General features: G+C 73.0%; 54 protein-coding genes and 2 pseudogenes (1 of these 56 running past the window's edge). 23 read left to right on the top strand and 33 right to left on the bottom strand.

The window, feature by feature from the left end; genetic code table 11:
- Positions 1-794, top strand: partial view of a LacI family DNA-binding transcriptional regulator gene (locus tag ACIP98_RS27265; RefSeq protein ID WP_319663928.1) — the 3' portion only. The gene continues 217 nt to the left of window position 1, outside the view; 794 of the gene's 1,011 nt are visible here — the last part of the coding sequence; its start codon lies beyond the left edge, outside the window; it ends in the stop codon at positions 792-794.
- On the opposite strand, the gene ACIP98_RS27260 is transcribed toward ACIP98_RS27265, so the two are convergent.
- The 4 genes from ACIP98_RS27260 to ACIP98_RS27245 all read right to left on the bottom strand — a co-directional run bounded on the left by ACIP98_RS27260 (position 754) and on the right by ACIP98_RS27245 (position 5,805).
- On the bottom strand, positions 754-1,626 hold the full coding sequence (locus tag ACIP98_RS27260) for an SMI1/KNR4 family protein (protein WP_401978406.1): 873 nt from the start codon (positions 1,624-1,626) through the stop codon (positions 754-756). The genes ACIP98_RS27265 and ACIP98_RS27260 overlap by 41 nt on opposite strands.
- A 608-nt stretch (positions 1,627-2,234) precedes the next feature.
- Entirely contained in the window at positions 2,235-4,532 is a 2,298-nt protein-coding gene (locus tag ACIP98_RS27255) for an ABC transporter permease (protein ID WP_319664020.1), read from the bottom strand.
- A 65-nt stretch (positions 4,533-4,597) separates the two neighbouring features.
- Positions 4,598-5,284, bottom strand: a complete 687-nt coding sequence (locus ACIP98_RS27250; protein WP_319663922.1) for an ABC transporter ATP-binding protein — start codon at positions 5,282-5,284, stop codon at positions 4,598-4,600.
- Entirely contained in the window at positions 5,281-5,805 is a 525-nt protein-coding gene (locus tag ACIP98_RS27245; RefSeq protein ID WP_319663921.1) for a PadR family transcriptional regulator, read from the bottom strand. The genes ACIP98_RS27250 and ACIP98_RS27245 overlap by 4 nt, the downstream gene beginning before the upstream one ends.
- Positions 5,806-5,924: 119 nt before the next feature.
- Between ACIP98_RS27245 and ACIP98_RS27240 the strand changes: the two genes are divergently transcribed.
- Together ACIP98_RS27240 and ACIP98_RS27235 are read left to right on the top strand one after the other, a co-directional pair.
- Positions 5,925-6,761, top strand: coding sequence for a polysaccharide deacetylase family protein (locus ACIP98_RS27240; RefSeq protein WP_319663919.1), 837 nt, complete (start codon positions 5,925-5,927; stop codon positions 6,759-6,761).
- Between the two features lie 371 nt (positions 6,762-7,132).
- Positions 7,133-8,131, top strand: a complete 999-nt coding sequence (locus tag ACIP98_RS27235) for an alpha/beta fold hydrolase (protein WP_401978403.1) — start codon at positions 7,133-7,135, stop codon at positions 8,129-8,131.
- Between the two features lie 37 nt (positions 8,132-8,168).
- On the opposite strand, the gene ACIP98_RS27230 is transcribed toward ACIP98_RS27235, so the two are convergent.
- From ACIP98_RS27230 to ACIP98_RS27215, 4 genes are all read right to left on the bottom strand, one after another.
- Complete coding sequence (locus ACIP98_RS27230; protein ID WP_401978402.1) at positions 8,169-10,298, bottom strand: SpoIIE family protein phosphatase; 2,130 nt, start codon at positions 10,296-10,298, stop codon at positions 8,169-8,171.
- Positions 10,299-11,122: 824 nt separating this feature from the next.
- The gene (locus ACIP98_RS27225) at positions 11,123-11,593 is read right to left on the bottom strand and encodes a Fur family transcriptional regulator (protein ID WP_401978401.1); all 471 of its coding nucleotides are present in this window, start codon (positions 11,591-11,593) and stop codon (positions 11,123-11,125) included.
- Positions 11,590-11,832, bottom strand: coding sequence for a DUF2180 family protein (locus ACIP98_RS27220; RefSeq protein WP_319663915.1), 243 nt, complete (start codon positions 11,830-11,832; stop codon positions 11,590-11,592). Before ACIP98_RS27220 ends, ACIP98_RS27225 begins: the two co-directional genes overlap by 4 nt.
- Before the next feature lie 102 nt (positions 11,833-11,934).
- Complete coding sequence (locus ACIP98_RS27215; protein WP_401978400.1) at positions 11,935-13,155, bottom strand: PucR family transcriptional regulator; 1,221 nt, start codon at positions 13,153-13,155, stop codon at positions 11,935-11,937.
- A 329-nt stretch (positions 13,156-13,484) separates the two neighbouring features.
- Between ACIP98_RS27215 and ACIP98_RS27210 the strand changes: the two genes are divergently transcribed.
- The 3 genes and pseudogenes from ACIP98_RS27210 to ACIP98_RS27200 form a co-directional block, all read left to right on the top strand.
- Positions 13,485-13,877, top strand: coding sequence for a hypothetical protein (locus ACIP98_RS27210; RefSeq protein ID WP_319663912.1), 393 nt, complete (start codon positions 13,485-13,487; stop codon positions 13,875-13,877).
- A gap of 26 nt (positions 13,878-13,903) precedes the next feature.
- Complete coding sequence (locus ACIP98_RS27205; RefSeq protein WP_319663911.1) at positions 13,904-14,773, top strand: alpha/beta hydrolase; 870 nt, start codon at positions 13,904-13,906, stop codon at positions 14,771-14,773.
- Positions 14,774-14,971: 198 nt separating this feature from the next.
- Positions 14,972-15,430 (top strand): annotated as a pseudogene (locus tag ACIP98_RS27200) (zinc-binding dehydrogenase); the annotation flags it as partial.
- 2 nt (positions 15,431-15,432) lie between these two features.
- Here ACIP98_RS27200 and ACIP98_RS27195 read toward each other — a convergent pair.
- From ACIP98_RS27195 to ACIP98_RS27185, 3 genes are all read right to left on the bottom strand, one after another.
- Positions 15,433-15,948, bottom strand: a complete 516-nt coding sequence (locus tag ACIP98_RS27195) for a protein phosphatase (protein WP_401978399.1) — start codon at positions 15,946-15,948, stop codon at positions 15,433-15,435.
- 62 nt (positions 15,949-16,010) lie between these two features.
- Positions 16,011-16,877, bottom strand: coding sequence for a hypothetical protein (locus ACIP98_RS27190; protein ID WP_401978398.1), 867 nt, complete (start codon positions 16,875-16,877; stop codon positions 16,011-16,013).
- Positions 16,874-17,797 (bottom strand): NAD(P)-dependent oxidoreductase, encoded by a 924-nt coding sequence (locus ACIP98_RS27185; protein WP_319664019.1) that lies wholly within the window; start codon positions 17,795-17,797, stop codon positions 16,874-16,876. Before ACIP98_RS27185 ends, ACIP98_RS27190 begins: the two co-directional genes overlap by 4 nt.
- Positions 17,798-17,947: 150 nt before the next feature.
- Here ACIP98_RS27185 and ACIP98_RS27180 point away from each other — a divergent pair, with 150 nt between their 5' ends.
- Together ACIP98_RS27180 and ACIP98_RS27175 are read left to right on the top strand one after the other, a co-directional pair.
- The gene (locus ACIP98_RS27180) at positions 17,948-18,538 is read left to right on the top strand and encodes a TetR/AcrR family transcriptional regulator (protein ID WP_319663906.1); all 591 of its coding nucleotides are present in this window, start codon (positions 17,948-17,950) and stop codon (positions 18,536-18,538) included.
- 565 nt (positions 18,539-19,103) lie between these two features.
- Positions 19,104-21,029 (top strand): FHA domain-containing protein, encoded by a 1,926-nt coding sequence (locus ACIP98_RS27175; protein WP_319663905.1) that lies wholly within the window; start codon positions 19,104-19,106, stop codon positions 21,027-21,029.
- A gap of 39 nt (positions 21,030-21,068) precedes the next feature.
- Here the strand turns inward: ACIP98_RS27175 and ACIP98_RS27170 are convergent, their stop codons facing one another.
- The 4 genes from ACIP98_RS27170 to ACIP98_RS27155 form a co-directional block, all read right to left on the bottom strand.
- Positions 21,069-21,842: an SDR family NAD(P)-dependent oxidoreductase gene (locus ACIP98_RS27170; protein WP_401978396.1), complete on the bottom strand. Its 774-nt coding sequence runs from the start codon at positions 21,840-21,842 to the stop codon at positions 21,069-21,071.
- On the bottom strand, positions 21,839-22,384 hold the full coding sequence (locus ACIP98_RS27165; RefSeq protein ID WP_401978394.1) for a cupin domain-containing protein: 546 nt from the start codon (positions 22,382-22,384) through the stop codon (positions 21,839-21,841). Before ACIP98_RS27165 ends, ACIP98_RS27170 begins: the two co-directional genes overlap by 4 nt.
- A 78-nt stretch (positions 22,385-22,462) precedes the next feature.
- Positions 22,463-23,341 carry a helix-turn-helix transcriptional regulator gene (locus ACIP98_RS27160; RefSeq protein WP_401978392.1) on the bottom strand — a complete coding sequence of 293 codons (879 nt, stop codon included), beginning with the start codon at positions 23,339-23,341 and terminating at the stop codon, positions 22,463-22,465.
- An 89-nt stretch (positions 23,342-23,430) separates the two neighbouring features.
- Positions 23,431-24,309: an alpha/beta fold hydrolase gene (locus ACIP98_RS27155; RefSeq protein ID WP_401978390.1), complete on the bottom strand. Its 879-nt coding sequence runs from the start codon at positions 24,307-24,309 to the stop codon at positions 23,431-23,433.
- A 529-nt stretch (positions 24,310-24,838) separates the two neighbouring features.
- On the opposite strand from ACIP98_RS27155, the pseudogene ACIP98_RS27150 reads away from it, so the two are divergent.
- The 3 genes and pseudogenes from ACIP98_RS27150 to ACIP98_RS27140 all read left to right on the top strand — a co-directional run.
- Positions 24,839-25,927, top strand: a pseudogene (locus ACIP98_RS27150) (PP2C family protein-serine/threonine phosphatase); the annotation flags it as partial.
- 307 nt (positions 25,928-26,234) lie between these two features.
- Complete coding sequence (locus ACIP98_RS27145) at positions 26,235-27,008, top strand: hypothetical protein (protein WP_401978479.1); 774 nt, start codon at positions 26,235-26,237, stop codon at positions 27,006-27,008.
- A complete protein-coding gene (locus ACIP98_RS27140; RefSeq protein ID WP_401978389.1) occupies positions 27,005-27,796 on the top strand; it encodes an NUDIX hydrolase in 792 nt (263 codons plus the stop codon). Before ACIP98_RS27145 ends, ACIP98_RS27140 begins: the two co-directional genes overlap by 4 nt.
- Here the strand turns inward: ACIP98_RS27140 and ACIP98_RS27135 are convergent.
- Complete coding sequence (locus tag ACIP98_RS27135) at positions 27,771-28,196, bottom strand: ATP-binding protein (protein ID WP_319663895.1); 426 nt, start codon at positions 28,194-28,196, stop codon at positions 27,771-27,773. The genes ACIP98_RS27140 and ACIP98_RS27135 overlap by 26 nt on opposite strands.
- A gap of 204 nt (positions 28,197-28,400) precedes the next feature.
- Between ACIP98_RS27135 and ACIP98_RS27130 the strand changes: the two genes are divergently transcribed.
- The gene (locus ACIP98_RS27130) at positions 28,401-29,282 is read left to right on the top strand and encodes an SDR family oxidoreductase (protein ID WP_401978388.1); all 882 of its coding nucleotides are present in this window, start codon (positions 28,401-28,403) and stop codon (positions 29,280-29,282) included.
- 57 nt (positions 29,283-29,339) lie between these two features.
- Here ACIP98_RS27130 and ACIP98_RS27125 read toward each other — a convergent pair whose 3' ends face one another.
- Complete coding sequence (locus tag ACIP98_RS27125) at positions 29,340-29,810, bottom strand: DUF5709 domain-containing protein (protein ID WP_319663893.1); 471 nt, start codon at positions 29,808-29,810, stop codon at positions 29,340-29,342.
- 197 nt (positions 29,811-30,007) lie between these two features.
- Between ACIP98_RS27125 and ACIP98_RS27120 the strand changes: the two genes are divergently transcribed.
- The gene (locus tag ACIP98_RS27120) at positions 30,008-30,418 is read left to right on the top strand and encodes an SsgA family sporulation/cell division regulator (RefSeq protein ID WP_319663892.1); all 411 of its coding nucleotides are present in this window, start codon (positions 30,008-30,010) and stop codon (positions 30,416-30,418) included.
- Here ACIP98_RS27120 and ACIP98_RS27115 read toward each other — a convergent pair.
- Complete coding sequence (locus ACIP98_RS27115) at positions 30,415-31,002, bottom strand: CGNR zinc finger domain-containing protein (RefSeq protein ID WP_319663891.1); 588 nt, start codon at positions 31,000-31,002, stop codon at positions 30,415-30,417. The genes ACIP98_RS27120 and ACIP98_RS27115 overlap by 4 nt on opposite strands.
- Positions 31,003-31,164: 162 nt before the next feature.
- On the opposite strand from ACIP98_RS27115, the gene ACIP98_RS27110 reads away from it, so the two are divergent.
- Positions 31,165-31,341, top strand: coding sequence for a hypothetical protein (locus tag ACIP98_RS27110; RefSeq protein ID WP_401978386.1), 177 nt, complete (start codon positions 31,165-31,167; stop codon positions 31,339-31,341).
- A gap of 66 nt (positions 31,342-31,407) precedes the next feature.
- The gene (locus ACIP98_RS27105) at positions 31,408-33,072 is read left to right on the top strand and encodes a dolichyl-phosphate-mannose--protein mannosyltransferase (protein ID WP_401978385.1); all 1,665 of its coding nucleotides are present in this window, start codon (positions 31,408-31,410) and stop codon (positions 33,070-33,072) included.
- 66 nt (positions 33,073-33,138) lie between these two features.
- On the opposite strand, the gene ACIP98_RS27100 is transcribed toward ACIP98_RS27105, so the two are convergent.
- Both ACIP98_RS27100 and ACIP98_RS27095 read right to left on the bottom strand, forming a co-directional pair.
- A complete protein-coding gene (locus ACIP98_RS27100; protein WP_401978383.1) occupies positions 33,139-33,612 on the bottom strand; it encodes a cupin domain-containing protein in 474 nt (157 codons plus the stop codon).
- Between the two features lie 182 nt (positions 33,613-33,794).
- Positions 33,795-34,556: an SDR family oxidoreductase gene (locus ACIP98_RS27095; RefSeq protein WP_319663888.1), complete on the bottom strand. Its 762-nt coding sequence runs from the start codon at positions 34,554-34,556 to the stop codon at positions 33,795-33,797.
- A 264-nt stretch (positions 34,557-34,820) separates the two neighbouring features.
- On the opposite strand from ACIP98_RS27095, the gene ACIP98_RS27090 reads away from it, so the two are divergent.
- Complete coding sequence (locus ACIP98_RS27090) at positions 34,821-35,459, top strand: TetR family transcriptional regulator (protein ID WP_401978381.1); 639 nt, start codon at positions 34,821-34,823, stop codon at positions 35,457-35,459.
- Positions 35,460-35,692: 233 nt separating this feature from the next.
- Here the strand turns inward: ACIP98_RS27090 and ACIP98_RS27085 are convergent, their stop codons facing one another.
- Together ACIP98_RS27085 and ACIP98_RS27080 are read right to left on the bottom strand one after the other, a co-directional pair.
- Positions 35,693-36,070, bottom strand: coding sequence for a hypothetical protein (locus tag ACIP98_RS27085; RefSeq protein ID WP_401978380.1), 378 nt, complete (start codon positions 36,068-36,070; stop codon positions 35,693-35,695).
- Between the two features lie 146 nt (positions 36,071-36,216).
- A complete protein-coding gene (locus tag ACIP98_RS27080) occupies positions 36,217-37,239 on the bottom strand; it encodes an LD-carboxypeptidase (RefSeq protein WP_401978379.1) in 1,023 nt (340 codons plus the stop codon).
- Positions 37,240-37,248: 9 nt separating this feature from the next.
- Between ACIP98_RS27080 and ACIP98_RS27075 the strand changes: the two genes are divergently transcribed.
- From ACIP98_RS27075 to ACIP98_RS27065, 3 genes are all read left to right on the top strand, one after another.
- The gene (locus ACIP98_RS27075) at positions 37,249-37,485 is read left to right on the top strand and encodes a hypothetical protein (RefSeq protein ID WP_319663882.1); all 237 of its coding nucleotides are present in this window, start codon (positions 37,249-37,251) and stop codon (positions 37,483-37,485) included.
- Positions 37,486-37,569: 84 nt separating this feature from the next.
- Complete coding sequence (locus tag ACIP98_RS27070; protein WP_401978377.1) at positions 37,570-38,778, top strand: acyltransferase; 1,209 nt, start codon at positions 37,570-37,572, stop codon at positions 38,776-38,778.
- Positions 38,779-39,582: 804 nt separating this feature from the next.
- Positions 39,583-40,659: a zinc-dependent alcohol dehydrogenase family protein gene (locus ACIP98_RS27065; protein WP_401978376.1), complete on the top strand. Its 1,077-nt coding sequence runs from the start codon at positions 39,583-39,585 to the stop codon at positions 40,657-40,659.
- Positions 40,660-40,896: 237 nt separating this feature from the next.
- Here ACIP98_RS27065 and ACIP98_RS27060 read toward each other — a convergent pair whose 3' ends face one another.
- Positions 40,897-41,358: a hypothetical protein gene (locus tag ACIP98_RS27060; RefSeq protein WP_319657834.1), complete on the bottom strand. Its 462-nt coding sequence runs from the start codon at positions 41,356-41,358 to the stop codon at positions 40,897-40,899.
- A gap of 135 nt (positions 41,359-41,493) precedes the next feature.
- On the opposite strand from ACIP98_RS27060, the gene ACIP98_RS27055 reads away from it, so the two are divergent.
- The gene (locus tag ACIP98_RS27055; protein WP_319657833.1) at positions 41,494-42,387 is read left to right on the top strand and encodes a LysR family transcriptional regulator; all 894 of its coding nucleotides are present in this window, start codon (positions 41,494-41,496) and stop codon (positions 42,385-42,387) included.
- 523 nt (positions 42,388-42,910) lie between these two features.
- Here the strand turns inward: ACIP98_RS27055 and ACIP98_RS27050 are convergent.
- From ACIP98_RS27050 to ACIP98_RS27040, 3 genes are all read right to left on the bottom strand, one after another.
- Positions 42,911-43,324, bottom strand: a complete 414-nt coding sequence (locus ACIP98_RS27050; protein ID WP_401978374.1) for a hypothetical protein — start codon at positions 43,322-43,324, stop codon at positions 42,911-42,913.
- Positions 43,325-43,483: 159 nt separating this feature from the next.
- The gene (locus tag ACIP98_RS27045; RefSeq protein WP_401978372.1) at positions 43,484-44,059 is read right to left on the bottom strand and encodes a DUF6461 domain-containing protein; all 576 of its coding nucleotides are present in this window, start codon (positions 44,057-44,059) and stop codon (positions 43,484-43,486) included.
- 22 nt (positions 44,060-44,081) lie between these two features.
- Entirely contained in the window at positions 44,082-44,777 is a 696-nt protein-coding gene (locus tag ACIP98_RS27040; RefSeq protein ID WP_319657830.1) for a hypothetical protein, read from the bottom strand.
- Between the two features lie 364 nt (positions 44,778-45,141).
- Here ACIP98_RS27040 and ACIP98_RS27035 point away from each other — a divergent pair, with 364 nt between their 5' ends.
- Positions 45,142-45,675, top strand: coding sequence for a tetratricopeptide repeat protein (locus ACIP98_RS27035; protein ID WP_401978371.1), 534 nt, complete (start codon positions 45,142-45,144; stop codon positions 45,673-45,675).
- Here ACIP98_RS27035 and ACIP98_RS27030 read toward each other — a convergent pair.
- The 6 genes from ACIP98_RS27030 to ACIP98_RS27005 form a co-directional block, all read right to left on the bottom strand.
- The gene (locus tag ACIP98_RS27030; RefSeq protein WP_319657828.1) at positions 45,659-46,942 is read right to left on the bottom strand and encodes a SpoIIE family protein phosphatase; all 1,284 of its coding nucleotides are present in this window, start codon (positions 46,940-46,942) and stop codon (positions 45,659-45,661) included. The two genes, ACIP98_RS27035 and ACIP98_RS27030, sit on opposite strands and share 17 nt — an antisense overlap.
- Before the next feature lie 61 nt (positions 46,943-47,003).
- Positions 47,004-48,290: an aromatic acid exporter family protein gene (locus tag ACIP98_RS27025; protein WP_401978369.1), complete on the bottom strand. Its 1,287-nt coding sequence runs from the start codon at positions 48,288-48,290 to the stop codon at positions 47,004-47,006.
- 141 nt (positions 48,291-48,431) lie between these two features.
- The gene (locus ACIP98_RS27020) at positions 48,432-50,270 is read right to left on the bottom strand and encodes a S8 family serine peptidase (protein WP_401978367.1); all 1,839 of its coding nucleotides are present in this window, start codon (positions 50,268-50,270) and stop codon (positions 48,432-48,434) included.
- Between the two features lie 140 nt (positions 50,271-50,410).
- Complete coding sequence (locus ACIP98_RS27015; RefSeq protein ID WP_401978365.1) at positions 50,411-50,938, bottom strand: hypothetical protein; 528 nt, start codon at positions 50,936-50,938, stop codon at positions 50,411-50,413.
- Between the two features lie 540 nt (positions 50,939-51,478).
- Positions 51,479-52,228, bottom strand: a complete 750-nt coding sequence (locus ACIP98_RS27010; protein ID WP_319657823.1) for an SDR family oxidoreductase — start codon at positions 52,226-52,228, stop codon at positions 51,479-51,481.
- Between the two features lie 50 nt (positions 52,229-52,278).
- Positions 52,279-52,707 (bottom strand): MerR family DNA-binding transcriptional regulator, encoded by a 429-nt coding sequence (locus tag ACIP98_RS27005; RefSeq protein ID WP_319657822.1) that lies wholly within the window; start codon positions 52,705-52,707, stop codon positions 52,279-52,281.
- A gap of 172 nt (positions 52,708-52,879) precedes the next feature.
- On the opposite strand from ACIP98_RS27005, the gene ACIP98_RS27000 reads away from it, so the two are divergent.
- Both ACIP98_RS27000 and ACIP98_RS26995 read left to right on the top strand, forming a co-directional pair.
- Positions 52,880-53,311, top strand: a complete 432-nt coding sequence (locus ACIP98_RS27000) for a MerR family transcriptional regulator (RefSeq protein WP_401978363.1) — start codon at positions 52,880-52,882, stop codon at positions 53,309-53,311.
- 71 nt (positions 53,312-53,382) lie between these two features.
- Positions 53,383-54,318, top strand: a complete 936-nt coding sequence (locus ACIP98_RS26995) for an ADP-ribosylglycohydrolase family protein (RefSeq protein ID WP_401978361.1) — start codon at positions 53,383-53,385, stop codon at positions 54,316-54,318.
- Positions 54,319-54,530: 212 nt separating this feature from the next.
- Here the strand turns inward: ACIP98_RS26995 and ACIP98_RS26990 are convergent.
- On the bottom strand, positions 54,531-54,740 hold a 210-nt coding region (locus tag ACIP98_RS26990), incomplete at its 5' end, for a hypothetical protein (protein ID WP_401978360.1).

The following is a 54,740-nucleotide window of genomic DNA, read 5'->3' as shown; positions in this document are numbered from 1 at the left end:
ACGTGCCCGTGGTCATGCAGTTCGCGACCTCCGTGCTGACCGCGGCCCGTGAGCACGACCACGATGTCCTCCTCCTCACCCAGAGCGAGGGGGAGGAGGGCATCATGCGGGTCGCCGAGAGCGCCATGGCGGACGCGTTCATCATCATGGACGTCGAGTCGGAGGACCGCAGGCTCCCGTTGCTGCGGACCATGGACCGCCCGTCCGTGCTCATCGGCTTCCCGTCCGATCCGGCCGGACTCACCTGCGTCGACCTGGACTTCGCGGGGGCCGGCGAGGCCTGCGTGGAACACCTCGCCTCGCTCGGCCACCGCACGGTGGCCCTCGTCGGCTCACCCCCCGAGGTCTACGTCCGCGGCACCGGCTTCGCCCGCCGGGTCGCGGCCGGATTCACGGCCGCCGCCGACCGGCTCGGCCTGCGCTCGTGCGTGCACCCCTGCCCGGAGACGCCTGCCGCCGCCCGGGCGATGGCCGAGCAACTGCTGCGGGAGCAGCCGTCGTTGACCGGGGTGGTGGTCCACAACGAACCGATCACCCAGCCCCTCGTCGACGCCTTCACCGCCATCGGACTGCGCGTGCCCGAGGACATCTCGGTCACCGCGATCTGCCCCGACGAGATCGCCGAGCAGACCCCGCTGCCCATCACCTCGGTCGCCCTCCCGACGGCCGAGATCGGCACGCGCGCCGTGGGCCTGCTGATGTCCAAGCTCGCCGACGACGACGTCCCCGAGACCACCGTCCTCCCGGCCCTGCTCACCCCCCGGGCCACCACGGCCCCGCCTCCGGCCGCATAGGTGTCGGAAGGTGCCCCCACCCCGCGGTGCCTGACACGGCACTCCCCAGCGGTGGCCGGGGGAACCGCGGGGCCCGCCCTCCGGGCAGCCGGGGCCAATGTGACGACAGCGCCGTCGCACCGGTCACCAGTAGGCCCTGTCGTCCCAGCGTTCGAAGCGGCCGTAGTCCACGGGGTTCCTCCTGGTCGAACCCGGCGAGACCGGCGGTACGGAACCGGCCGCGCTGCCAGGCCAGAAGGGTGTCGACCAGACCGGAGCCGAGGGGCGGCCCCTGGTCGGCGTGGCGAGGCCAGACGATCAAGGGCCATGCGTCGGTGTCGTCACCCTCGGTGAGCCAGCCGAGCCAGTCGGCGTCGACGGAGTTGGCGAACGGGAGGAGACCACCGGGCTCGGGCCGGACCGCGAGCGGGTACCACTCGGCGTTGCCGGCCTTGAGCCGCCGGTAGGCGTCCGCGGTGGAGCGCACGTGCGCGGCGAATCGCTTCTCGCGGGTCCGCAGCGGTGTGAGGAAGCGCAGCCAGCCGCTCCAGCAGCCCGCCCCGTACAGCTCCATCAGGGCCACGTACTCCCGAGGCAGCGCCGTGCCGAGTTCGTCGAAGAGCCCGTCCCACGTGCCGTCGCCGAGGTACGGCGTCGCGGGCGGCGGTGTCAGCAGGCGCAGCGCGTCCAGGCCGGTGCCGGTCCACAGCGCGACGTTGCGTTGTTCGTCGGTGAGCCGGGGAACGTCCGGCGGGGGAGGTGCCCAGGGGGCGCGGTCGTCAGGAAGGCGGTGCGAGCGATCGTCCCCGGCAGCGGGCCGATCAGGGGGCCGGGCGGGGAGGGGAGGGACCACTCCGCGCGGACGGTGTGCCGCAGGTACTCGGTGAGCGTCAGGTCGTAGCGGTGCCACGGGCGCAGCCCGCTGCCGGGGACCGCGCCCCTGTGCCGGACGACCACGGTCCACCGGTCGGGATCCGGGGACGAGCCGGTGTCCCAGAAGAACATGTCGGAACTGCGGCTCTTCCCCCAGGCCAGCAGCCCGCCCGGCTCGGGGTGGACGGCGGGCCGCTCGTCCGCGGGCAGCGCGCGGGCGTCGATCCTGGCCCGGTGGTGGGTGGAGCGCAGCCAGTCGCCGTAGTCGAAGCGGCCCTCCTGCGCGCACGGGACGTGGATCCAGAGGTAGTCCCCGAAGTCCAGGGGGCCGTGACGACCGGCCAGTTGTCTGTAGTCGTGCGGCAGGCGCAGCCCGAGCCATTCCTCGACCGCCGGCCAGTCGACGGCGACGGGCAGGGGCGGGCGCCTCGGGTGGGGGCCGGTGAAGGCCGTGCTGTCCGCGGTGGTGCACAAGGTGGTGTGCTCTCCTGCCGGAAGCCGCCCCTGACGGGGTGATTCCTCCCCGTGCGGAGATCACCGCGTCCACCGGCCCCCGTACATCCGTGGCGTGCCCGTTCAGCGGTTCGGTCACTCCGTGCGCAGGCCGTCGGGCCGCATCATGCGGACCAGGGGCGGCAGGCTGAGCGAGGTCACCAGGAGGACGACGCCCGCCGCGATGCCGGCCATCGCGGCGACTCCCGGCCAGTCCACGCCGACCGCGGCGTTCACCATGCGGAGCAGGACCGCGCCCAGTCCGATGCCCACGGCGCAGGCGAGTACGAGCCCGAGGGCGACGGGTAGCGCCGTCTGCCACAGGACGGACAGGCTCAGCGTCCTGCGCCGGGTGCCGAAGGCGACCAGCATCGACAACAGCCTCCGGCGCTCGCGCAGTTGCTCCAGCTGGGACACCAGCAGGCTGGCCCCGATCAGCAGCAGCACGCACGTGGCACCGACGAACAGCCCGGTACGGATGGCGCTGAAGCGCCGCGACTGCTCGGTGGCGGCGAACGCGACGGGGGACGCCAGGGGGTCGATCCGCGCCGCGGTGTTCCGCAGCAACTCCCGCGCGTCGGGCACGGCCGGGTCGAGGGAGACGTACACCTTCCCGGTGAGTGCCGCCGTGGCGGTGGCGGGGAAGGCGCCGGGGGTCACCAGCACGCCGCCGCGCTCGTACCCGGAGGGATCGCTGCGCAGGCCCGCCGTCCTCAGGGCGCGCGGCAGGCGCCAGGGCACCCGCAGTCCGGCGGCGCCCTGCTCGTAGCCGGGGTCCACATAGACGAGCCTGCCGGGGTGGGCGAGTTCGGCGGTGTCCTGGTCGTACTCCCGGTTCCCGATGACGAAGGCGTCGCCGTCGCGGCAGGAGGGCAGTTCGGCGACCTCGCGCAGTGCGTCGCAGTTGCCCACCGTCAACTCGACGTAGCGATCCGGGGCGGTGGGCCGCTCGCCGAGCACGCCATCGGCCAGTCCGGTGGCGGAGCGCACTCCCCGGGTGTTTCCCAGACGCCGTGCGGCGTCGTCCACGGGATCGGCCGCGGGCAGCGCGACCACCATCTGGGCACGCTTCAGGTCCTGGCCGGTGTGCCGGGTGTAGTCGGCCTCGACACCGGCGAACAGCATCTGCAGCGCGACGGCGCCCGCGACCGCCACCGCGATGCCGTTGACCGTGCGGGCGGCGGTACCACTGCTCAACTGGAGCCTGCGGACGGCGAGCTGCCAGGAGGGCCAGCCCGCGCCGAGACGGCCCACGACCGCCTCGACGATCCACGGCAGCAGGGCCGTCACGCCGACGAGCAGCAGGACCGTGCCGCTGATGACCATGGCCTGGTTGAAGTTCCCGCTGTCCCTGCCCTGACCCATCATGGGGGAGAGCAGACCGAGGCCGCCCAGCGGCACCAGCAGCCGCCACCACAGCCGGCGCCGGGGCGGCCTGGCGGTGCGGACGACACCCAGGGGTTCCACGACGACGCCGCGCAGGGCCAGGAGAGTCACGGCGACGGCGGCCACCGGGACCGCGACCAGCACCAGGGCGGCGAGGGCGGGCACGGGATCGACGTCGCCGGGGAACACGTCGACGCCGAACACCGTGAACCGGGCGACCAGTGCGCGGCCGAGTGCGAACAGCGCGCCGCCGAAGGCGAGGCCGCCCACCGCTCCGGCCAGCGCCTCGCCCGCCGCGACGAGTCGTGCGGTGTGCGCGTCGGCGCCGACCAGACGCAGCGCGGCGAGCCGGCGGTCGCGCCGCTCACCGCCGAAGCGCACGGCGGCGGCGATGAACACCCCGACCGGCATCAGCAGCACCACGAAGACGATCAGGACCAGGAGCACCAGCACCGGATCGGGACCGCCGCCCGGGTCGCGGGAACCGAAGGCGTGGATCCGCTCGACCCGCCCGGCCTCCGTGCCGGGACGCAGGCCCGACGTCCCCGCGTAGTAGGCGAGTTCGCCCGGCCCGATCAGGCCGTCCTCGCCGATGGTCCCGGTGTCGCGGTACGGCAGCCGATCGCGCAGCAGCGCGCCGCCGGACGAGCGCAGCAGCCGCCGCAGCGCGGGGGAGACGGCCATCGCCCCCTGGTCGGGCAGCTCGGTCAGGCCCGGCGGCACGGGTGCGTGCGGTCCCTCGGGCTGCACCAGCCGGCCCCGGACGTCCGCTCCCCGGAACGCGGTGTCGGTGACGGCGATCAGCATCGTGTCGTCGGCCCGGTCGTGCACGACAGAGCGGGACGTCATGTCGTTACGGGCTCGCTCGCGGTCGTGCCGGTGGGACAGCACGGTGGGGATCGCCGTGGTGAGCAGCAGCAGCGTCACCCCGAGGCCCACGCCGACAGCGGTGAGCAGCGTGCGCGCCCAGCCCTCGCGGCCGCCGGTCACAGCGAACCGGGCGCCCATCGCCAGGTCACGGAGACGTCCCTGACGCGTCGCGCGGCCGCCGGCGCGGCCGGTGGTGCGCCCCGTCACGCGACACGCTCCATGTCCTGGGTGCGGCCGTCGCGCACGACGACCTCGCGGTCGGACCAGGCGGCCACTCGCGCCTCGTGCGTGACCAGGACGACGGCAGCCCCGGTGTCGCGCGCCGCGGCGGTCAGCGCGTCCATGACGCGTTCGCCGTTGAGGGAGTCCAGGGCGCCCGTCGGCTCGTCGGTGAAGAGCACACGCGGCCGGGTGACCAGCGCGCGGGCGACCGCGACGCGCTGCCCCTGGCCGCCGGATATCGCGCCTGGCCTCCGGTCGGCCACGTCCGCGACCTCCAGGCGCCGCAGCCACTCCGAAGCGGCCCGCGCGGCCTTCCCGCGTGGTGTGCCGCCGAGCCGCAGCGGCAGTGCCACGTTCTCCGCGCAGGTCAGTTCGGGCACCAGCTGCCCGAACTGGAAGACGAAGCCGAAGTCCGCGCGGCGCAGCGCGCTGCGCTCGGCGTCCTTCATCGCGGACACCTCGCGTCCGTCGTACGTGATCGTGCCGGCGTCCGGCAGCACGATGCCGGCCAGGCAGTGCAGCAGCGTGGACTTGCCCGAACCGGACGGGCCCATGACGGCGACGCTCTCGCCCGGCCGTACGGAGAAGTCCGCCCCGGTGAGTGCCGGTGTGCTGCCGAAGGTCTTGTGCAGGTCCGTCGCGGTGAGGAGCGGTCGCGGGTCGTTCACGGACGGACCTCCCCGGCCAGCCGGTCCAGGCGGGCCGCGGTCAGTTCCAGCCAGCGCAGGTCGGCTTCCAGGTGGAACAGGGCGTGGTCGCAGATGAGCTGGTCGGCGAGGTCGCCGGTGCGCTTGCGCTCGGTGAGCGTCCGCATGAGCCGCAGGTGCTCGGACCGCTGGACGTCCAAAACGCCCGCGGCGTCGCGTTCCGTCAGCAGGGCGAGGACGACCTTGGTGTAGAGCGTCGACTGCAGGTAGGGCTCGGGCTTCTCGGGCGTCTCGAGCCAGCGCCGGACGTCGGTGACGCCGGCGTCCGTGATGGCGTAGCGCTTGCGTTCCGGGCCCTCCCCGGGCTCTATCGCCTCCACCTCGACCAGGCCGTTCCTCAGCAGGCGCGACATCGTCGAGTACACCTGCCCGTAGTGCAGCGGGCGGTCGTGGCCGAATCGTTCGTCGAAGGCGCGCTTGAGGTCGTAGCCGTGGCGCGGACCGGATTCCAGGAGGCCCAGAAGGGCGTGACCGATGGACATGGGTGTCACTATACACACGATGTATACACCGCATGTGGACGCGGTCCGCCCGGTGCGCAACCGCCGTGGGGCGACCCCGTTATGAACGTCCGGTATACGTGGTGTGTATAGTCCCCGGCATGCACTTCTCCCCCCTGCCCTCCCGTCTGTCCGCCCGCACCCGACCGGCTTCGGCGACGTTTCGCCGATCCGTGACCGCCCTGTCCGCCGCCGCGGTGGCCCTGACCCTGACGCTCACCGGTTGCACGAAGGTGGAGACCACCTCGCCGAGCACGGTGCGCGACGCGGCGGGAAGCCACGGCACCGGGCGGTTCGGGAGCGTCGACTGCCGCAAGGCCAAGTGCATCGCCCTGACCTTCGACGCCGGTCCGAGCGCGAACAGCCCGCGGCTGCTGGACATCCTGAAGGAGAAGAAGGTGCACGCCACCTTCTTCCTCCTCGGCAAGAAGCACATCGACCGCTACCCGGAGACGGTCAAGCGGATGGCGGCCGAGGGCCACGAGGTGGCCAGCCACACGTGGGACCACAAGATCCTCACGGACCTCGACGCCGCGCAGATACGCGAGGAACTGAACCGTCCCGACGAGGCCATCGAGCGTCTCACCGGCCGCCGCCCCACCCTGGTGCGCCCGCCGCAGGGCCGCACCAACGACACCGTCCAGGGGGTCGTCCGCGAGCTGGGGCTCTCCGAGGTGCTGTGGAGCGTCACCGCCAAGGACTACGAGACCAGCGACTCCGCCCTGATCACCAAGCGGGTCCTCGACCAGGCGGACCGCGACGGCATCATCCTGCTCCACGACCTCGTCCCCGCGGCCGGCTCCCCCGGCTACCGGGGCACCCTGACCGCCGTGCCCGGCATCATCGACGGGCTCAGGCACCGCGGATTCACCTTCGTCACCGTCCCGCAGCTGCTCGCGCCGGGCACCCCGGCCCCCGGCGCCGTCTACCGGCCCTGACCCGCGCCGTCGCGCACCGCGCGGCGGCACGGAGGACCTGACGCGGGCATTCCACCGCCGGGGAGCGAGGCCGCCGACCGGAAGCGGGGTCGCACCGACGCCGCCGGACCGCCGGCCGGATGCCGTCTCCCGCGCGCCGGGGGCGATGGGGGGGCACGGCGCGCCCTGGCCCGCAGGGCTCCGGCTGCGGCATTCCGACAGCGCGATGATCCGCGTCCACGGAGCTCACCGGTCCCTTCCCGGAGCCCCCGGCGCGCCGGACTCACCCGGATGCCACGCCGTTTTCACCCGGTCGGACAGCATGGCCGCGCCCGGCCCCGCCGATGCCTGAACGCTGGTGTGCCATAGGCCCCAAGGGAAGCGAGAACGGCATGACGGCATCTCCGGTCCTCGGCTCACAGCGGCGTGCACGGCGCTCGCACCTCGCCGCGGCGGCGTGCGCCGCGGCCCTGTGCGCGGCGTCCGCGGCCCCGGCCGCCGCCGACGGCGACACAAGCGCCACCAAGCCCACCGTCGTCCTGATCCACGGGGCGTTCGCGGACGGCTCCAGCTGGAACGGGGTCGCGGAACGGCTCGAACGGCGCGGCTACAAGGTCATGGCGCCCGCCAACCCGCTGCGCGGCCTGTACAACGACGCGACCTACATCTCGTCGGTGCTGGACAGCGTCAAGGGCCCCGTGGTGCTGGCCGGCCACTCCTACGGCGGCGCCGTGATCAGCTCGGCCGCCGTCGGCCACCCCCAGGTCAAGGCGCTGGTCTACATCGACGCCCTGATGCCCGACGTCGGCGAGAGCGGGGCGTCGCTGGCCGCCCGGTTCCCCAGCGCCCTCGGCACCGCGACCAGGTCCGTCCCGTACCGCGAGGGCCACGGACAGAGCGGCACCGATCTGTACCTCAAGCGCGACAAGGTGTACCCGGTCTTCGCCGCCTGCCTGCCGGAGCGCCAGGCCAACCTGCTGGGCGTCACCCAGCGGCCCGCGGCCACCACCGCCTTCTCCGAGACGGCCAAGGTCGCGGCCTGGAAGACCATCCCGTCCTGGGCCATGGTCGGCCGCCAGGACATGACCATCAACCCGGAGCAGGAGCGCTTCCAGGCCCGCCGTGCCCACTCGCACACGGTGGAGATCAACTCCTGCCACGTCTCCCTGATCGCCCACCCGGACGCCGTCACCGACCTGATCCTGCAGGCCGCCACCGCGTCCGGGTCCGGGTCCGGGTCCGGGGCCGCGTCCGGCCCGTCGCTGGCGGACACGGGTTCCGCCGCGCCCCGGCGGGAACTCACCGGCCTCGGCGGCATCGCCGGTGTGTCCCTGGTGGCCGGCGCGGGCGCCCTCCTCGTCGGCCGCCGGCTGCGCCGCCGCTTGCGCTGACCGCCGTCCCGGGGAGCGCGCGGGCCGGGACGGCCCGTCAGCGCTCCTCGGGGCCGACCAGCAGGAGGGCGATGTCGTCGCGGCCCCGGTCCGAGCCGCGCGCCTCGCGGATCAGTCCGTCCGCGAGCGCGTCGAGGGAATCCGTGGGTGCGGCGGCGAGACGGTCGGCGAGTTCGTGGACGGCGGTCCCGATGTCCGTGCCGGGGCGCTCGACGAGGCCGTCGGTGTACAGCAGGAGCACTGCCCCCGGCGGGAACGGGATCTCGGTGGCCGGGTACCCGGCGTCGGCCTCGACGCCGAGGAGGATCCCCGACCGCGCTCGCACGATGTCGGCACCGCCGCCCGGACGGCGCACGATCGCGGGCAGGTGGCCCGCGCTGGCCACCGTCGCCCGCTGCCGCGGGAGGTCGAGCCGCGCGTACAGACAGCTGGTGAACAGATCGGTCTCGAGGTCCTCGAACAGCCGGTTGATGCGCGCCAGGACCTCACCGGGCGGAGCGCCGGTGCTGGCGTGGGCGTGGACGGCGGTGCGCACCTGGCCCATGAGAGCGGCGGCACCGACGTTGTGCCCCTGGACGTCGCCGATCACCGCGGCCGCCGCGGAGCCGTCGAGGCGGATCAGGTCGTAGAAGTCGCCGCCGATGTCCATCCCGCGGGTCGCGGGCAGATAGCGCGCCGCCACGCGCAGCCCCGGGACGTCCGGCAGGGATCGCGGCAGCAGCGCGTTCTGCAGCACGTGCGCGAGCCGGTTCTTGGCGTCGAAGAGCCTGGCGCGTTCCAGTGCCTGGGCGATCATGCCCGCGAGCGAGGTGAGCGCGGCGCGGTCGTCAGGACCGAAGGTGCGGCCGTCGGCGTAGCCGAGGACGCAGTAGCCGATCGTCCGTCCTGAGGCGTTCAGCGGCAGGAAGGCCCAGCCGTCCATCTCCCGGTAGAGGGCGATGTCGGGGTGGGCGCGGCGGAGCTCGTCCGGCCGGGAGAAGAAGGCGGGCTCGCCCGTCTCGACCACCCGTGCGCCCTGGGTGCCTGCCGCCAGCGGCAGGTGCTCGAAGTACGCGGTGCTGCTGGGCGAGAACCCGCGGGTGGCCAGTATCTCGATGCGTCCCTCGTCGGCGGTCAGCAGCCCGAAGCCGTCGGCGCCGAGCACGGGCATGATCTGGTCGGTCACGGCCGCGGTCACGTCCTGGAGGCCGACCGCCTCGGTGAGCCCTGCCGAGATGTAGAGCAGGTGGTACAGCGCGCCGGCCCGGGAGGGCGCCGTCGCCGAGGGGGCCGAGCGCCAGGCCGGGCTCCCCTCCGGCGCCCCGGCCGGCCAGACCCGGACGCTGATGCCCGTGGCGTCCGGGCTCAGCAGGAACGACAGCCAGCGGTCCGGTGGACGCAGGGCGGTGAACTGCGAGGGCAGCCGGCTGAACAGTGCCCCGAGATACGGATCCTCGTACGCCGGATCGTCGAGCCAGGGCAGGGTCTCCCAGGGACGGGTGCGCATGAGGTCGGCCTTCGTCCGGCCCAGCAGCTCCGCCGCGCGGGCGTTGAGGAAGGTGATGCGGCCGTCAAGGTCGAGCGAGAACACCCCCACCTCCAGGCGCTCGGCGAGATCGGCCGCCGCCTGGGCCTCGGCGGGCGGGCGCCGTGCGGGGGCTTCGGCGGGCAGCACCCGGGGCGCGGGCGCCGGGCGCAGCGCGTCACCGCTCGCGGCGGCGCGGGCCAGTGCCCGGCTCATCCGGTCCGCGGCGGCGGTGACGGCGGACTCCTCGCCGGGAGTGAGCCGTTCGGCCCGGGTGCCCGGCCACAGCATCTGCAGCGCGCCCCACTTCGTGCCGTCCGTGGCCAGCGGCACGACGATCATCGCCAGCTCGTAGGGCAGGGCGTAGGCCGTGCGCGCGAACCGGCGGGCGAGTTCCGCGTGGCCGCGCACCCACACCGGGCGTCCCTCCCGGACAGCCGTGGCCACCGGGACGGGAGCCGCCAGCGCGAGCCGGGACCACGGCCTGACCACCCGGCCCGACAGACCCGTCACCACCTCCATGCGCAGTGCCTGCTCCTCCGGGACCAGGAGGAACACGGCCGCCGCGTGCGACCCCGTGGCCCGCACCGCCTCGGTGAGTGCGCGGTCCAGCTCGGCGGCCGCAGGGGAGCCGTCCGGTTCCGGAGGCTGCCCGTCCGTCATCGCCTCGCCTCCTGGCGGCACCGCGCGCGGTCGCCGCCGGGGAGCGTCGGAGCGGCGCGACCGGGGGTCTGCCATAACGGGACGATATCCCCGCCACCCACCCGGGGCATCCGGGCCCCATGGGGAGCGAGGCACCCCATGGGGACGGTCACGTCGCGGCGGGCACCTCGTGGAAGGCCTCGGGGGGCGGGGGCGGGTGTGGACGGTGTCGACCAGCGCCTGGGAGCCGACGCCGATCGGGGCCGCGCCGAGGACATGGTCGCTGCCCGCTTCGATCACGAACTTCATGCGGCCCCGCTCCCACGCGGGACGGCGCGCCGGCTGCGGGTGCGGGCGCTGGGGACGCGACGCCACGTGGCGGGCGAGGCGGACCGGGTGGACCTGTTCCGCGGTCACTCCGCGAGGGGGCCGGGCCCCAGCGCAGCCCAGCGCAGATCCTGCCGGGCGCGCTGCCGGAGGTCGTCCATGTGCCCCTGGCGCCGGTCCCCCCGGTCCCTCGGACCGATGAGCGCGTTCATGCGGGGCGCGAGGCCCCCGCGCCGGGGCCACGGCTTGAGCAAACGATCCCGGACGCGTGGTGGAACGTCGTGCTGACGAGGGTGCCGCGCGGCACCCCGGGTCTCGGCCCAGGACGCCGTGTGCACTGTGCCCGCGATCCGCCGTCCCGGGCGACAGCCGGGGAGTCCGTCACGGGGCTGCGGATGCCGCTCAGGACCGGGATCGGCGTCGTTCCTCGGCCGGGCCTTCCGGGTCGCGACCGGACCACGGCCGCCGGGACGCGCGAGTCGGCCCGCGCGAACGGGAGCGCCGGGGCGTGGCGGGCGCTACGACTCGGTGGCGGTCCCGCCCCGGCACGACGCGCACAGGCCCCACCAGATGATCTCGGCCTCGTCGATCACGAAGCCCTTGTCCTCCACCGGTTCCAGGCAGGGGGCCACGCCGACGCTGCAGTCGACGTCCTCGATCAGCCCGCAGCCGCGGCAGACCAGGTGGTGGTGGTTGTCGCCCACGCGCAGTTCGAACCGCGCGGGGGAGCCGGCCGGCTCGATGCAGCGTATGAGCCTCGCCCGGGTCAGGTCGTCCAGCACGTTGTAGAGCCCCTGCCGTGACAGGCGGCCGCCCGCGGTGGAGCCGGGGCCGATGCGGGCCTCCAGCTCCGAGGCCGTGGAATGGGGGTGTCCCAGCAGCGCCGTGAGGATGGCCCGGCGCTGTGCGGTGCTGCGCAGCCCCTTGCGCTTGAGCAGGTCGCCCGCCGCATGCCCCGCGGCGCCGTCCGCCGGTGTGGGCGAGGTCAATTCTGACCCGCCCCGGCGAAGTCGCCGCTGGTGGCGGACGTCTCGGCGGCGCGGCAGGTGGTGCAGACGAGCCTGCGTGCCGGAAGGCGGCTCGTGGCCCGCCCCAGTCCGTTCGGCTGGTGGACGAGGTGCCGGATGACAAGGGAGTGGTCCGCGCAGACGAACAGGTTGCAGCGGGAGCAGATGCCGATTCCCTCGGTGTCCCGGCGGGCTTCCTGGAGGCAGTCGTAACACTTCACGTGGGCTCCGTGCGGGGGGAGTGGGGGCGGGGGAGGCGTCCGCGCAGGCGGCGGCACGCCTCCACGGCGGTCCTTCGACCGTAGGTCGCAGAATGGACTCAGTCACATCTGATGGGGCCGTTCGTGGCCGCAGCCCTCGAATGCCCCGGCCTCCAGCAGGCCGAGCCCCAGCAGGCTCGCCGACAGGCCGGGCCAGGTGTGCACGTCCCAGCCGGTCAGTTCCCGCCAGCGGGCCAGGCGGTATTTCACGGTGTTGGGGTGCAGGTGCAGCGCCCGGCCCGTCGCGGTGAGCGAGAAGCCGTGGTCGGCGAAGCCCCGCACCGTGACGGCGAGGTCGGGGTGGGACGCGGCGGGCTCCGCGGCGGCCTCGAGCAGCGGCATGAGTCGGCCGGCCTGCGGGAGCAGCGTCGCCGCGAGCCATGCGCTGCCGAAGGACACGGCTTTCCCGTCGGCGCCCGCCAGCGCGAGCGCCTCCTGGGCGTCGACGATGCTGGCGGCCGCCCCGGCGAGTCCGGAGCGCACCAGCCCGGTGCCGATCCGCAGCCGCGGGTCATGGCGGCGCATCGCCTCGACCAGGACCTCGACCGGCATGGACTGCACGACCGCCACCATGGTGGCGCCCCGGTTGGCGCACCGCATGTTGCCCGTCCTGCGACCGACGCGCCCGCGCAGTTCGGCGAGCTGCTCGTCCGCCCAGGCCACGGACGGGGCGCACACCGCCTGGAAGGTCCCGGCCGGGTCGAAACCGAGGGAGTGCGCGAGCCGGGCCACGTCCACCTCGGCGGGCGACGGGGCGTACAGGGCCTCGAAGAACCGGTAGGTCAGGCCGAGTTGGGCCGCTTCCTGGGCCCGGATCGTGTCGTTGTAGGCCTCGGCCGCGGCGCCGGTGGCCTGCTCGACCCAGGTCCACACGGTGCCGACCAGGCGCACCAGCTGCCGGCTGAGGTTCTCGCCGCGCGCGTCGGCGCGGGTCAGCAGGACGTTCCAGATCTCCCGGTAGCCCACGTGGAAGGCGCCGATCAGGGCCTGCAAGGGCAGGCCCTCCAGGGCGCGGTCGCGTCCCAGGGCGCGGGCGTGCTCGCTCTCCTCCGGCGAGGGCCCGCGCCGGGTGATCAGGCCGGTGAGGAGCCCGGCGAACTGCTCGCGGACGCCCGCCTCGTGCTCGTCGCGCGGCACGATGTGGTACTCCGGGATCTCCTCGCGGATGCGGTCGACGATCCCCGCGGTCAGCCGGGGCACCTCGGTCCTGACCGACGTGCACAGATCGGCGAGGGCCTGCCAGTCCTCCCGCACGGGGCGTGCGGGAGGGGATGCAGTCGTCATGGCGGCTCACCAGCTCTTTCCGCGAACGGACGCCCTCCCACCATAAGCCCGTTCACGGCCTTGTTCACGTGGTGTGGCCTGCGTCTTTGCGCATTCCACAGGGTGCCGGCCGGGTAATTCTCGCTTTCGGTGAGCCGCACGGCCCGGCGACGGAGAAAGCTCGACAGCACGTCCCCTTCCCGGGGAGACGGGGTGTGGCCTTCGGCCTGCCGGGTGGGCCTGGGAGGGCGGTGCGGCGTGGTCGCGGGCCGAAGCCACCGCAGGCGGTATTGGCTGGGCGGGAAGTGACGTGGTGCGACCAGGACGCGGTGCGACCGAGGAGTGGACTCATGGCGACAGCGACGGAGAGCGGCCCGGTGGCGGAGTTCCGCCGGCTCAGTGACGGTGACCCCGAGGTGCAGGCCCACGGCGCCTACTTCTCCTGCACGTACCTCCTCGACATGGAGCGGCACAGCTTCCTGGTGCGGATGCACCGCGGCCGGGTGGAGGAACTGGTCACGGACCCGGAGCCGCTGACGGCGTACGACTTCGCGATCAGGGCGAGCGCCGGGACCTGGGGCGAGTTCTGCAAGCCAATGCCGAAGCCGATGTACCACGGCATCTGGGCGGCGACCTTCCAGCGGGACATGCGCCTGGAGGGCGACCTGCTGGTCCTCATGCAGAACCTGCGCTGCCTGACCCGGCAGCTCGAACTGCTCCGCGTCACCGGGCCGCTGGGCTGACCCGCCGCCTGCCGAAAGGACCCCCGATGAGCACTCCGTCCCGCATCTCGCCGGTGACCGGCCACTACGTGACGATCGACGTGGAGGACGTCCAGTACAAGGTGTTCTACCTGGAGAGCGGCCAGGGCCAGCCGCTGGTCTGCCAGCACACCGCCGGCTGCCACAACCACCAGTGGATGGGCCTCCTGGAGGACGGGGAGATCACCGCGAACCACCGCGTCATCGCCTACGACCTCGCCCGTCACGGCAAGACCGACCCGCCGCTGAACAAGGAGTGGTGGAAGGAGGAGTACAAGCTCTCCGCCGACCACTACGTCGCCTTCATCACCGCCTTCTGCGACGCGCTCGGCCTGGACGACCCGATCTTCATGGGGTCCTCCTTCGGCGGCAACGTGGCCCTGCAGCTGGCCCTGCGCCATCCCGACCGCTTCAAGGCCGTCATCCCGGTCGAGGGCGCCGACTACTCGCCCGGCTTCTACCTCGACTGGTGGCAGCACCCGCACGCCAACGCCGCCCAGGTGTGCGCCAGCGGCGTCTGGGACCTGATGGCCCCGCAGTCGCCGGACAAGGACCGGTGGGCCACCTGGTTCTACTACAGCCAGGGCTCGGAGGCGTTCAAGGGCGACCTGTACTTCTACTCCGTCGACCACGACCTGCGCGGCCGGCTGGGGGAGATCGACGGCGAGCGCTGTCCGGTGATCATGATGACCGGCGAGTACGACTACCTCACCACGCCCGAGGACGGCGCCCGGACCGCGGAGCGGATCCGGGGGGCGGAGTTCATCGAGATGAAGGAGATCGGGCACTTCCCGATGAGCGAGAACTACCCGCGCTTCGCCGGGTACCTCAAGCAGGCGCTGCGCCGTATCGAGGAGCGCACCGGCGCCTCGCACTGACCGTCCGGGCCGGCCCCCGGGCGGCAGATGGGTGGGGCGGGACCGAATTGCGGCGGTCCCGCCCCACCCGTGGCCGGGGGCCGGCGGCCGCCACGGCCCGCGACAGCACCACGGCGCCGACCACAGTCGACAGGGTCGCGAAGTCGGGATGGATTTCTCCGGGACACCCGCGACGGCAGCCGTCACTCCACCGGAGCCGTGACCGGCGTGTGCAGCACGCGCACCGCGGACCTCGTCCGGTCCTGCGGTGCCGGGCGGGTCGTCGACCACACCCGTGAGGACTTCGCGCGCGACGGGCGGCGGTACGACCTCGTCCTCGATCTCGTCGGCAACCGCTCGCTGACCACCCTGCTGCGCGTGCTGAACCCCACCGGCACGCTGGTGCTGTCCGGCGGCGGCGTCTCCAAGGGCGGCAGCCTCGTCGGGCCGATGGGCCTGATGCTGCGCGGGCAGATCGTCGCGCGTCTCGCGCGCCGCCGCGTCCTCGTACTCGTCGCCGAACCCGGCCCGGAGAACCTCTCGACGCTCCGCGAGCTCGCCGAGTCGGGCGTCATCGCCCCCGTGGTCGACCGCAGTTACCCCCTGTCGGAGGCGCCGGAGGCCATCCGCTACCTGGAAGTGGAGCACGCCCGGGCGAAGGTCGTCGTCACGGTGTGACGCTACGGCCGCGGCTCCAGCCCGGCCAGGAGTCCGGCGACGTCGAGACCGCACCGCAGGTACTGCTCGAAGACGGGATTGTTCAGGGCCCACGGCGAGCGGTGCCGCCGGACGAGGGCGATCGCGGAGGCCGCGTCATGGCCGAGTTCGACGAGTGTCTGCGCCACGACCAGTCCTGAGCGGTTGTACCCGGCGTGGCACCGGACCAGGGTGGTGCGGCCGTCGCGGACGGCCAGGGCGGCCCCGCGGGCGAGCCGCGCGACCGTGGCGAGCTGCCCGGCCGTGAGAGGTGCGTCCGGGAGATCGGCGACCACGTGCTCGACGCGGGGGTCGCCGGGCCCGTGTCCGGGGAGGTCGACCAGGCTGACGACGACGTCGAACCCGCAGGCCACGACGACCGGGTGAACGGTGCCGTACTCGTCCGTCCGGACGTGCCCGCCCATCCAGAGGCCGGGCGTGATCTCGTCCCAGGGCGTCCTGGGGCCGGGCACACCGCCGGCCCGGTCGCGGGTCTTCATCCGAGCGTCCTCCCCGGACCGACAACGGGCCGCCGGCCGCCGCCGTTCCCCGGGCCGCACCCTCAAGGTGCCGGAGCCCCGGTGGGGTTGGGGTAGGGGAGCGCCGCGGCGCAGGCGTGGGCCGGGGCCGACAGGACGGCGGAGAGCCGGTCGAGGTCTGCCGGGGAGAGCGCGGACCAGGGGCGGGCGGCGGCGAGGTCGGTGGCGGCTTCGAGGGACCGGTGGGCGGCCCGGCCGTCGTCGGTGGCAACGCCGTCGGCGTCGAGCAGGCCGCGGGCGGTGAGGCGGGCGCGGGCGGCGGTCCATTCGTCGTCGGTCCAGCCGCGGTGGGGCTGGAGTTCGCCGCGGGGCAGGTCGATGCCCGAGCGCAGGAGCAGGGCTTCACAGCCGTCGAGGTCCGCCGTGACGAGGGCGGCGACATGGCCGTCACCGCGGTGTTCGCGGAGCACGGTCGCGTGGTGCCAGAGCTCGTCGAGAGGGTGGGCCGGCAGCGGCAGGGCCGCGTTGGCGGCGGCCAGGACGCGGCCGGCGATGTCGAGCGCGCCGGTGACCGGGCGCAGCAGGGCCACCGCCTCCTCGGCCGCCGGTTCGTGCCCGGCGAGCAGCCGGCGCAGCGCGGCGCCGGCGCCCCGGGCACGCACCGCCAATGCCGTCTCCGGCATGGCCAGTTGCCAGACACCCGGCAGGGCGCGGGCCACCATGCCCGGGGCGAAGGCGAAGAAGGCGGCGGTGACCGGGGCCGCGCCGACGGGGCCCAGGGGCGCCGCGCGGCAGGCGAAGTAGCCGCGCCAGAAGCCGCGCAGCCCGGCAGCCTCGGAGGCGGCACGTGCCTCGGGGGCGAAGTAGGTGACGGAGTGGACGGGTTCGAGGAGCCACCACATGCGCCGGGCGGTCGGGGGCGGGGTCGCGGAGGCGTCGGTGCCGGTCACGGCCGTGCACCTTCCCTCAGGCCCGCGGCCGCGGCCCCGCGGCGGTCGCCCGCGGTCGTGCGGGCCTCGATCGCGCGGAGCACGGCCACCATGTCCCGGTGGCCGTCGCCCTGTTCGACGGTCTCCTCGAAGAGGGCGTGGCAGACGTCCAGCAGCGGTGAGGCGAGTGCCGCGCGGCGCGCGGCCTCCGCGATGAGGCGGTTGTTGTGCAGCACGTCGGCGGCGGCGGCCTGGGCGGCGAAGTCCCGCTCCCTCAGCTTGGGCGCCTTCATCCGGGACACGGCGCTGGCCATCGGCCCGGCGTCGAGGACGTCGAGGAACTGCCCGGTGTCCAGGCCCTGCCGCTCCGCGAAGTGGAACGCCTCGGTGAGTCCCGTGACCTGCGTGATCAGGAACAGGTTGACCGACAGCTTCATCAGCAGCGCGCCCGGAACGGGCCCGCAGACGAAGGTCTCCCGGCACAGGGGCGCGAGCAGCGGCCGTACCTCCTCGACCGCGGCGGGCTCCCCGGCGAGCATTCCCACCAGCTGCCCCGCCTCCGCGGGCTTGCGGGAGCCGGACACCGGTGCCTCCACATAGGCGCCGCCGGCGGCCCGGACGTCGGCCTCCAGCGCGCGGGAGTACTCCGGCGAGGTGGTGCCCATGTGGACGACGGCATGCCCGGCGACCCGGGACGCGAACGCGGGCCCGCCGCGGTCCAGTACGGCGTCGATCGCGGGACCGTCGGCCAGCATGAGGACCACGACCCGGCACCGGGCGAAGACCTCGTCGGGCCCGGCGGCCACGTGGGCGCCGGCCGCGCGCAACGGCTCGCATCGTTCCGCGGTGCGGTTCCAGACGGCCAGCGGCACTCCGGACCCGGCCAGGTTCAGGGCCATGGGCTGCCCCATGATCCCCAGGCCGATGAATCCCACGTCCATCACGCACCGCCGTTCCGACCGGTCCATCCCGACTGTTATGACGGCTGTCATAATAGTGATCGTGGCGCCTGCCGCCACCCCGTCCGCGGGACCGCACTGCCCCGCGGCGCGGGCGTCGGCCAGGTCGTGGGCGCAGTCGGGAGGTGGGTCATGGCGGGATCCGGGCGCGGGCCGCGCGAGCGCATGGTCTTCAGTGCCGCGCAGCTCATCAGGCGCGGCGGTGTCACGGCGACGGGCATGCGCGAGGTGGCCGTCCACGCGGAGGCCCCCCGCGGTTCCCTGCAGCACTACTTCCCGGGCGGCAAGGAGCAGTTGGTCAACGAGGCCGTAGCCTGGGCCGGCCGCTACGCCGGGAACCGGGTGGCCCGCTTCCTCGCCGGTCTGCCCGAGCCGACACCGGGCGGCCTGTTCGCCGCCATGGTCGCCCAGTGGACCGACGAGTTCCGCGCCTCCGGCTTCGGCGCGGGGTGCCCCGTCGCCGCCGCCACGGTCGACTGCGCCGGCTCCACCGACTCCGTGCGCGCCGCCGCGGCCGCCGCGTTCGCGACGTGGACCGGACCGGTCGCGGCGGCCCTGCGCGACATGGGCGTGCCGGGGGAGCGGGCCGAACCGCTCGCCACCTTGATGATCAGCGCCATCGAGGGCGCTCTCGTGATCGCCCGCGCGGAACGGGACGTACGCGCCCTCACCACCGTCGCCGGCGAGCTCGCCCCGCTCCTGGACGCCGCCGTCACGCGATGAGGGCGTGAATCTCCCGGGCGGGACACCGGCCGGGAGCCGGAATGGAACGCCGGAGCCGGGGCAGACGCTCCCCAGAGCCGCACCGACGACTACCCACCCCCCCGGTCGCCGGTGCGGCCCTTCTCCTCCTCGCCACCCGACCGTGGCGCGGCCTCCGGTGTGACGACGCCCCACCGGACGCTCCGGGAGCCCCGCCGTCCTGCGGCGCATCCATGTCGCCCGCACCACAGGGCACTCGGTGATGACGCGGGGACGGGTTCCGGGCAGCCCACTTGTCGACTTTCGGACAACTGGAGCTTCGATAAGTCGATTTGGCGCCACTTCGGAGGAAACTGTCGCCCAGGGCTGACAGATGGCGGTGCGTGGGAGGTGGGCAGGGCTTCCCCGGTGCGGGATGATCAGGGCGGGTCCGGGGCGCGGGAGCCGGTGAACCGATCGGGGACCGGTGCACGTGGACCCGGTGGACGAGGGGTGGCCGGCGTGTGGCGTGACGCGGCGCGCAGCGGTTCGGCGGCCGGTGCCCGCGTTGTTCTCATCGGTACTGTGACGTGGAAATGAGTGACCTATGCCTCCTGAGATTGTTGGGCGTCAAGGCTCTCTGGCCGGGGAGAGGTTCGGTATCGGCGAGAAGCCCCTCACCTTCGGCCGCAAGGCCGAGAACACGGTGGTGATCGCCAGTGTCAGCGCCTCGCGGTTCCACGCGGAGGTGCGTCGCGAGAACCACGGCTTCGTGCTCTACGACCGGGGCAGCAGCAACGGGACGCGGGTCAACGGGGAACGCGTGACCTCGCACGTGCTCCAGCCCGGCGACCTCATCGCCATCGGTGAGGAGACCTTCTGCTTCGAGGCGGCCGACCCGATGGAGACGATCCTCGATCTCTCCCTCCTGCAGTCGCTGATGACGCCGGCCGAGCCCGAGGAGCCCGGCCCGGTGCTGAACGTGACGGTGGCGGGCGGCGGCCCGGTGGGCCTGTCGTTCGCCCTGCTGCTGGAGCACCTGATGGGCCGCCGGGTCTCCGTCACCGTCTACGACGGCCGCTGGACGCAGGACGGCGACCGGGTCGTGTGGAAGAGCGAGGGACAGGGCAATGTCCGCCGGCAGCAGGTCGTCACCGTGCAGAGCCGCCAGTACCTGAACCTTCCCGAGGAGGTCCAGGCCCGGCTGTTCACGGAGGGCACCTACACCGAGATGTGGCCGGCCGGACCCGACTCGATCCGCGGCTTCAGCCCCCGCAACATACGCATCGCCTACATCGAGGACACCCTGCTCGCCCTCGCGAACGAGAAGCGGGAGCGCATCCGCCTGGTGCCCGCCCGCTTCGACGCGATCGAGCACCGCGAGAGCGTCGCCAAGGACCACGTGCTCGCGATCTGCGAGGGCGGCCGGTCCCGCACCCGCGAGTACTTCACCGAGAAGTTCGGCACCGCGGACAAGTCGATCTACTCCCTGGCCGGCGAGCACATCCAGGACGTCGTCCTCGGACTGCGCGTCAAGTCCGGGCTGTCCGACCCGATGACCGTGCTGCTGACCGTGGCGCAGAATCGTTTCCTGCTCAACGCCCTGCGCGGCGAGGGCTTCCTCAACATGCGCCTCACCGACGCCGAGGCCAAGGAGGTCGTCGGCATCGACCCCGTCCGGCAGGTCTTCGAGGAGTGCATCGCCTCCCGCCCCTGCGTCATGGGACGCGACGAGCACGGCGACTTCCACTGCTCCACCCACAGCACCCTCTTCCTGCCCGCGCTCATCAGGGGTTCGGCCCTGTGGAAGCGGGTCAAGGAAGGCCTGGCGCTCTTCGGAGTGCCCGAGGACGACCTGAGCGCGGTCACCGCCTTCCGGCTGGACATGGTGCAGCGCCCCCGCTTCACCGCCCGCCTCTACCCGGGCACCTCGTCCACCCCTGGCACGTACGGCTTCCTGCTCGGCGACGCAGCCAACGCCATCCACTTCTGGCCCGGGCGCGGCCTCAACAGCGGCCTGGGCTCGGCCATTTCCCTCGCCCGTACGCTCAGCGGCACCTGGCGCGGCCGGCCGCTCCGCGACGCCGACTTCGTCCGGCACGAGGCGGCCATGTCGATGCTCCAGTACCGGCACAAGAGCCGCGCCTGGAACGCCATGATCACCACGGACGAGAACGGCGTCAGCCGTGCCATCAAGGAGGTCATCGCCCAGAGCATCGCCGAGACCGCCGCCCTGGACGGGGAACTGGACCGCGCGTCCGACATCGACGGCCTCATGGAGCAGCTCCGCGCGATCCGCGACCGTCTCGCGCCGCGCATCCCCGGCATGCCCGACGACGAGACGCTGCGGGCGCACCTGGAGACGCTCAGGAGCGAGACCCTGCGCACCCTGATCGACAGCGGGCCGTGGGACACGCTGATCGTCGGCGGCGAGGAGGTCGACATCGACATCTTCTACCGCGACGAGCAGCCGGCGACGCCCGCGAAACCCGCGGCGCCGGCCACGAAGCCGGTCCCGGCCGCCACGGCGTGACGACGGACCGCCCCGGACCGGTGGGTCCGGGGCGGCCGGTCACCAGCCGGGGCGCGCCCCGATCCCGCCGTCGACCACGAGGTCGTGGCCGGTGATCCAGGAGGCGGCGGGGGACGCGAGGAAGACGCAGGCCGCGCCGACGTCCGCGGGGGTGCCGAGGCGCTCCAGGGGCGCGGCCGCGGTCCAGCGGTGCACTCCGTCGGGCCAGTCCCCGGCCAGGCCCGGGCGGTCGATGAGACCGGGGGAGACGGTGTTGACGCGGATTCCCATGGGCCCGTACTCGCCGGCGGCCGCCCGGGTGAACATGATCAGCGCGGCCTTGGCGGCGCTGTAGTGGGCGTGACCGTGGGCGGGGCGGCCGCCCTCGACGGAGGCGATGGCGGTGATCGAACCGCCGCCCTGCCGGGACATGTGCGCGGCGGCGGCCTGCACCACCCCGAAGGCCGCGTGGAGATTCGCGTCGATGACCTCGCGCCATGCGGCGTCGTCCATCCCGGCGAGTTCCCGCACCGGCTGGATGCCCGCGCAGTGGACGACCGCGTCCAGCCGTCCGCCCCAGGCGGCCGCGGCCGCGACGAGTTCACCCGTCTCGTCCGGCCGGGTCAGGTCCGCGCTCAGTGTGCGGGCGCTGCCGCCCGCGGCGGTGATGCCGGCGGACAGGGCCTTGACGGCGTCGGCGCGGCGGTGGGCGTGCAGCACGACCGACGCGCCCGCGTCCACGAGGCACCGGGCGACGCCCGTCCCGATGCCGCCACTGGCCCCGGTGACGAGGGCGACCTGTCCGGTGAGGCCGAAGCCGGGGCTTCCGGTCATTCCTGTTCCCTGTGCGTGCTGTCGGCTGCCGCGCGTCCGGCGGCGCCCGCCGGACGGCTCAGAGCGCGGATCAGTGCGGCGTGCGCGGGATAGCGGGCGGCCAGCATGCCGGGGTCGCCGGCCTCGAAGTCCGCGGGGACGAAACCGGGTGCCATGGTCGTCCCGCACAGCGACCAGCGTCCGCCGGGTGCGACCCGTGCCGCCATCCACGTCCCGGCCGGCACCGTCCACTGCACCCGGCGGTCGGCCTCGTCGCCGAGCAGCAGGGTGCGCGAGCGCCCGTCCGGTGCGAGCAGCAGGAGTTCGGCCGGGTCGCCCCGGTAGAAGTGCCACACCTCGTCGGCGGGCAGCCGGTGCGGTGCGGAGAAGCCGTCCTCGTCGGGACTGAGCAGGAACAGGATCGCGGAGCCCGCCGGGCGCCCCGTTCCGTCCGGCGGTCCCGCCCATGTACGGCGGAACCGGCCGCCCTCGAACGGCAGCGGCTCCAGCCCGTAGCGGGCGGCCACCTCGTCGGCGCTCTCGTCCTCGCGGTGCTGCGGCATCGTTTCCCTGCCCCCTGCCGGTCTGCTGTGCCGACCCTACGAGACGAAGGAGCGCCCGCGAGCGCGGCGCGCGTGCGGTCAGGAACCCGTGAACCGGGGCCGCGGGGCAGGGTCGCCGCTCCATGAGGCGAGGAGGGCGAGGGCCTGCTCGGAGGAGGAACCGGGCTCGGCCGTGTAGATGCCGAGGACCTGATCGGCGTCACCGGTGACCGCGAGGGCCTCGTAGTCGAGGCTGAGGTCGCCCACCACCGGATGGTGGAACAGCTTCCTGCCGAAGGTGCGGCGCTCCACGTCGTGCGCGGCCCACCAGGTACGGAAGTCCCTGTCCCGCAGGGAGAGTTCGCCGACCAGTTCGGTGAGGCGGGCGTCGTGCGGGTGCTCCCCCGCGTAGAGGTGGAGGGCGGCGACGGTGGTGCGGGCGACGCCCTCCCAGTCCTCGTACAGTGCCCGTGCCTCGTCGTGGAGGAAGATGAACCGCGCCATGTTGCGCTCGCGCTGCGGCAGCGCGTCGAAGTCCGTGTAGAGCGCACGGGCCAGCCGGTTGGTGGCCAGGACGTCCGTGCGGCGCCCCACGACCAGGGCGGGGACCTCCGTCAGCGTGTCGAGGATCCGGTACAGCCCCGGACGCACCCGCTGCGCGGGCACGGGGCGCGGACGGCTGCGCACCGGCTTGGCGATCCGGAACAGGTGGCCTCGCTCGTCGCCGGTCAGCTGCAGCGCGCGGGCGATCGCGTCGAGCACGCTCTCGGAGACGTTGACGGCACGGCCGCGCTCCAGCCGCACGTAGTAGTCGACGCTGACCCCCGCCAGCTGGGCGACTTCCTCACGGCGCAGTCCCGGCACCCGCCGCGCCGTGGGTGCCGGCGTCAGGCCCGCCCGTTCGGGGGAGATCTTCGCCCGGCGGGAGCGCAGGAACTCGCCGAGTTCGCCCCCGCGGGGGTCCGCGTGGTCGTCCATGTCTCCACGCTACGCCGCGCCTTCCGGCCGCCCCGGCGGCAAAGGGGTACTGCCGGACCCCCTCGCCGGCACCCCGGGGCGGCCTGGCCTCACCCCGCCCGGGAGGCGTTGCGGGCGACGGCGGTGATGATCGACGGCCACAGTGCCTCGGGCAGGTCGTGGCCCATGCCGGGGAAGAGCAGGAGTTCGCCGCCGGGGACGGCGGCGGCCGTCGCCTCGCCCCCGCTGCGGTCCACCAGGCAGTCGTCCTCGCCGTGGACGACCAGGGTCGGGACGGTGACGGAGCGGAGCCCGGCGGTGCGGTCGGGGGAGGCGAGGATGGCCGCGTACTGGCGGGTGTAGCCGTCCGGGCGGTGCGCGCGGTCGAGGGCCGCGGTGACGCGCTCGCGGAGCGCGTCCTCCGCGACGGGGTAGCCGGGCGAGCCGATCACCGCGGCGCGCCGGACGCCGGCGGCGATGACCCCGTCGCGGTCCAGGGACGCGGCGTCGGGGCCGGGCATGACGGCCCGGGCCCGCTCGGAGGCACGGCCCACGGAGCGGTCCCCGGTGGTGGACATGATCGAGCACAGCGACAGCACGCGCTCCGGGTGGTCGATCACCAACTGCTGGGCGATCATGCCGCCCATGGACGCCCCGACGACGTGGGCGGCCGGGATGTCCAGGGCACCGAGCAGGTCGGCGGCGTCCTGTGCCATGTCGGCGAGCCGATACGGCACGCCGGAGGTGTCGCCGCGCAGGACCGCGCCGATGTCCGGCACACCGTGCCCGTCGAGGCCGGTAGACAGCCCGCTGTCGCGGTTGTCGAAGCGGACGACGAAGAAGCCCTGCTCCGCCAGGGCGGTGCAGAACTCCGGCCGCCATGTGGTCATCTGTGCGCCCAGACCCATGACGAGCAGCAGGGCGGGATGCCCTGGGCTGCCGAAGGTGTCGTACTCGATCTCCATCCCGTTGGCTTTCGCACGCGGCATGCGGGGCTCCTCGGTCGGGTCGTGGACCATCAGGCGGGGTACCGTCCAGTCGGTACGGTACCGGCCCGGCGACCGCCCGGCAGGGGTCGCCGCCCCGGGCGGCGCATCACGCGGGCCGACGGGAACCCGGTGGGATCGGGACACGCGCGCGGCTGACGACAGCCGACAGGTGGGCGCTAGCTCCCAGTCGCGGTCACCCGGTCGCGCGTTCTCGGCGCGTACGTCCAGACCCGTGCCCGCGCCCAGGTGCGGCGGGCGCCGCGAGGCCCAGCAGCCACCCGCGAAGGCCGCCGCGCCCACTGCCGACACCCCTTCCAGGAAACGTCTGCGGTCCCAGGGCGCGATCACACCGTGAGGCCAGGCAGCGGATCCGCGGACGGCCCGCCGGACGGGGCCGGGCGGCGGACGGTGCCCGCACCGGGACGACTTCGGCACTGGATGCCGAATAAATCCGCAAAGGGAAATATTTCCGACATTCCACCGTGCTGACCAAGGGAACAGCGCCTCGACGGCGCGGTCGGAGGTTCCGATGTCGAGTTCGGGTCGGTCACGACCCGCGGCGGCCTGGGCAGAGCCCGCCGCGCCGCGGCAACCGGTGTACAGAGCCCTCGGACCGCTCCTGCGACGGCAGGCGCCCCTCGCCCTCGCCGCGGCCGTGCTGCTCGTCATCACCCTCCTGAGCCTGCTCATCCCGATGGACGTGCACCTGGCCTCGCTGCTCGTGGCGGTGCCCGCCCTGACCGCGACGCTCTACAGCGCGCTCGCCACCATCCACATGACCGTCCTGGCGTGCGCCGGCTCCGTGGCGGTGGACCTCCACGACGGCCTCGGCCACTCGCCGATCCTGCCCATCCACGTGCTGGACCTGCTCGTGGTGTGCGGACTCGTGCTGGCCTTCTGGCGCATGCGGCACACCGACCGGCAGACGCTGAGGGCCGTCCGCTCGGTCGCGGAGACCGCGCAGAGCGCTCTGCTGCGGCCGCTGCCGTGCCGCGTGGGATGCGTGGACATGGCCACCGCCTACCGCTCGGCCGCGGCCCACGCGCGCATCGGCGGCGACCTCTACGCGGCGGAGCGGGTCGAGGGCGCCGTCCGCCTGCTGATCGGCGACGTCCGGGGCAAGGGCCTGGCGGCCGTCGACGACGCCGCCACCGTCCTGGGCGCCTTCCGCGAGGCGGCGCACCGCGACACCTTCCTCAAGGGGGTCGCCATCGCGCTGGAGGCGAGCATGGCCCGCCATTTCGAGCAGGCCGGCGAACGGGACGCCCATGCCGGCGAGCGCTTCGTCACCGTGCTCGTGGCCGAGATCCCCGACAACGTCCCGGTCGTCCGTGTCATCAGCTGCGGCCACCCGCATCCGATGCTCGCGCGCGGCCACGAGGTGGACGTGCTCGACCTGACCCATCCGGCGCCCCCGCTGGGCGTCGCGAACCCCGGACAGGACTTCCGCGTCGACACCTTCCGCTTCGAGGTCGGCGACATCCTGCTCCTCCACACCGACGGTCTCCTGGAGGCCCGTGACCCCGCCGGCGTCTTCTACCCGGCCCTGGACCGGTTCGCCTCCCTGTCCAAGGACGGCGGCCCGGACCGGGTCATCGAGCGCCTGCTGGCCGACCTCACCGCGTACACGGACGGGGAACTCCACGACGACGTGGCATTGGTGGCGGTGCGCCGCCGCTGCTCCGACGCCCGTGCCGCCGAACGGCAGCTGGGGGCACCCACCAGTGTTTCCCGGGAACGGCGCCCCCCGCAGCGCACGCGACCGGCACCAGGACCGCGGCCCGAGCCGGCGTCCCGCACCGGCGGGGCGAGGAACAGACCGCCCGCCGGGGACCGGCCTGAGCGGCACGCCTCCACCGGCGACCGGATCGGAACCGTTGCCCGCGGCTCACCTCCCGCACACCCGCGCGCGCCATACTGCGCGCATGACACCGCCGGCCTTGCGCCTCACCGGCCCCGCGGCCCTGGCCGCACTGCTCGTCCTGGCCGGCTGCGACGGTCCGCCGGACACGGCGGACCCGCGCCCGCCGCGCACCGTGGCGCCGCTGCCGGACTCCGCCGTGGGACAGGCCCTGGCCCAGCGTGCCGCGCATCCCTACTCGGCCCGCGTCCGCACCGAGAGGGCCCCCGGCGCGCCGTCCGCGCCGGCCCAGCGGGTCGAGGGAACCCTGAACCTCGGCGCCCGCACGACCGGCGCGTTCTCCATCTCCTCCGTGGAACCCGACCGGTACAAGGAGGCCCAGGAGGTGCTGCTGCCCACCGGGGCCTGGGTGCGCGAGGTCGACGACCGCGGACGGACCGTGCGGGGCTGGTGGCGCGACCCGCTCGCGAAGGCGCCGCCGGGAAACCAGATCATGCAGGTCCACGCCGTCGCCCAGCTGCTGGCCCGCCAGCCCGCCAACGCCCGCCGCCGGCTCCGCGCGGGGGCCGGCGGCCGGCCGCTGTACCGGCTCTCCGGGTTCATCGCCGCCGGGGCGTTCGCGGACGTCGACCCCCACACCTACGCGATCCTCACGCCACGTGAGGACGTCCCGGGGACGAAGGGCGTCTCGTGCACGGCCTGGGTGGACGCCGGAGGGCGGGTCACCCGCTTCGAGGAGGACCTCGCCTACCCCGACGGCAGCCGCTACCGGAGCGTCATGACGTTCACCGGCTTCGCCGGGCCGGTCCCGGTCCGGGTGCCCGCGGCCGCCTCGTGACCGGGCCGGTGCCGCCGCCCGCCCGCGGCGTCGTGCTGCTGGAGGCCCGTCGCATCCGCATGGTCGAGGTCGACACCCCCGCGCTGCCGCCCGGCCTGCGGTCGGCCATGGACCGTGCCTGGGACGCGGCCGTCGCGGCGGCACCGGCGCTCTTCGACGGGCCGGTCGCGGCATGCGTCGGGCTGGACCGCGAGGGTCCGGACTCCCTCGTCCTGTCCTGGGCGAGGACGACCTACCGGCGGCACGTCCTGCGCCGGTTCCCCGGGGCGGCCGGCTGGCTTCCCTCGCTGTTCGTCGCCGTGATGCAGCCCGACGAGGACGGACGCCTGCTGATCGGCCGGATGGCGCCGTGGACCGCCGCCCTCCGCCGTCGGCAGCTGCCCGGCGGATCCGCCGAACCGCCGGCGGCTGACGAGACGCTGGACCTGGCCGCGCTGCGCCGGCACGCCGCCCGCGAACTCGCCGAGGAGACCGGCACCGTCGTCCCGCCCGGCGACCTGGCGCTCTGGGCCGTCACCCGCGCCGCCAACGGCACGGTCGGTGTGCTGTTCCTCGCCCCGCCGAGGCCCGAGGCCCTGCTGCGCGAACGCTTCGCGGCCCTGGTGGCGTCCGAGACCGCGCTGGGCCTGGAGCCGGAGTTCGACGGGATCGGGTTCGTCGGGTCCCCGGGCGACGTGGTTGCCCTCGGCGACCGCGCGGTGGACTACCTGGCCCCGGTCGTACGCCGCTGGGCCGACCGCGAGGGGGAGCCGGCCGGCCGTCTCAGGAGTCAGGACCCTCCGGCCTGACGGGCGGGGTGAAGCAGGCGGTGATCGTCTTGCCGTCGGGCCGGGAGTGGGTGTGCCAGTGGTCGGCCACGGCGTCCACCAGGGCCAGCCCGCGGCCACCGGTCGCGGTCGCGTCGGCCTGGCGCGGGGCGGGCATCTCACCGCCCGAGTCGTGGACGCTGACGTGCAGGCACCGGCTGTCCCAGGTGAGTACGAGCTCGGCGTCGCTGCGGGCGTGCACATGGGCGTTGGTGATCAGCTCGGACACCGTGAGCAGGATGTCGTCGACCGTGCCCGGGGCGTCCTCGGTCCACTCCAGGGTGTCCAGATGCTCGCGGGTCCAGCGCCGGCCCGCCCGTACCCCGCCGGACACCGGGAAGGACCGCGCCCAGCCCACGGCTTTCATCGATGTGTCGGCCACCGCGCGTCTCCCTTCGAGGGTCCCTACCTTCCGTCTACCCCGCTTTCGCCACCGCACAGGGCCCACCGGGGGGCCCGTGATGCGCGGCGCGACCCGCAGGCGGATCGTGGGTGGGGACCGACCGACGACGCCCAGGCGGGCCGCACGGCGCGGGCGAGGTGATCCGGCCGGGCGGTGCGCCGCGGCGAGGACGGGGGAGTACCGGTGAAGCAGTCCGTACTGCACGACCGTGTCGCCGTCGTGACCGGCGCCGCACGCGGCCTCGGTGCCGGCCTGGCCAGGGAACTGGCCCGGCGCGGCGCCCGGGTCGCCCTGCTGGGCCGCGAGCAGCACGCCCTCGCGGCCGTGGCCACGTCGCTGCCCACGCAGGCGCTGTGCTGGGAGGCCGACGTCACCGACGACGCCACCATGCGCCGCGTCGCCGTCGAGGTGGCCGAGCGGATGGGGGATCCGGCGATCGTGATCGCCAACGCGGGTATCGCCGAGGGCGGTCCCTTCGTGGAGTCCGACCCCGCCGTCTGGCGCCGCGTCATCGAGGTCAACCTCATCGGCAGCGCGACCACGGCCCGCGTCTTCCTGCCCTCGCTGCTGCGCACACAGGGCTACTTCCTCCAGGTCGCCTCCCTCGCCGCCATCGGCGCGGCACCCCTGATGAGCGCGTACTGCGCTTCCAAGGCGGGCGTGGAGTCCTTCGCGCAGTCACTGCGCTCCGAGGTCGCGCACGAGGGAATGGCGGTCGGCATCGCGTACCTGAACTGGACGGACACCGACATGATCCGCGACGCCGACGAGCACCCGGTGCTGCGCGAGCTGCGGGCCCACATGCCGCCACCGGCGCGGAAGGTGTACTCGGTCGAGTCCGTGGCCGCGCGTCTGACCGACGCCGTCGAGCGCCGCGGCCCCGCGGTCTACGCGCCGCCGTGGCTGCGGGCCGCCCAGCCGGTGCGCGCGATGCTGCCGTCCGTCGTCCTGCGGCTCTCCCGCCGGGAACTGCCGCGGCTGGCCGAGCGGACTCCGTTCCGGGCCACGGGTGTCCTGGGGCCCGGCGGCCGGGCCGACATGCCGGACGCCGGCACCGCATCCTGAGGCGGGCCGCCGTCCGGCGTGAGACCGGCTGCCGAGCCGCTCACTCGCTCTCCCCGGTCATTCCCAGGGGTCGTCCTCCGGGACGATGTGCACGGCGGCCTCCTCGGCGCCGGCCGCACCGCCGTCGATGCCGACGTCCTCGGCGAACAGGTCGGAATCCGGGTCCTCGTCCGTGCCCGTGCCCGGTGCGACGAGACGCCCCGCCCGCCCGGCCCCGGCCTGCGGGTCGACCGGTTCGCCGTCGCCTCCGGCCAGGTCGCCGATCCCGTCCCCGGGGTAGACCGTGTCGTCGGGGACCTCCTCGGCAAGACGCTCGTCGAGGCTCTCCCCGGCGCGCTGCTCGGCGGCGGTGACCCCCACCTTGTCCAGGCCCAGCGGCCGCTCGGGCGGGGAGTACCCCTCGTCCAGGATGTCGTCGTAGTCGCGTTCGTCGAGCGCGTCCTCGAGGTCGAGGGGCGCCGCGTCCTGCTGCTCCTCGTTGCCGCCGGTGGGCTGGTAGACGTCGTCCGCCATCGGGTCGTCGGTCATGACCGCCTCCTCCGCATCCGCCGATCTCCTCCGTTCCGGGGGAGTGGGTGCGCCTACCCCTCGTACCGGGCGGCACACGCGGTTCCTCCCCACGATCCCCGCCGTTCCTCCATCGCGGTGGCCGGGCGGCGGGGGCAGACGCATTCCATCGTCGTGGTGGACGTCGGCCGGTGCCGGCACGGGAGACGGGGCATCCCATGGAAGCAACGGAATCGATCGTCGAACGGCTGCCAATGCGCCTGAGAGCGGGCCCCGGGCCGACGCTGGAGCTGTCCGTCGAGTGCCGGTACGGCGCCGACGAGCCCTACGCGGTGCGCATGCGCTTCGGCAGGGTGCCCGGCACCGGGGAGGCGGTGTGGGTGGTCTCCCGCGAGCTGCTGCTCGCCGGCCTGCGCGTGCCCTCCGGATCCGGCGACGTCCACGTACGCCCCGGGGCCGACGGATGCACCCTGATCGGACTGGGCGGGGAGTCGGGCACGGCCGTGCTGCGGGTGGCGACGGGGGCGCTGGCCGCGTTCCTGGCGGCCGCCATCGCTCTCGTCCCCCTCGGCGCCGAGTCGGGGTACATCGACTGGGACGCCTGCATCAGCGGGCTGCTGTCGGCCTAGACCCTGTCCGCCCGGCGGTCGGCGCCGGCCACGACCGGATCGCCGGAGGCCTTCTTGCGGGCCCGGTAGGCGGCGGCCTTCACCCTGTTGCCGCAGGTCTCCATGGCGCACCACTCGCGCCGGGAGCCGCGGGAGCGGTCGATGTAGACCTGCGTGCACTCGGGCCGGCCGCACTCCTTGAGCAGGGCCCCCTCCGGACCGCTGAGGATGTCGATCACCTGGCGGGCCAGCGAGGAGAGGGCCTGCCGCGGGGTCGCCTCCACACGCCGTCCCTCGCCCGTGAGCTGCGGGACCGCGGAGGGCATCCGCGCCGTGTCGTTGACGAGGGCGACCGCGGCGGCGTCACGGTCCTGGCCCAGCAGGCCCGCGCGGACGAGGGTGTACACCGCCTCGCGCAGGTCCACCGCGGCGTCCAGATCGGCCTGATCGCACCGCGTCTCGGCGTGCACCATCCCGGACTCGCTGAACCAGGCGTCGAGACTCTCCGGTGTCGTGAGCATCTCGCGGGGTTCGGGGTTGCGGCGGGCCCGCAGCGTGCCGACGAAGTCGAGGGCCGGAGTCCCGCACGGGAAGCGGTGTAGCATGTCACCATTCTGACAGGTGATGCTGCTCCGGGCAAGCACCCCGCGCCGACCGGCATTCTCGCGCATCGACCGCTTGACAGGGAAGCCGGACGTGACGCAGCATCGTCACCAGTCCAACTGGTTATGTCTGGCTTGTGAGCCACCCAGGAACCGAGATGCACCGTGAACCGGCGGAGCACGGGGAGACGGCGCGCCGCCTCGTCCGAGGCGGCCGCGCACCGGCCCGGAGCCCCCGCCGAAGAAGGAGTCCCCATGACCATGCCCCGTACCTTCGCCGCCGTGCTCGTGGGCCTCGTCGCCGTGGCGACGATGATCGGCTGTTTCGCCCAGGTCTGGTGACCCGTCACGTCCCCGGTCCCCGGGGGCGGCGGCGTCCGTGCCGCTCCTGATCCCTACGATGGCCGAGTGACGACGCACACAGCGACACAGACCCGTGCCGGACAGGGTCCCGCCGGAGGCGGGTGGCCGGCTGCCTGGCTGCGGGGACTGAGGCCGTTCGGCTACGAGGCACGCCCCTGGACGGACATCCGGGAGCGGCTGGTGCCGCCGTTCGGAACGGCCCGGGCCGGCTGGTTCGGGCCGCTGCTCGTCGCCGTGTTCGCCGGGCTGCTCCGCTTCTGGAACCTCGGCCGGCCGCACGACGTGGTCTTCGACGAGACGTTCTACGCCAAGGACTCCTGGTCCATGCTGCGGCTGGGGTACGAGGGCACCTGGCCCGACCGCAAGATCGCCGACCCCGACATCCTCGGCCACTCCGCGAACCTGCCGCTCACCGACCCCGGGACGTTCGTCGCCCACCCGCCGATGGGCAAGTGGATGATCGCGCTCGGCGAATGGGGCTTCGGTCTCGACCCGTTCGGCTGGCGCTTCATGTCGGCTCTGGTCGGCACGGTGTCGGTGCTGATGCTGTGCCGAATAGGCCGGCGCCTGTTCCGATCGACGGCCCTGGGCTGTCTCGCGGGCGCTCTCATGGCGGTGGACGGCCTGCACTTCGTGATGAGCCGTGTCGCCCTGCTCGACATATTCGTCATGTTCTTCGTCCTGGCGGCCTTCGGGTCCCTGCTGATCGACCGCGACCGCGCGCGGGCCCGGCTGGCCGCCGCACTCCCGGTGGGCGCGGACGGCTCCGCCGGTCCTGACGCCGCGACAGGGGACCGCACCGGCACGGGCGTACGGCCCTGGCGGATCGCGGCCGGCGTCTTCCTCGGCCTCGCTTCCGCCGTCAAGTGGAACGGCCTGTACTTCCTGGCCTTCTTCATGATCATGACGTTGCTCTGGGACCTCGGCTCCCGTCGCCTGGCGGGGTCCCGACGCCCCTACGCCGCCGTGCTGCGCAGGGACTTCGTCCCCTCCGTCCTGTCCCTGCTGCCGGTCGCCGTCGCGACGTACCTGGTGACCTGGACGGGCTGGTTCATGACCGACGACGGCTACGGACGCCACTGGGCGGACGGCCGCGGCGGCACCTGGTCGTGGATCCCCGCCCCGCTGCGCAGCCTGTGGCACTACGAGCACGCGGTCTACCAGTTCAACGTGGGCCTGCACACCCCGCACCCGTACCAGTCCAACCCCTGGAGCTGGCTGGTACTCGGCCGCCCCACCTCGTTCTACTACCAGTCCCCGAAACTCGGCGAGGACGGCTGCAGCGCCGCGGAGGGCTGCTCCCGGGCCATCCTCTCCCTCGGCACCCCCGCACTGTGGTGGGCGGCCTGCTTCGCGCTGGCCTACCTCCTCTTCCGCTGGGCCCTGCGCCGGGACTGGCGCGCCGGCGCCGTCCTGTGCGCGGTGGCGGCCGGCTACCTGCCCTGGTTCAACTACCAGGACCGCACCATCTTCACCTTCTACGCCGTCGCCTTCGTCCCGTACCTGTGCCTGGCCGTCGCCATGGCCCTGGGCGCGCTCATCGGCCCCCCGGGCGCGGACGAACGACGCCGCGTCGTGGGAACCGTCGCCGCGGGCACGCTGGGCCTGCTCGTCGTCTGGAACTTCATCTACTTCTTCCCGATCTACACGGGGCAGACGATCCCCTACTCGGCCTGGCACGCCCGGATGTGGCTCGACTCCTGGATCTGACCTGGGGGGCCGGCCCCGCGGCGGCGCGAGGCCGGCCCGGCCCGGCCGACGCGCCGGAGATCCGGATCACCGCGAGGGAGCCGACCGCCAGTCGGGAAGGTCCTCGAAGTGCACGTCGTAGCGGTGCTGTTCGGGGAGAAGAGACGCGAACTCCGCCTCGCCGCGGCTGATGGCGGCCAGCTGTTCGAAGTAGCCGAAGCGTTCGATACCGGGGCTCAGCACGACGACCACGTCGGCCACCTCACCCTCCGCGGCCCCGAACACGTGCGGCAGGCCGGGCGGTACGACGACGAGTCCGCCCTTTGCCACCGTGGTCAGAGTGTCGCCGAGGCGGAACAGCATCGTCCCGTCCAGTACATAGAAGAGCTCGTGGGACAGCTTGTGGTGGTGCGGGGGTGCCCCGTCGGCACCGGTGGCGAGGGTGAGCCTGCTGGCGCTGACCGCACCCCCGTCGGCGAGCAGCTCGAACGCGCCGTCGGTGAGCGACGCCCCGGCCGCCTCACCGGGTTGCACCACCAGCGCGGTGTGCGTGGGCTTCATCGTGACTCCTTCGATCGGACGTGCCGCCCGGTGGTCGGTCCGGCGGGCGCCGGTCACCGGGCGGAGTTCAGTGGCGAACGGTCGAGGCTGTGGCACCGGACGGAACGGCGTCGGGGCCGGACGTCCGGGAGTTTCCCCGTGCAATCGAATGACCGGTTCACGCCGGGGGCTCTTTCCGAGAGTCAGTCCCAAGCCCCGCCGCCGTTGACTCCCGCGATCGTGCCCGTGATGAAGCCGCTGTCCTCACCCGCGTAGAAGGCGACGGCCCGGGCCACGTCGTCGGGCTTGGCCATCCGGCCGAGCACGGTCTGCGCCGCTTGGCGTTGCCTGTGCAGGTCGCCGAGGGCTTCGGCGATGCTGGTCTCGTCCACCGGGCCTGCGGCCACCACGTTGACGGTGATCCCGCGGGGGCCCATCTCCTGGGCGACGTAGCGGGCGAACTGGTTCAGGGCCGCCTTCGAGGTTCCGAGCGCGATCATCCGCTCCCGGGGCTGCCGGCTCGTCCCGGTGCTCATGAAGACGATCCGGCCGTAGCCGTGCGCTGTCATGCCGGGGACGACGGCCTTGGTCACCACGAACGCGGCCCGCATCTCCTCGTTCAGCTTGGTGCCCAATTCGTCCCACGACATCTGCTCGAACGACTTCACGGCGAACGGGATCAGGGCGTTGTGGACCAGCACGTCCACCTCGCCCATCTCGGCGCGGACCCGCTCGATCATGCCGGCCACCGCGTCCGCGTCACGGACGTCGGCCTGGACGGCCATCGCCTCGCCTCCGGCGAACCTGATGGACGCGACCACCGCTTCCGCGTCCCGCTCACTGTTGAGGTAGTTCACGACCACCCGCATGCCTCTGGATGCCAGCAACCGGGCGGTGGCCGCACCGATCCCCCTGCCGGCGCCCGTGACGAGAGCGATCCTGCCGCTGTGCTGACTGACTGTCATGAAGACCTCCCAGGGGTCGTGGATGTGTTCGGCGCGGACAGACGTGCACCCGGTCCGGAGTTCCGCCGTGGGGAACCGGCACCACGCACACGGCCACGCCGGCCGTGCCTCGACGGAGGCCGGCCGCGTCGCGGCCGGACGCGTCCGGCAACCGGGAGCAGGCGATCAGTGGAGGCGTTCACCGGGATCGCATCATGCTGTACATGTACAGTTGTAGGCTACAGCAACTGTACATGTACAGTCGGGCGGTGCCAGACTGCCGGTATGGCAGCGACGAAGACCTCCCCTCCCGACGCCGGCGTCCCCGCAGCGCAGGCGCCCGGTGCGACGCGTTCGCGGGACGGCGAGGCGACACGCGCCGTGATCCTGGCGGCTGCCCGTGCGGCCTTCGACGACAAGGGCTACGCGCAGACGTCGCTGCGCGAGATCGCCAGGAACGCGGGGGTCAGGCCCTCGCTGGTCGTGCACTTCTACGGCTCGAAGGCGGGCCTGCTGGCCGCCACCGTCGAATGGCCCTTCGACCCCGACACGGTCGTCCGCGAGGTCCTCGCCACGGGCCCCGACCACATCGGCGAACGTCTCGCCGACGTGTTCCTGGAGACATGGGAGCAGGACGGCCGCCCCAATACCGCGCTCACCCTGCTGCACGCGGCGTGTGAGCGCCCGGAGGCGGCCACACTCATGCGGGAGCTCTTCACCACCTGCGTGGTGGATCCGATCGTCACGGCCATCGCCCCCGAGCGGGCCGAACTGCGGGCTTCCCTGGTGGCGAGCCACCTGCTGGGCCTGCACGTGGGGTGCTACCTGCTGGCGTTCGACGCGATCGCCGGGGCGGACGCCGACGTACTGAAGCGGGCGCTGGCGTCCACCATCCAGCACATGTGCACCGGTCCGCTCTGGTAGGCGAACGAATCCGTGGGGCCCAGGCAATGGCGCCCCCTGGCGACAGCGGTTACCCGTCCTGAGGGGTGCGAGGTGGTGCGTCGCAACGCTGGATGCGTGCGGCCCGTGGAAGCGCAGTTGTGCGACTCGGAACGTGGCTGCCGGAAAGCTCCTGAGCCTTCGCCTCTGCTGCCTCGCCTCCCTTGTGCCCAGGGCTTGGGCTTCCGGCCGCCGCCGCTTCCGCCGGCGCGGTGTCAGAGGGTGAGGCCGACGGGCCCGTAGGTGTCGCAGAAATCGCCATCACAACTGGTCATGGAGTTCGCGTGGCAATGGGCGGTCCGCCAGTAGCGAGATGCGCAGGGGCCCGGGTCGAGCGGTGTCCCGTCGTTGGGTACTGTCCTGTCGCACCAGGTGCAGCGGACGGCCGCGGACACGCCGGCCTCCTGCAGCCGTCCGGCCGCGACGACGGCCATGTCGAGCGGGACCATCTCCACAACCACCGCAGGGGTGCTGCCCAGAAGAAGCTTGCTGCGCCACAGGCTCAGTCCGGTCACCGCTCCGACCGCCCGCAGGGCCTGCTGTCCGCCGTTCCCGGATGCGGTCACCAGCACGGTGAACCCTGGGTCCTCCATGGACACTTCTCCATCGGCGACGGGACAGCCGTTCTCAGTATGTCGACGGAGAGGCCTTCGGGCTTCTGTTTTCGGCGCGACGCCTCTGCAGCGCCGACTGCGGCCGCCCCTGCCGCGGTTGGACGTGCCGCTGCCGAGGCCGTCCCTCAGCCGCCCGGTCCGCTCACGATGAGCGGGCGTACCGCCGGTTCGAGCAGCGACAAACTCCGTTGCCGCGCATCGAGGGCGACGCGGATGCCGACCGGCATCGGCAGATTCGGGCCGGCGTGCCCGAACTCGACGTTGCCCAGCACCGGGATGTCACGGTCGCCGAGGACGTCGAGGACCAGGTCGGGCAGGGTCGGGGACGGGTCGGGCGAGTCGAGTCCGTCGATTGCGTACGGGACGCCCACGACCATGCCCGAGATCCGATCGAGGATGCCGCAGTGCCGCAGCACCTGCAGATAGCTCCACACATACGACGCTTGGCCGCCCGTCTCCTCCCAGAACAGCACCGCGCCGTCGAACCATTCGAGCGGCAGCGCGAAACGCGTCGCCTGCGCCAGCACGATGCGATTGATCACCCCGCCGATCAGCCGGCCTTCGGTCCGACCGGCACGCCAGCACTCCCAGGACGGTGTGGTCGGCAGCGCCCCGATCGGCTCCGTACCGGTCAGCAGCGTCGAGTAGAGCTTCTCGAGTTCCGCTCTGCGCGCGGCGGGCGCGGCCTGCCAGTGGCCACCGAGTCCGGGGGTGGCCAAGTCGGCGTGGAATCCGACCAGGCCCGTGCGCGCGTAGAGCACCAGATGCAGCAACGAGATGTCGCTGTAGCCGAGGATGGGCTTGGGGTCGGCGGTGATCGCCTCGACGTCGATCAGGTCGAGGTAGCCGAGCGCCGTCTGGCCGCCGTCATGCGCGATGATGGCGCGCACCTCAGGATCACGCAGAAGCGCATTGAATTCGCCGGCGATCTCCGCCGGCGCAGCCGCGCTCCACCAGCGGTGCCGCCCTGCTTCGAGAAGCGGTGCCCGGCGCACGCGGAATCCCATCCCCTCGAGCACGGCTACGGCCTGCTCGAGGTCGGGCTCGTACCCGGCGTGGAGCGGTCCGGAAAGGGATGCGATCACGACGAGATCCCCAGGCCGCAGAGCACGAGGTCGCAGCAGGTGAGGCAGCGCTGAACCGATCACCGACGCAGTATGCCGACACGCCTGACGACGCGCCACGCATATCTGCCCGCCGGACGGGACACGTACAGCCCCGTCCTTCGGGATCCGGCGGAGTTCGTGCCGTTCGTCACTGGCCATGTATGGGCGGAGGCGTTGTTGTACGTCCCGGATCGGGCGTACGAGCACATCACCGGCGAGGAGTGGGAACGCCGGACGCGCTACTCGTACGAGTCCTCCTCCAACACCGCGGGGTGGGCGGGCTCCTAGCGCGTACGGAGTCCGTTGTGGGGGTGGCGCCCGGCGGCCGCCTTTCCGACACTGGTGACGTACCGGCGACGGGGGGCACAGACAATGGCGACGCGCGCAGAACCGGCGCAGGCACCGTTACCGGAGCGGCGGCCGGAGCTCGACGCGATCCGGATGCTGGTCGTGATCGGGCTGGTCTTCTTCCATTCGGCGCTCGTGTTCGCTGCCGACGACGACTTCTACGTCAAGAACGCCGAGACCACCGAAGCCATCATGATCATCGCCGGGTTCGGGGTCGTCTGGGCCATGCCGCTGCTGTTCCTCATCTCCGGCCTCGGCGCCTGGCACTCGCTTCAGCGCCGCGGCGCGGGCGGCTTCGCCGGCGAGCGGCTGCTGCGGCTCGGCGTTCCGCTGGTCTTCGCGACGCTCGCGCTGAACCCGCTGCCGCAGTGGCTGCGCCTGCGCTCGGCCGACGCCGACTACCACGAGTCGTACCTCGGCTTCCTGCCCCGCTTCTACGACGTGCACCTGGAGCCCGGGGAGTTCCCCTTCCTCGTCCAGGGCGAGCACTTCGAGACCGGCCATCTTTGGTTCGTCGTGCTCCTCCTGGCGTTCTCCCTCATGCTGGTGCCGTTCCACCGGTGGCTGCCGCGCGAGCACGTCCGCCGCATCGGCGACCGGGTGGCGGAGGCGACCCTGCACCGGCGGGGTCTCGTGTTCCTGCCGGCCCCCGCCTTCGCGGCGATCTGCGCCTTCGCACGGCTGGAGGAGGACTACGCGGGCTGGCACCGCTGGTCGTACCTGCTGTTCTTCGTCGCCGGCTTCGTGCTCGCCACCGACGACCGCTTCCGCACCGTGATGCGGCGCGACGCCGGGACCGCAGCCTGGCTCGGCGCCCTGCTGTTCGCGGCAGCCGGCCCCGGCTTCGCCCTGGCCGACGAGCCCTTCACGGAGATGACCGCCCTGGCCACCGTCTCACGGGCGCTGTTCGGTGCGGCCGGATGGTGTCTGGTCGTCGCCATCCCGGGCCTGCTCGACCGTCGGCGGCGGGAGCAACCGCGTGCGGCGCCGAACCCGACCCCGACGACGCGTCAACGCCTCTACGGCTGTCTCGCCGCAGCCGTGCTGCCGCTGTACGTCCTGCACCAGCCGATCGTGGTCGCCGTCGCCTACTTCGTGGTCGGCTGGTCGGCGCCCATCGTGGTCGAGTACGCCGTGCTCGTGGTGATCGCCCTCATCCTCACCCTCGCCGCGTACGGGCTGCTGGTCCGCCGCACGCGGGTGACCCGCTTCCTGTTCGGGATGCGACCCTAGCGGGTCTCGAATGTGCCGGTCGTTGCCAGGTTCCGTTGCGCTGCCGGCGGCGGAACAGGTCGTACGCCCGGCCCCGTACTCGGCGGGCATGTCCCGCACGGGATGCGGTACGGGCCCGGAAGTGTACGCCGTCGGTCGGCTGCCGTCGGGTCCGTATCGGTGACCGCCGGGCTTCTTGCCCCTCGGCAACGGCGGCTCCAGCACCCCTGTCGCTCATCCGCCAGATCTGCGCAATTGCCGATCCGATCACTCGTGCGGCCTGGCGCGGCGAGAGACGCGCAGCACATCGGTCAAGGCCCCGAAAGTCATTGCGGGGTCAAGGGGTGACATAAGTGAACGTGTTACGGTTATGTCCTCGGGCTCGTCGGGACCGCTCGCAGGAGTGGGTTCCTCCTGGAACGGTGGGAAGATGACCGACAACACGGCGCCGAGGCGCCGGGGCAGCGGCAATCCTGCGCCGCAGCCCACGGACTCCTCTCCCCATCGGCCGGGCGACCGTGCCGGCGACGCGACGTCGCAGGGATCGGTCCTTGACGGGGTCGTGCGGGGGCCCGAGGACGTTCGCACGGTGCCGGCACACGCGCGCACTCGGTACGGGCGCCGGGACCTCCTTCACATCTGGGTGACCACGGAGAGAACGGCTTCGTCGGGGACCGCGTATCGGCGGCGGGCGGTGAGCCGATCGCCGCTGCCGTCGGTACCGCGTGTCTCCGGGCTGCTGGGCGAGCGACTTTCAGGGACGCGGTACGCCCGTACATCGCCGCCCCGCAGGCCGACGACAACCTCGACTGAAGGAGAGATCCCATGCCCACGCCAGAATCCATGCGCGCGCTCGTAGCCGGGAAGGTCGGTGAGCCGAACGATGTCCTGCGGCTGGAATCCCGGCCCGTTCCCGTGCCCGAAGCCGGTCAGGCATTGATCCGTGTGAGGGCGACCCCGATCCACGCCAGCGATCTGCATGTGCTGCGCGGGCGCTACGGTTTCACCCCCGAGTTTCCCGCGGTCGGGGGGAACATGGAATGCGTGGGCCGTATCGAGGCCCTGGGCCCGGACACCGAGGGCCTGAAGATCGGTCAGCGCGTGGTGGCCGTGGCGATCCCGGCGGTGCCCGGGCCCCCCGTGGCCGGCACGTGGCAGGAATACCTTGTCGCCGATACGCGACGGCTCCTGCCGGTCCCCGACGACCTGAGCGACTCCGACGCCTGCCAACTCGCCGTCAACCCGTTGACCGCGCTGCTCCTGGTGACGCGCGAACTCGACGTGCAGCCGGGCGAATGGCTGGTGCAGACGGCCGCGGGCTCCACCGTCGGCCGGCTCGTCATTCAGCTCGCCAAGCATCTGGGTGTCCGCACGATCAACGTTGTCCGGCGGCGCGCTGCCGTCGACGGGATCAAGGCGCTGGGCGGCGACGAGGTCATCTGCACGGAGGACGAGGACCTGGTGCGGCGCGTGGCCGAGATCGCGGGACGGGACGGCGTGCGCAAGGCCGTCGACTGCGTCGCGGGCCACGTGGGCGCCCAGGTCTCCCAAGCGCTGGCTCCCGGTGGCGAGGTCGTGGTCTACGGCGCGCTCTCCACCCATCGGCAGACCGACCCGGCGGCGCTCACGATCCCGCTGTCGGCGCGCTCGGTCATCTACGAGACCAAGGTGGTGCGCGGCTTCTGGCTGAACCGCTGGTTCGGCAGTGCCTCGTCCGAGGAAGCTCTGCGCGCGCTGACCGAGGTCCGCGATCTCGTCGCCGCGGAGGTACTGAGCATCCCCGAAGGCCGGCCTTTCCCGCTGGAGGACTTCGCCGACGCCGTCACGCTCGCCGAAACGCCCGCACGTGGCGCGAAACCACTCTTCGTCTTCGAGGGCGGCCACGACGAGCACGACGGTTAGGGCGCCGCACCCGCCCCGGTGGCCGGCGCGCGCCCACGACCCTGTGCCGATGGGCCTCGACGACAAGGACGACCGGCGCCGATTCCCCCGTCGCGCACCTGGGCGAACGGCCCGGCAACGACTCGCGGCCTCGCAACGCAGCCGGGGCCTGCCCGATGAATCGGGCAGGCCCCGTAAGGGCGCTGGTTCCCCTTGGCGGTGTCCGCGTACAGCCGCGCCCCGCCCGCGGGAAGCCGTTCAGGCGCGGCCGGCGTCCGACGGGTCGGCATCAACCGAGGGGGCGGCGCAGTACTTCGCGTATTCGGTCCCGGCGAAATGCTCGCCCAGTTTCCGGGAGAAATACTGGAGCATGTGCAGCGGACGGTGGTTCATCACCAGATGCTGCGTCTTCCCCTCGTCGTTCTTGTAGACGACGGCGATATTGGCGATCGGCCTTCCGTCCACCGTGGCCGCGTAGTCCTCGACGAATCCGTTCTCTCCGTACTTGCCGATGTAGATGAAGTCCTGGAATTCGTACAGAGTGCGTGCGTAGGACAGGATCGCGCGAACGTCCTCGGCCCCGTGGACGGTCCCGGTGAAGACCCCGGCCTCGAGTGTCACGTCATCGGCGAGATTGTCCAGCCAGGGAGGGTAGTAGTCCTTGCGCTGCCGAACGGGGTCGCCGCTTCCGAGATATGTCGGTGGCGTCTTGTAAGTCATATCCAAGCCTCCTGTGTCGAGCATCTCCTTCTCCGAACAGAGTCGCCGGACGCGACGGCCGCCGTCCAACGAAAGTCGGAGACCGCGGCCATCTCGCAGAGAGATGGTCGGGGGCCCGTGTGGGATATTGGGAGTGTGGAACTGCGCCAACTCGAGCACTTCGTCACCGTCGCCGAGGAAGCGAACTTCACCCGTGCCGCCGCGCGGTTGCACGTCGTCCAGTCCGCGGTCTCCAGCACGATCAAGAGCCTCGAGCGCGAACTCGGCACGCCGCTGCTGGAACGCACCTCCAAACGCGTGCTGCTCACCGATGCCGGGGCCGCCCTGCTCCCGCGCGCCCATGCCGCCCTCAACGCCGCCCGGGAGGCCGTGGACGCGGTGGCCGAAGTGCGCGGTGGACTGCGCGGCACCCTGCGGCTGGGCACGATGTCCACGGTGGGGCTCGTCGACTTCCCGGCGCTGCTCGGTGCATTCCACCGGCGTCACCCGGGTGTGCTCCTGCAGACCAGCGCCGCCGCCTCCGGCTCCCAGGGCCTGATCGACGCCCTCCTCGAACGGCGCCTCGACCTCGCCTTCGTCTCCCTGCCGGGACCGTACCCGCCAGGCGTCGCGCTGACCGACCTCGTCACCTCGGTGCTCGACCTCGTCGTGCCGGTCGGCCATCCGCTCGCGCAGCGCCGCACCGCGTCGATCACCGATCTGGCCGGCCTGGACTTCGTCGACTTCCCCGAGAGCTACGGCATCCGGACCGTTGCCGACCTGGCCTTCGCCGCCGCCTCCGTGACCCGTCGCGTCGCCCTCGAGATCACCGACGCCCCCACCGGCGTGGCCTACGTCCGCAACGGTCTGGGTGTGGCCCTGCTTCCACGGCCCGCCCTCGCCGAGGCGGAGGACGTCGCCACGCTGACCATCGACGATGCGAACCTGGACTGGCCGTTCTCCCTGGCGGCTCCGTCCGGGCGTACGCCCAGTGCCGCCGCACGTGCCCTGGTCGCGATCACGCACGAGTTCCTCATCTGGCGGGGGTGAGCATCGCCTCGGAGTGTCCGCACGGGGTGCGTCCGCCCGTGCGGCCGGGAACGCCGGCCGTCGGCTTCACGAGAACCCCGGGTGCGGAGTCCCGCTGTGTCACGGCTCCTTATCTGCGGTGCCACCACGCCGAGTTCGGATCTTCCAGCGGCTCATGACGCGTCCTCCCGAGCAGAACCGCGTCCAGACGTTCCACCCGCGGGCGACGTTCGGGTGGCGGCCTGCGGAGGCGGCGCGCACTGAGCCTCCTGCCGCGTGTCCCGGGCCCAGCCGTCTCCCCAGCAGGAACAGGTGAACTCACCCTTCCACTGCCGCCATCGCCGCCCGCCGACACGATGCCCGGGGAGAGACGCTCCCGTTCGAGCACACGAATCGCCGCCTTCGCCGCCCCGGGCAGGCCCGGGACATCCCGGTACCGCACCCAGGGTCTTCCCCGGCGGTGTTCCCGTGGTCGCAATGAAGCGGGGTTCCTACGCGGCACGGCCCCTTCGCATGTACGTGATGCACGGCGTCTTCCCGGATCTCACGACCGGCCGGAGGCCACATCCGCACGGCGTGCCCACGCCCGCAACTTCTTCAGGGCGCGTTCCTTGCGGAGACGGCTCGCCGCCATCTCGCCCGGGCTCGTCATCAGGGCGGTCAGCGGCGTCCATCGCCGGCGCCCGTTGCCGGCGGTCCATCGCACCGCGGGGAAGTCGGTGATCTGCGTGATGCGGGCGCGTTCGATCACGCGCGTGCGCAGGTAGCCGCGGATCACGACCCGCGAGTGCTCATGCGTCACGCCGAGCCGGTACCCCCGCACCGCGAGGGCAGCGAAGCCGATCATGGCGGGGCATGTCGCGAGCCACGCCGCAGGGGTGTTCGCCTCTGTCGCGAACGCAAGGCAAGGCGCCAGGGGAAAGGCCCCCAGGAAGCCGCTGGCCAGCCGGTACGGCATGGGGAGTGATGGCTGCACGGTGTTCCTCGCGTGATCGGGTCTGCGGCTGGGCCGACGCCGACCCGGACCGGCGCCGGATTATGCCGCAATGGCCCGCCCTTCCCCGCACGGCCCCCGGCAGATCCGCGGTTCCGCGACCCGGTACACGCCGCCGGGCCATCATCGCAAGCGGCTCCGGACGTACAGCGGAAGCCCGCCGTCCACGATGTCGCGCCGAGGCAGGCGCAAGCCGAAGTGCGCCGTGATCACCGACATGCTCAGTCGCGCACCGCGCGGGTCGCGTTGCGGTCCGACGGGGAGTACCCCCGCACGGTTCAGATCCGGGACCAGAAGGTCAGGTGCGGTACCCCACCTCCAGCCCTCCTCACCGATACCGAAGGAACACATGTGGACCCCGTCGCTGTAGTAGGCGAACATCGACGGCGGATGCCAAGGGGTGAGCAGGAAGTTCACGGCCTCGCCCCCGCCGCCGGAGGCGGCTCGCAGGCCCCACTCCGTCGGTCCGGCGGCGTCCCCGTACTCCACGGCGAACGACCAGTCGCCGAGCCGGCCCACCCTCGCGACCGCCAGGATCTCCGGATCGGCGAGCATGTCCGCCGCGTCCTGGGCGGACCCCCACGACACGTCCGGTCTCGGCGAGGCTCCGAGACGCGAGGCCAGGGCGGCCGGTTCGACGTGGCGTGCGAACGTCACGCAGTCGACCACGTACGGCTCCAGCAGCCATCCGATGCTCATGCCGCTTCCTCGGCCGCCCCCGCTATCGGGGGACCTCCGTGGCCAGCCGCAGGGCGCGCGCGTCGGCGGCGAGGGAGTCGAGGTCGATCTCGCCGTTGCGTCCCGTCGAGGTGACGGTACCGATGGTGCTCCGGTCGGCCCACACGCAGTAGCCGAGCTTGGCGATGCCCTTGCCGGTCACGGTGACCACCACGCAGTGCATGGGGCCGTCGAAGACGTCGGTGTCGACCTGCCGCCGCGGGCTGTACGCGACCTTCACCTTGATCTTCCCGCCGACCATCGTGCTGACGTCGCTCTCGGTGTGCCGGCGTTCCTCCTCGCCGAACGCGGTGTCGAGAACCTCGTCGGGGGCCAGGTCGATGCGGTCGCGCGCCTGGAAGCCGAAGAAGGACACGTCGCGTTGCTGCGCGGGATCGCGGTAGCTGGTCACGACCGTGGTGGTCTCCGGGATCGACTCGATGAGCTCCTTGAAGGCGCCCGTGTCGTCGTTCCAGTCGTCCATGACCTGCACGATCTCCGGGTCGTCCGCGTCCATCCGCTCCATGCCCCGGAACTCGTCGCGCGGCACCAACCGGTACGTGGCGGCCGACGGCAGGGCCGCGGCGACGGTGTCGTGGGCCCAGGGGCCGGCGTCGGTGAAGGCGCCGACGCCGAAGCCCGCCAGCAGGCCGAGCGCGAGGAAGAGCACACGGCGGGACGTGCGCCGCCCGTTCCTCACGGGGTCGGTAGGCCGCGGAGCCCAGGAAACCCGGGGGGTGCCCGCCTCCGCGGCCCCGGCAGCCCCCTGCACGGAATCGACGGAGGGCCGGTCAGCCGGCGACGGCCGGGGATCGCCGCCGACCGGTGCCACCTCGGGATCCGTGGTCCCCGCTTGCTCGCCGCTCATGGCAGTCCCCTCCCCAGTGACCCAATCGCGTCCGAACATCAGAGCGGCCGCGACATCGTCGCGTCAACGATCTTTTATCCGGGCCTCGGTCTTTGCTCGCACTACGCCCCGAAAGATCCCTGCGTTCCGTAGCCTCTCCTTGCGACATCGGCGGACGAGCGGCGGCCGTACGACGGGCCGGGGCAGGGGGGGACGCGTGGATCACCTGATCGCACTGGACGGGCACGGCCGCATGGTCCCCACCGACCGGGAGGCCCTGACCCGGGCGGTGGCCGATCTGCTCGACGGTGCCCCCGACCGAGCCGCGCCGCTGCGTCGCGCGGGTGTGGGTCTCCTGGTGCTGGGCCGCCGTGCGGAGGCCATCAGCGTGCTGGAACAGGCGTTGGCTCTTGCCGATGACCGGGTGGCCGTCGCCGTCCACCTCAACCTGGGAGACGCCCACCGCTACGGCGGTGACCTGGAGGCCGCGGAGCCCCACTACCGACGGGCCCTCCACCTCTGCCAAGCCCACGCCCCGGACATGCTCTCCTTCTGCTTCCAGCACCTGGGCAAGCAGCGCCTCGACCAGGGGCGTACGGATGAGGCCCGGGCCCTGCTGGAGAAGGCGCTGTGCCTGCGGCGCGCCATGGGGGACCCCTCGCTCACGGCCGCAACGCAGACCGCGCTGCGCCTGGTCGACGAGGCGGAAGCCCGGGCGGAGGCAGCCGCCGCGGTCACAGCCGGACCGTGACCAGGGCGATGTCGTCGGCGCCGCCGCGGCTGAGGCCGAGGCGGTCGAGGACGGCGTCGGCGAGGGGCTCGGCGCCGAGGCGGGCTTCCGCGGTGAGCGCGTCGGTGAGGCGGGTCAGGCCGACGTCGATGTCCTCGCCGCGGCGCTCGATGAGCCCATCGGTGTACAGCACGAGCGCGTCGCCCGGCACGTAGGGCACGCGTGCCTGGGGCCGTGCCGCCTGGCACGGTCCCGCACCGAGGGGCGGGTCGGTGGCCTCGTCGAGCAGCACGCAGCGCCCGTCGGTCCGCAGCAGAACCGGCGGTGGATGACCCGCGCTGCTGTAGGTGATCTCCCGGCTCTTCCGCATGATCAGGACGCTCACGGCCGTGGTGGCCAGGGCCCCCTCGACGCTGCGGGCGTACTGCCCGAGGATCTCCAGGGCCCGCGCCGGTCCGGGGGCGGTGCGCGTCGCCGCGCTGAGGGCGCTGCGCAGCATGCCCATGACGCTCGCCGCCTGCAACCCGTGGCCGACGACGTCGCCGACCGCGACCGCGAAGCGGTCGTCGGGCAGGTCGACCACGTCGTACCAGTCCCCGCACACGTTCAGCGAGCCCGCGGCCGGCAGGTAGCGCACGGCGACGTCGCCGTGCTGGGCGAGGTCCGGCGAGTGGAGCATGGCGTCCTGCAGCGTCAGCGCGACCTGGCGTTCCCGGGCGTGCGCCCGCCGCAGCTCCTCGTTGAGCACCTGCAACTCGCGGGCCCGCACGTACAGTTCCGCCTCCATGACCTGTTCCCGGGCGCTCAGCCGCCCGCCCTTCGGTACGTGGCGGTGACGGCGGGCCTGCACAAAGGCGGTCACGTCCTCCACCCGGTGGATGATCCAGGACACGGTGCCGTCGGGTGCGAGGACCGGGGTGTTGATCGGACTCCACCAGCGCTCCTCGAAGGCGCCGGGCCGGGACACCACCGGGATGTCGTACTTCTGCGGGGCCATGGTGTCGGACGTGCGGAAGGCCAGGACCCGTTCCAGCGAGGCGCTGAGGTTCCGGACCCCGTCCGCGTGGGGATCGGCGGGGTTGTCGGGGAACGCGTCGAAGAGGTACTGGCCGAGCAGGTCGTCGCGGGTCCGGCCGGTGGCCTCCAGGTAGGCCTGGTTGACCCCCACGATCATGAACCGGGGATCCAGGACCAGGCACGGGCTCGGTGTGGCCGCGAACAGCGCCGCGTAGTCGATGTCCGCTGCCGGCGCCGTTCTCCGGCCGTCGCCGGTGCCTGACAGGCCCACTCATCCAATTTATGTCCGATTCATGCAGTGTGCCGTGCCACCCGCCGCACGGGCGTCCGCCTCATTCACGCGGCCACACCCCCCGCTGCAACCGGCGCAGCAGAAGGCCCCCGGCGCGCGGGGCCGGCCGGCGCGGGACCGGCCCGCCCGGGCCGCCCCGCACGGTGTCGCGGATGCGCGTGAGCACGGCGAACCGTTCCCTGCGGGTGTGCGCCGCCCGGTCCAGCTCCTCCATCAGGCGCTGCGAGCGGTGCTCGGGGGTCAGTTCGTCGAGGATCCGGTCCACCTCGGCCAGGACGGCACCGTGCAACTGCCAGGCGTGCGGATGCTCGCGCACCCGGTCCAGCAGCAGCTGCGCGACGTTGTCCCGGCTCGCGCGGGCGGCGCTGAGTTCGGCCGCCAGCCGCTCCTCGGCCTCCTCGGCGTTCCGGCTCACCTGTGTGGTCACCAGGACGGCGAAGCTCACCAGGGCACCGCCGAGGTGGGCGAAGAGCTGCTCCATGACCACCGCCACGTCCCGGGCGAACAGCGGCTCGTCCTCACCCCGCCGCCTGGCCAGGTCCGTCAGCGAGCGGGTCAGCACGCGGAGCACGACGACGCAGATCTCCAGCGTGTCCAGCCCGGTCCGCAGCACCACGCGGGACAGCAGTCCCTCCTTGACCCGCGGGTTGAGGCGCAGGCTGTCCTCGGCCCGGCGCAGTGCGACGTCGACCTCGGAGACGTCCTGGTCCAGCCGGCGTGCCTCGTGCAGCCGGGCCTCGGCGTGCTCCACGGCGGTGGGCACGTCCAGTTCCTCCGAGACGCGCAGCAGCAGGTGCCGCATGCGGCGGGCCAGGTCCTCGATGGACTCGCCCGCGGTGCCGACCCACACGGGCGGGGCGAACAGGAAGTTGAGCAGCAGGCCCACGCCCGCCCCGATCAGCGTCTCCAGTACCCGGTCCCATGCCTGGTGCGCCAGTTGGCTCACGCCGAGGACCAGCATGGCGCTGATCGCGACCTCGTTGACGAACTCGTCGACCCGCACGAACTGACCGACCACCAGCGCCGCGAGGACGACGAGGCCGAGGCTCCACCAGGTCAGGCCCACCAGCGCGCTGAAACCGACGGCGAGCAGCACCCCCACCACGACGGAGTTCACCCGGCGGATTCCGGTGGTGATCGTCGAGTAGAGGGTGACCTGGACGACGAGCAGCGCGGTGAGGGGTGCGGTGAGCGGCGCCGCCTCCGTGCTGATCCGGAGCGCGATGACGTAGGAGATGGTCGCCGCCACGGTGGCGCGCAGGGTCAGGGTGACGACGGGGTCCCTGCCGCGCTTGAGCAGCGCGGCGACGGCTTCACGTGCAGGCATCCCCTGACCTTGCCCGCACCGCCCGTTCGTACACCCGGCCTGGGCACATGCCCGAGGAATATGGGGCGACACGGACAGCGCCGGGGCGGGGGCACGTGGCCCCCGCCCCGGCGCGGCCGGGCGGTGTCGCGCGAAGCGGCGTCAGTTCTGCGAGGCCGGTCCGGACGGCATGTACTCCTGCCCGTCGTACACCGGGGGCACCGTGGGCAGACCGAGGGCGATCGGTGCGTCGGGCATTCCGGCGCCCTGCCGCATGTGGTCCGCGCCCGGCACGGGCCGGCTGGCCGTGCGGAGCAGCGCCATGAGGTGGTCTGCGCGTTCGGCGGTCCGCGGGTGCGGGGAGCTGCGCAGCTGGTCGTGGTGGGCGAGCAGCAGCGCCGCCAGACCGGTGAGGTGCGCGGCGGCCAGCGCGGTCCCGTCGGCGACGGAGTAGCCGTTGCCCGGCACCGTGGTGACGATGGCCGCGCCGGGGGCGATCAGGTCGACCCCCGGCCCGACCGGCGTGAAGGGGGCGGGGAACGGGCCCGGCCACGGCGGCTGGACCGCGGCCACCGGGCTGCCGGGCGGGTAGGTGCCGGTGTGCGCCAGCGCGCCGACCGCGAGCACGGTGGGCAGGGCCGCGAGCGGCGTGATCGCCGCGCTCGTGTCGCCGGCGGGCGCGATGACGGCGATACCGGCCGCGTGGGCGTCCAGCAGCTTCCACGCGACGAGCTGCGAGGGCTGACCGAACGCCAGGTTGATCTGGGCCAGGTCGATGTCGTGGGTGACGCAGCGGTCGATCGCGTCGAGCAGGTCGCTGACCCGGCCGCCCGGGAACAGCTTGAGGGCGTGGAGCTCGGCGTCGGCCGCGATGCCCGTCATGCCGTTGCGGTTGTCGGCCGCCGCCACGACCCCGGCGCAGCGGGTGCCGTGCCCGGTCGCGTCGGACTGCCATCCGTCGTCCTCGGCACCCGGGGTGAAGTCGGCACCGTGCCAGACGGTGTCCTTCAGGTCCGGGTGGTGGGCGTCGACGCCGGAGTCCAGCAGGGCGATGCGGATACCGTGCCCGCGGTACGTCGGCGGGATCTGGTGGAGGCGCATCGCCTGGGTGCCCCAGCCGACCAGCGGCTGGTCGGGGAAGCCCTCGAAGGTGTCCGCCAAGGCCAGGACCTCGACCGCCAGTTCCGTGGACTGCGCCGCGTCGTCGAGCAGCTGCGGGCGCCCGGTGCGCGTCGGCCAGTAGCCGCCGACCGGGCGGACGAACAGCGAGCGCAAAGTGGCGGGGGTGTCGGCGGGAAGCGTCAGACGCGCGCGGCCGTCGGCCCCGGTGACCGCGTACGAGGTCATGCTCGTGCCCGTGGCCCACACCTCGGCGCCGCCCACGGACTGCCCGTCGCTGCCGGTGACGCGCACGGTCAGCTGGTGGGGCTCGCCCAGGGTGACGCCGATCGCGGGGTCGGCGGCCGGTGCCGCCAGGGCCGCGGGGGCCGGGGCGGACGGGTAGGACAGCGGCTGGTCGGACTCCACCACGATCTGCGGGTTGGCGGCCAGCGCCTGGGCCCGCTCGTGGGGCATGGCGACGACCGCGACCGCCGGGCACATCGGCAGCGGACCGGCGATGGCGCCGAGCCCGCGGGCCCGGGACGGCCGCACCTGGCGCAGCGGCTCGACGTCCGGGTCCTCCTCCAGCAGCTCGAACAGGGCGGACGCCTCGATCGGCGGCACGCCGCCGGGCAGCCAGGAGACGGGCTTCGGTGCGACGAGGTAGCGCCCCCAGCCGCTGCGGGTCTGCCGGGTGCTGTCGCGCCCGGGGGTCTGCCGGAACGGCTGTCCGGTGCCCCGGTTCTGGTCCTGGTCGTGCTCCTGCCGGGCGTTCGCCGCCCCACTGGTCTGCGACTCCCGCGGGCCGCCGGTCTCGGGCGCGGGGCCCGTTTTGCGGCCACCGTTCCTCGAGCCGCCGGACCCCTTCGCCGCGGCGCCGTTGCCGTGCTGCTCGCTCATCACTCCGCCTTCACCCTTGTCGCTCCTGCATGTCCACCCTCAACAACCGGCCGCGCGGTCCGGTGCCGGACGCGCCCGGCCGTGGTGACGGCCCCGGCCGGGCGGGAACACCGAGGTGTCCCGCCCGGCCGGGAAGCCGATCAGATGCCCACGGGGGACATCTGCGCGTAGCCGTACTGCGGCTGGCCGAAGTGGTGCTGGCCGTACGCGGCCTGGTTGCCCTGGCCGAACTGACCGAACTGGCCGTACTGCTGGCCCTGCTGGCCCTGGCAGTTCTGCGCGAGAACGGCGTGCACGACGGGGGCGACCCGACGGGCACACTCGGTCACGACGGCGCTCCAGGCGTGCGGGGGGATCTGGCCCTGGGCCTGGATACCCATCGCGATCTGCGGGTCGACGCGCATCTGCTCGACGACCGCGGACACGGCGGTGGCGGCGGAACGCAGCGCCACCTCCGTCACCAGGAGCGGCAGCTGCTGCTGACCCTGCCCGTTGCCGTACTGGCCGTACTGGCCGTACTGCTGGAACGCCCCGTGCTGCTGGCCCCAGGCCTGCTGGCCCAGACCCTGCTGGGACGCCCACGGCTGCTGCTGGCCCCAGGCCTGCTGGCCGAACTGCTGGGCGTACGGCTGCTGCTGCCCGAACTGCTGGGGGGTGTAGACCGACATCAAACTCCTCCTTGGGAGATGTGTGCGAGAGGGGAAACGCGGCGGCGAAGCGGACGTGGGTCAGGGCCGGTCCGCCGCCATGGGCAGCAAACCATCACGGGATGAAAACCGCTTCTTATGACATACCGTCATATGCCTCGGCGTCCCCTGGGTGGCCCACTCCGGCCCTTCGGTTGTCATCCGTCCGGCCTACCTCGCGGGCCCGGGATCGCATTCCGGGCCAATGGGTGGCGGACGGTCACGCGCCGCCGGGGCGGAGGCTCCGGACCTGGAACGAGGCCGGGAGCGCGTCGAGTTCGGGGCTGGGCATCACCGGTCCGGTGCGGCCGGGCCGGGGGCGGGCGGCGCCGGTGATGGCAGGTGGGACGGGCGCGTCAGGGTTGGGGGAGCGCCCGGCGTTCGACTTGCGGGGCGCGGGCTACGTGCCGCATAGGCCGAACGGGCGATGCGGCACGTGGCCCGCGACCAGGGGAGGCTCCGGTGGCCGTCGACCGTCGTCGTGGCACCGGAGCCCCCTGGGCCGTGGCTACCGCTCCCGTGTCAGATGCTCAGCCCGCCGTCGACGGTGAGCAGCGCGCCCGTGATGAAGGCGGCGTTCTCGCTCGCGAGGAAGGCCACCGCCTTCGCGACGTCGCCGGTGGCACCGAAGCGCCCGAGGGGCGTCATGGCCACCTGGTTGGCCGCGAACGGGCCGTCCGCGGGATTCATGTCCGTGTCGGTCGCGCCGGGCTGCACGACATTGACGGTGATGCCGCGCGGGCCGAAGTCGCGCGCCCATCCGCGGGCGAGCTGGTCGATCGCCGCTTTGCTCGCCGCGTACTCGGCGACGCCGGCGGCGGGAATGCGGTGGGCGACGATGCTTCCCACCAGGACGACGCGCCCCCCGTCGGAGAGGAAACGTGCGGCGGAATGCGTGGTGGCAATGGTGCCCATGACATTGGTGGCCATCATCTGCTGGATTCCCGCGAGATCGTCCGGCCGTCCGACTTCGCCCATGACGGCGACGCCCGCGGAGTTCACCAGCACGTCGATCCTGCCGCCCCATTGCTCGGCGGCCTGTTCGACGGCGGTCACCGCTTCATGGGGAACCGACTGGTCCGCCTGCAATGCGAATGCCTTCGCCCCCAGGGCGGCCAGTTCGGCCACGACCTCCTCCGCCCGTTCGCGCGACGTCCGGTAGGTGATGGCGACATTCGCCCCCTCGCGCGCCAGTTCGCGGGCGATCTCGGCACCGATACCCCGTGATCCTCCCGTCACGAGCGCGGTCCGTCCTGTCAGAGTCTCGGGCATGGCGATGTCTCCTTGTGCTGGTCAGCCGGATTGCACGTACTCGGCCGACGCTAAGGATTGACGCTAGTGTCAAGGTCAAGCACGTCACCGGCGTGACGGTCGGCACTGAGCGGGTTCGTGCCCATGAGACGGAGATATTCGTCGATGGCACTGCGATTGCGCGAGAGCACCTCGATGCGGCGGTCGATGTTGTGGATGTGCTGCCGCAGTGCGGCGACCTCTTCCTGGTCCAGAGGCTCGCAGGAGGGCGTGGAATCGCATTCCTGGTGCCCGAGCCAGGGAAGCACGGTACGGACGAGGCGCGTGGGAAGTCCCGACTCGATCAGTTCCCGCAGCTGAATGACCAGCCCGACCGTCGCTTTCCCGTACAGCCGGTACCCGTTTCCTCCGCGGCCGGAAGTGAGCAGCCCTTGCTGCTCGTAATAGCGGAGCATGCGGGGGGTGACTCCCGCTTTTTCGGCGAGCTCGCCGATCGTCATCACGGTGGCGCCTTTCTCCATGAGCCCGGGTGCGTCCCCCGTTCGTCCGGGCCCGGTGGGTCCGTCGCCGGGCGGTGCGTTCGGGGCCGTGGAAAAAGCTAAACCTTTCCATTAATGTGAAGGTCAAGGCGGTGGCGAGGCCGCCCCCGGGCCCCCACCGCAGGAGAGCGATGTGAAGATCGGAGACCTGGCCGCGAGGACGGGCGTCGCGCCGCGACTGCTTCGCTACTACGAAGAGGTCGGCATCCTGCACCCGTTCCGCAGCAGCAACGGATACCGCACCTACGGCGAGCCCGCCGTCGACCGGGTACTGCAGATCCGCGAGCTTCTCGAAGCCGGCCTCACGACGGAGATGATCCGCGAGGTCCTGCCCTGCCTCGACGCCACGAAGGAGGGCACGGAGCCGCCGGACTGCCTGGCGGAAAGGGATCTGGACGGGCTGCGACGCCAGCTCGGCAGCATCGAACGACGCATCGACGCGCTGCAGCGCAACCGGCAGGCGATCCGGATGTACCTGCGCGCCTGGGAGGACGCCGCCGCTGCCGCCACCCCCGCGACCGCGACGGGCGGCGGGAATCCCCCGGGTCCCGCCGCCGACCGGTAATCCGATCGCCCGCGCGGGGGGCCTGCGACGACAATGCCGTGGTCGGGTCGTCGTCGAAGGAGCGCAACGCAATGAGCAGTCCGCGGCATGCCCACGCGAGTCTGGACGGACTGGTGCTGGGCGACGCCTTCGGCGACAGCTGGTTCACGCTCTCCCACGAACCCGTCGAGGAGCAGTGGGCCGCGCGGGAGCTCCGTCCCGCGCCGTGGCCGTGGACGGACGACTCCGCCATGGCCTTCGTGCTCTTCGCGCACCTCATGAGGCACGGGGAGGTGCGCCCGGACGGCCTGGCCCGGGAGTTCGCCGCCGAGTACGCCCGGGATCCGGCGCGCAAGTACGGTGCGTCCATGCACGGCGTGCTGCGCCGCATCGGTGAGGGCGAGGACTGGCGGGCGGTCACCACGGCGCAGTTCGGCGGCCAGGGTTCGCACGGCAACGGTGCGGCGATGCGGGTCGCCCCGCTGGGCGCCTGGTTCCGCGACGACATGGCGGCCGCCGCCCGGCAGGGCGGGCTCTCCGCGTCGACCACGCACGCCCACCCGGAGGCGGCCGCGGGCGCCGCGGCCGTGGCGGTGGCCGCCGCACTGGCGGCCGCCGGCGCGGAGCAGGACGCCCCGCCGCGGTCCGCCTTCCTGCGCGAGGTCGCCTCCCACGTGCCGGACAGCGATGTCCGCTCCGGGCTGCTGGTCGCCGCCCACTTCCCCGAGCACACCTCGGTCCGCCACGCGGCGTCCGTGCTGGGCTCGGGCACGCGGATGTCGGCCGGGGACACGGTGCCGTTCGCCCTGTGGGCCGCGGCGGGGCACCTGGACGACCTGCCCGAGGCGCTGTGGCAGACCGTCGCCGGATGGGGCGACCGCGACACCACGTGCGCCATCGCCGGCGGCGTCGTCGCCTCCCGCACGGGCACGTCCGCCGTCCCGGCCGCCTGGCTGCGGGCCCGCGAACCCATTCCGGCATGGAGCCGCTGGGCCGCCCCGTCGGCGGCTCGGCAGGGCGCCACATAGTCCGGGGGGAGCGGGGCGAACGGCTCGCGCCGCTCCCGGATGAGGTGGCGGCAGCGGCAAACGCACGGCGGGCCGGCAGATACGGACGGGGGAGCGCGCATCTGCCGGCCCGCGGTCACGGTACCGCTCGGGAGTGCTCGCCGTACGGGCGTCGGCCAAGTGCGTCTGAATGCAAGCGACTTGTCGTGCCGACGCCCGTACGGGCGAGTCCGTCAGCGCAGACCGAAGGCGCGGATCACCGACTGGGTGACGGTGTTTCCGGCCGAGTCGCGGGCGGTGGCCCGCAGGGAGACGAAGCGGGCCTGCTTCGGTGCGGACAGCGCGAAACGGCCGTCGTGACCGCAGGTCGCCTTCCGCCACGTGCGGCCGTCGTCGTACGAGAACTCCACCGTGACGGGGGCGATCGTGCCCGCTCCCGCGGC

The organism is Streptomyces sp. NPDC088354 (genome assembly GCF_044753585.1).
GTDB lineage: Bacteria > Actinomycetota > Actinomycetes > Streptomycetales > Streptomycetaceae > Actinacidiphila.
The sequence above is the reverse complement of the archived record's forward strand: the minus strand, read 5'-3'. Positions and strand labels throughout refer to the sequence as shown.

Excerpts from the sequence above, each read along its gene's own strand:
- ACIP98_RS27255 (WP_319664020.1), bottom strand. The coding sequence starts at position 4,532 with ATGGGCGCCCGGTTCGCTGTGACCGGCGGCCGCGAGGGCTGGGCGCGC.
- ACIP98_RS27245 (WP_319663921.1), bottom strand. The coding sequence starts at position 5,805 with ATGTCCATCGGTCACGCCCTTCTGGGCCTCCTGGAATCCGGTCCGCGC.
- ACIP98_RS27240 (WP_319663919.1), top strand. The coding sequence starts at position 5,925 with ATGCACTTCTCCCCCCTGCCCTCCCGTCTGTCCGCCCGCACCCGACCG.
- ACIP98_RS27235 (WP_401978403.1), top strand. The coding sequence starts at position 7,133 with ATGACGGCATCTCCGGTCCTCGGCTCACAGCGGCGTGCACGGCGCTCG.
- ACIP98_RS27230 (WP_401978402.1), bottom strand. The coding sequence starts at position 10,298 with ATGACGGACGGGCAGCCTCCGGAACCGGACGGCTCCCCTGCGGCCGCC.
- ACIP98_RS27215 (WP_401978400.1), bottom strand. The coding sequence starts at position 13,155 with ATGACGACTGCATCCCCTCCCGCACGCCCCGTGCGGGAGGACTGGCAG.
- ACIP98_RS27210 (WP_319663912.1), top strand. The coding sequence starts at position 13,485 with ATGGCGACAGCGACGGAGAGCGGCCCGGTGGCGGAGTTCCGCCGGCTC.
- ACIP98_RS27205 (WP_319663911.1), top strand. The coding sequence starts at position 13,904 with ATGAGCACTCCGTCCCGCATCTCGCCGGTGACCGGCCACTACGTGACG.
- ACIP98_RS27195 (WP_401978399.1), bottom strand. The coding sequence starts at position 15,948 with ATGAAGACCCGCGACCGGGCCGGCGGTGTGCCCGGCCCCAGGACGCCC.
- ACIP98_RS27185 (WP_319664019.1), bottom strand. The coding sequence starts at position 17,797 with ATGGACGTGGGATTCATCGGCCTGGGGATCATGGGGCAGCCCATGGCC.
- ACIP98_RS27180 (WP_319663906.1), top strand. The coding sequence starts at position 17,948 with ATGGCGGGATCCGGGCGCGGGCCGCGCGAGCGCATGGTCTTCAGTGCC.
- ACIP98_RS27175 (WP_319663905.1), top strand. The coding sequence starts at position 19,104 with ATGCCTCCTGAGATTGTTGGGCGTCAAGGCTCTCTGGCCGGGGAGAGG.
- ACIP98_RS27170 (WP_401978396.1), bottom strand. The coding sequence starts at position 21,842 with ATGACCGGAAGCCCCGGCTTCGGCCTCACCGGACAGGTCGCCCTCGTC.
- ACIP98_RS27165 (WP_401978394.1), bottom strand. The coding sequence starts at position 22,384 with ATGCCGCAGCACCGCGAGGACGAGAGCGCCGACGAGGTGGCCGCCCGC.
- ACIP98_RS27160 (WP_401978392.1), bottom strand. The coding sequence starts at position 23,341 with ATGGACGACCACGCGGACCCCCGCGGGGGCGAACTCGGCGAGTTCCTG.
- ACIP98_RS27155 (WP_401978390.1), bottom strand. The coding sequence starts at position 24,309 with ATGCCGCGTGCGAAAGCCAACGGGATGGAGATCGAGTACGACACCTTC.
- ACIP98_RS27145 (WP_401978479.1), top strand. The coding sequence starts at position 26,235 with ATGACACCGCCGGCCTTGCGCCTCACCGGCCCCGCGGCCCTGGCCGCA.
- ACIP98_RS27125 (WP_319663893.1), bottom strand. The coding sequence starts at position 29,810 with ATGACCGACGACCCGATGGCGGACGACGTCTACCAGCCCACCGGCGGC.
- ACIP98_RS27120 (WP_319663892.1), top strand. The coding sequence starts at position 30,008 with ATGGAAGCAACGGAATCGATCGTCGAACGGCTGCCAATGCGCCTGAGA.
- ACIP98_RS27115 (WP_319663891.1), bottom strand. The coding sequence starts at position 31,002 with ATGCTACACCGCTTCCCGTGCGGGACTCCGGCCCTCGACTTCGTCGGC.
- ACIP98_RS27100 (WP_401978383.1), bottom strand. The coding sequence starts at position 33,612 with ATGAAGCCCACGCACACCGCGCTGGTGGTGCAACCCGGTGAGGCGGCC.
- ACIP98_RS27095 (WP_319663888.1), bottom strand. The coding sequence starts at position 34,556 with ATGACAGTCAGTCAGCACAGCGGCAGGATCGCTCTCGTCACGGGCGCC.
- ACIP98_RS27090 (WP_401978381.1), top strand. The coding sequence starts at position 34,821 with ATGGCAGCGACGAAGACCTCCCCTCCCGACGCCGGCGTCCCCGCAGCG.
- ACIP98_RS27085 (WP_401978380.1), bottom strand. The coding sequence starts at position 36,070 with ATGGAGGACCCAGGGTTCACCGTGCTGGTGACCGCATCCGGGAACGGC.
- ACIP98_RS27075 (WP_319663882.1), top strand. The coding sequence starts at position 37,249 with ATGCCGACACGCCTGACGACGCGCCACGCATATCTGCCCGCCGGACGG.
- ACIP98_RS27070 (WP_401978377.1), top strand. The coding sequence starts at position 37,570 with ATGGCGACGCGCGCAGAACCGGCGCAGGCACCGTTACCGGAGCGGCGG.
- ACIP98_RS27065 (WP_401978376.1), top strand. The coding sequence starts at position 39,583 with ATGCCCACGCCAGAATCCATGCGCGCGCTCGTAGCCGGGAAGGTCGGT.
- ACIP98_RS27060 (WP_319657834.1), bottom strand. The coding sequence starts at position 41,358 with ATGACTTACAAGACGCCACCGACATATCTCGGAAGCGGCGACCCCGTT.
- ACIP98_RS27050 (WP_401978374.1), bottom strand. The coding sequence starts at position 43,324 with ATGCCGTACCGGCTGGCCAGCGGCTTCCTGGGGGCCTTTCCCCTGGCG.
- ACIP98_RS27045 (WP_401978372.1), bottom strand. The coding sequence starts at position 44,059 with ATGAGCATCGGATGGCTGCTGGAGCCGTACGTGGTCGACTGCGTGACG.
- ACIP98_RS27025 (WP_401978369.1), bottom strand. The coding sequence starts at position 48,290 with ATGCCTGCACGTGAAGCCGTCGCCGCGCTGCTCAAGCGCGGCAGGGAC.
- ACIP98_RS27020 (WP_401978367.1), bottom strand. The coding sequence starts at position 50,270 with ATGAGCGAGCAGCACGGCAACGGCGCCGCGGCGAAGGGGTCCGGCGGC.
- ACIP98_RS27015 (WP_401978365.1), bottom strand. The coding sequence starts at position 50,938 with ATGTCGGTCTACACCCCCCAGCAGTTCGGGCAGCAGCAGCCGTACGCC.
- ACIP98_RS27010 (WP_319657823.1), bottom strand. The coding sequence starts at position 52,228 with ATGCCCGAGACTCTGACAGGACGGACCGCGCTCGTGACGGGAGGATCA.
- ACIP98_RS27005 (WP_319657822.1), bottom strand. The coding sequence starts at position 52,707 with ATGACGATCGGCGAGCTCGCCGAAAAAGCGGGAGTCACCCCCCGCATG.
- ACIP98_RS26995 (WP_401978361.1), top strand. The coding sequence starts at position 53,383 with ATGAGCAGTCCGCGGCATGCCCACGCGAGTCTGGACGGACTGGTGCTG.